Annotated in this window: 59 protein-coding genes, 1 tRNA gene and 1 riboswitch (2 of these 61 only partly in view); of the genes, 45 read left to right on the top strand and 15 right to left on the bottom strand. The window is 51.2% G+C overall.

What is annotated here, in order from left to right:
* The 5 genes from JSQ80_RS17550 to JSQ80_RS17570 form a co-directional block, all read left to right on the top strand.
* Window positions 1-746: the 3' portion of an NAD-dependent epimerase/dehydratase family protein gene (locus tag JSQ80_RS17550; RefSeq protein WP_206096157.1), read on the top strand. The gene continues 178 nt to the left of window position 1, outside the view; 746 of the gene's 924 nt are visible here — the last part of the coding sequence; its start codon lies off the left edge, out of view; it ends in the stop codon at window positions 744-746.
* A gap of 177 nt (window positions 747-923) precedes the next feature.
* A complete protein-coding gene (locus tag JSQ80_RS17555; RefSeq protein ID WP_206096158.1) occupies window positions 924-2,045 on the top strand; it encodes an ABC transporter ATP-binding protein in 1,122 nt (373 codons plus the stop codon).
* Entirely contained in the window at window positions 2,038-2,754 is a 717-nt protein-coding gene (locus JSQ80_RS17560) for an ABC transporter permease subunit (protein WP_206096159.1), read from the top strand. The genes JSQ80_RS17555 and JSQ80_RS17560 overlap by 8 nt, the downstream gene beginning before the upstream one ends.
* 5 nt (window positions 2,755-2,759) lie before the next feature.
* A complete protein-coding gene (locus JSQ80_RS17565) occupies window positions 2,760-4,142 on the top strand; it encodes a GldG family protein (RefSeq protein ID WP_206096160.1) in 1,383 nt (460 codons plus the stop codon).
* Window positions 4,142-5,155, top strand: a complete 1,014-nt coding sequence (locus JSQ80_RS17570; protein ID WP_206096161.1) for a DUF4340 domain-containing protein — start codon at window positions 4,142-4,144, stop codon at window positions 5,153-5,155. Before JSQ80_RS17565 ends, JSQ80_RS17570 begins: the two co-directional genes overlap by 1 nt.
* 84 nt (window positions 5,156-5,239) lie before the next feature.
* Here the strand turns inward: JSQ80_RS17570 and JSQ80_RS17575 are convergent, their stop codons facing one another.
* Complete coding sequence (locus JSQ80_RS17575; protein ID WP_206096162.1) at window positions 5,240-6,238, bottom strand: ketoacyl-ACP synthase III; 999 nt, start codon at window positions 6,236-6,238, stop codon at window positions 5,240-5,242.
* 278 nt (window positions 6,239-6,516) lie between these two features.
* On the opposite strand from JSQ80_RS17575, the gene JSQ80_RS17580 reads away from it, so the two are divergent.
* Window positions 6,517-7,479, top strand: a complete 963-nt coding sequence (locus JSQ80_RS17580) for a YhcN/YlaJ family sporulation lipoprotein (RefSeq protein WP_206096163.1) — start codon at window positions 6,517-6,519, stop codon at window positions 7,477-7,479.
* Between the two features lie 265 nt (window positions 7,480-7,744).
* Window positions 7,745-7,969: a helix-turn-helix domain-containing protein gene (locus tag JSQ80_RS17585; protein ID WP_019422432.1), complete on the top strand. Its 225-nt coding sequence runs from the start codon at window positions 7,745-7,747 to the stop codon at window positions 7,967-7,969.
* A 208-nt stretch (window positions 7,970-8,177) separates the two neighbouring features.
* On the opposite strand, the gene nagA is transcribed toward JSQ80_RS17585, so the two are convergent.
* The 4 genes from nagA to JSQ80_RS17605 form a co-directional block, all read right to left on the bottom strand.
* Window positions 8,178-9,356 (bottom strand): N-acetylglucosamine-6-phosphate deacetylase, encoded by a 1,179-nt coding sequence (gene nagA / locus JSQ80_RS17590; protein WP_206096164.1) that lies wholly within the window; start codon window positions 9,354-9,356, stop codon window positions 8,178-8,180.
* Window positions 9,349-10,077: a glucosamine-6-phosphate deaminase gene (gene nagB, locus JSQ80_RS17595; protein WP_087436050.1), complete on the bottom strand. Its 729-nt coding sequence runs from the start codon at window positions 10,075-10,077 to the stop codon at window positions 9,349-9,351. Before nagB ends, nagA begins: the two co-directional genes overlap by 8 nt.
* A gap of 7 nt (window positions 10,078-10,084) precedes the next feature.
* Window positions 10,085-10,942, bottom strand: coding sequence for a MurR/RpiR family transcriptional regulator (locus tag JSQ80_RS17600; RefSeq protein ID WP_206096165.1), 858 nt, complete (start codon window positions 10,940-10,942; stop codon window positions 10,085-10,087).
* Between the two features lie 178 nt (window positions 10,943-11,120).
* A complete protein-coding gene (locus tag JSQ80_RS17605; protein ID WP_206096166.1) occupies window positions 11,121-11,975 on the bottom strand; it encodes a helix-turn-helix domain-containing protein in 855 nt (284 codons plus the stop codon).
* A gap of 200 nt (window positions 11,976-12,175) precedes the next feature.
* Between JSQ80_RS17605 and JSQ80_RS17610 the strand changes: the two genes are divergently transcribed.
* From JSQ80_RS17610 to JSQ80_RS17660, 11 genes are all read left to right on the top strand, one after another.
* The gene (locus JSQ80_RS17610; RefSeq protein WP_206096167.1) at window positions 12,176-12,934 is read left to right on the top strand and encodes a TIM barrel protein; all 759 of its coding nucleotides are present in this window, start codon (window positions 12,176-12,178) and stop codon (window positions 12,932-12,934) included.
* A 100-nt stretch (window positions 12,935-13,034) separates the two neighbouring features.
* A complete protein-coding gene (locus JSQ80_RS17615) occupies window positions 13,035-14,117 on the top strand; it encodes a Gfo/Idh/MocA family protein (protein ID WP_087436054.1) in 1,083 nt (360 codons plus the stop codon).
* Window positions 14,118-14,217: 100 nt separating this feature from the next.
* On the top strand, window positions 14,218-15,186 hold the full coding sequence (locus JSQ80_RS17620) for a sugar phosphate isomerase/epimerase family protein (protein ID WP_206096168.1): 969 nt from the start codon (window positions 14,218-14,220) through the stop codon (window positions 15,184-15,186).
* The gene (locus JSQ80_RS17625) at window positions 15,186-15,908 is read left to right on the top strand and encodes a ThuA domain-containing protein (RefSeq protein WP_206096169.1); all 723 of its coding nucleotides are present in this window, start codon (window positions 15,186-15,188) and stop codon (window positions 15,906-15,908) included. Before JSQ80_RS17620 ends, JSQ80_RS17625 begins: the two co-directional genes overlap by 1 nt.
* 120 nt (window positions 15,909-16,028) lie before the next feature.
* The gene (locus JSQ80_RS17630; protein ID WP_206096170.1) at window positions 16,029-16,301 is read left to right on the top strand and encodes a hypothetical protein; all 273 of its coding nucleotides are present in this window, start codon (window positions 16,029-16,031) and stop codon (window positions 16,299-16,301) included.
* Window positions 16,285-16,884 (top strand): carbohydrate ABC transporter permease, encoded by a 600-nt coding sequence (locus JSQ80_RS17635; RefSeq protein WP_206096171.1) that lies wholly within the window; start codon window positions 16,285-16,287, stop codon window positions 16,882-16,884. Before JSQ80_RS17630 ends, JSQ80_RS17635 begins: the two co-directional genes overlap by 17 nt.
* A gap of 124 nt (window positions 16,885-17,008) precedes the next feature.
* Window positions 17,009-17,710, top strand: a complete 702-nt coding sequence (locus JSQ80_RS17640; RefSeq protein ID WP_206096172.1) for a carbohydrate ABC transporter permease — start codon at window positions 17,009-17,011, stop codon at window positions 17,708-17,710.
* Between the two features lie 536 nt (window positions 17,711-18,246).
* Entirely contained in the window at window positions 18,247-19,545 is a 1,299-nt protein-coding gene (locus JSQ80_RS17645) for a uracil/xanthine transporter (RefSeq protein WP_206096173.1), read from the top strand.
* Between the two features lie 154 nt (window positions 19,546-19,699).
* Window positions 19,700-20,434: a class I SAM-dependent methyltransferase gene (locus JSQ80_RS17650; protein ID WP_206097645.1), complete on the top strand. Its 735-nt coding sequence runs from the start codon at window positions 19,700-19,702 to the stop codon at window positions 20,432-20,434.
* Between the two features lie 37 nt (window positions 20,435-20,471).
* Window positions 20,472-21,461 carry an MBL fold metallo-hydrolase gene (locus tag JSQ80_RS17655; RefSeq protein WP_206096174.1) on the top strand — a complete coding sequence of 330 codons (990 nt, stop codon included), beginning with the start codon at window positions 20,472-20,474 and terminating at the stop codon, window positions 21,459-21,461.
* A 58-nt stretch (window positions 21,462-21,519) separates the two neighbouring features.
* Window positions 21,520-21,801 (top strand): class D sortase, encoded by a 282-nt coding sequence (locus JSQ80_RS17660; RefSeq protein WP_336245847.1) that lies wholly within the window; start codon window positions 21,520-21,522, stop codon window positions 21,799-21,801.
* A 127-nt stretch (window positions 21,802-21,928) separates the two neighbouring features.
* Here the strand turns inward: JSQ80_RS17660 and JSQ80_RS17665 are convergent, their stop codons facing one another.
* The 5 genes from JSQ80_RS17665 to JSQ80_RS17685 form a co-directional block, all read right to left on the bottom strand.
* Entirely contained in the window at window positions 21,929-23,014 is a 1,086-nt protein-coding gene (locus JSQ80_RS17665; RefSeq protein ID WP_206096175.1) for a CAP domain-containing protein, read from the bottom strand.
* Window positions 23,015-23,111: 97 nt separating this feature from the next.
* Window positions 23,112-23,203, bottom strand: a riboswitch (cyclic di-GMP riboswitch).
* A 109-nt stretch (window positions 23,204-23,312) separates the two neighbouring features.
* Window positions 23,313-23,882 carry an SdrD B-like domain-containing protein gene (locus tag JSQ80_RS17670; protein ID WP_206096176.1) on the bottom strand — a complete coding sequence of 190 codons (570 nt, stop codon included), beginning with the start codon at window positions 23,880-23,882 and terminating at the stop codon, window positions 23,313-23,315.
* Window positions 23,879-24,334 carry an SdrD B-like domain-containing protein gene (locus JSQ80_RS17675; protein WP_206096177.1) on the bottom strand — a complete coding sequence of 152 codons (456 nt, stop codon included), beginning with the start codon at window positions 24,332-24,334 and terminating at the stop codon, window positions 23,879-23,881. Before JSQ80_RS17675 ends, JSQ80_RS17670 begins: the two co-directional genes overlap by 4 nt.
* 373 nt (window positions 24,335-24,707) lie before the next feature.
* Window positions 24,708-24,923 carry a hypothetical protein gene (locus tag JSQ80_RS17680; RefSeq protein ID WP_206096178.1) on the bottom strand — a complete coding sequence of 72 codons (216 nt, stop codon included), beginning with the start codon at window positions 24,921-24,923 and terminating at the stop codon, window positions 24,708-24,710.
* A gap of 302 nt (window positions 24,924-25,225) precedes the next feature.
* Entirely contained in the window at window positions 25,226-25,798 is a 573-nt protein-coding gene (locus tag JSQ80_RS17685; protein ID WP_087436063.1) for a phosphatidylglycerophosphatase A family protein, read from the bottom strand.
* A 226-nt stretch (window positions 25,799-26,024) separates the two neighbouring features.
* On the opposite strand from JSQ80_RS17685, the gene JSQ80_RS17690 reads away from it, so the two are divergent.
* From JSQ80_RS17690 to JSQ80_RS17705, 4 genes are all read left to right on the top strand, one after another.
* Entirely contained in the window at window positions 26,025-27,095 is a 1,071-nt protein-coding gene (locus JSQ80_RS17690; RefSeq protein ID WP_206096179.1) for a GerMN domain-containing protein, read from the top strand.
* A 76-nt stretch (window positions 27,096-27,171) separates the two neighbouring features.
* Window positions 27,172-27,957: a ribonuclease PH gene (gene rph, locus JSQ80_RS17695; RefSeq protein ID WP_206096180.1), complete on the top strand. Its 786-nt coding sequence runs from the start codon at window positions 27,172-27,174 to the stop codon at window positions 27,955-27,957.
* On the top strand, window positions 27,941-28,582 hold the full coding sequence (locus tag JSQ80_RS17700) for an XTP/dITP diphosphatase (protein ID WP_087436066.1): 642 nt from the start codon (window positions 27,941-27,943) through the stop codon (window positions 28,580-28,582). The genes rph and JSQ80_RS17700 overlap by 17 nt, the downstream gene beginning before the upstream one ends.
* 152 nt (window positions 28,583-28,734) lie before the next feature.
* The gene (locus JSQ80_RS17705; protein ID WP_206096181.1) at window positions 28,735-30,030 is read left to right on the top strand and encodes a homocysteine synthase; all 1,296 of its coding nucleotides are present in this window, start codon (window positions 28,735-28,737) and stop codon (window positions 30,028-30,030) included.
* Window positions 30,031-30,298: 268 nt separating this feature from the next.
* Here JSQ80_RS17705 and asnB read toward each other — a convergent pair whose 3' ends face one another.
* Entirely contained in the window at window positions 30,299-32,146 is a 1,848-nt protein-coding gene (gene asnB, locus JSQ80_RS17710) for an asparagine synthase (glutamine-hydrolyzing) (protein WP_087436068.1), read from the bottom strand.
* Between the two features lie 267 nt (window positions 32,147-32,413).
* Here asnB and JSQ80_RS17715 point away from each other — a divergent pair, with 267 nt between their 5' ends.
* From JSQ80_RS17715 to JSQ80_RS29535, 3 genes are read left to right on the top strand one after another with little or no spacing between them, the layout of a single operon-like run.
* The gene (locus tag JSQ80_RS17715; protein WP_087436069.1) at window positions 32,414-32,725 is read left to right on the top strand and encodes a hypothetical protein; all 312 of its coding nucleotides are present in this window, start codon (window positions 32,414-32,416) and stop codon (window positions 32,723-32,725) included.
* Between the two features lie 38 nt (window positions 32,726-32,763).
* Window positions 32,764-33,114, top strand: a complete 351-nt coding sequence (locus JSQ80_RS17720; RefSeq protein WP_087436070.1) for a carboxypeptidase — start codon at window positions 32,764-32,766, stop codon at window positions 33,112-33,114.
* A 49-nt stretch (window positions 33,115-33,163) separates the two neighbouring features.
* Complete coding sequence (locus JSQ80_RS29535; protein WP_019422405.1) at window positions 33,164-33,292, top strand: hypothetical protein; 129 nt, start codon at window positions 33,164-33,166, stop codon at window positions 33,290-33,292.
* Window positions 33,293-33,375: 83 nt separating this feature from the next.
* On the opposite strand, the gene JSQ80_RS17725 is transcribed toward JSQ80_RS29535, so the two are convergent.
* Both JSQ80_RS17725 and JSQ80_RS17730 read right to left on the bottom strand, forming a co-directional pair.
* The gene (locus JSQ80_RS17725; protein WP_087436071.1) at window positions 33,376-33,678 is read right to left on the bottom strand and encodes a magnetosome magnetite crystal formation protein family; all 303 of its coding nucleotides are present in this window, start codon (window positions 33,676-33,678) and stop codon (window positions 33,376-33,378) included.
* A 184-nt stretch (window positions 33,679-33,862) separates the two neighbouring features.
* Window positions 33,863-33,939: transfer RNA gene (locus JSQ80_RS17730), tRNA-Arg, on the bottom strand.
* A gap of 300 nt (window positions 33,940-34,239) precedes the next feature.
* Here JSQ80_RS17730 and JSQ80_RS17735 point away from each other — a divergent pair.
* The 5 genes from JSQ80_RS17735 to ispG all read left to right on the top strand — a co-directional run bounded on the left by JSQ80_RS17735 (window position 34,240) and on the right by ispG (window position 40,013).
* A complete protein-coding gene (locus JSQ80_RS17735) occupies window positions 34,240-35,178 on the top strand; it encodes a hypothetical protein (protein ID WP_206096182.1) in 939 nt (312 codons plus the stop codon).
* Window positions 35,179-35,380: 202 nt separating this feature from the next.
* On the top strand, window positions 35,381-36,667 hold the full coding sequence (gene tig / locus JSQ80_RS17740) for a trigger factor (RefSeq protein ID WP_206096183.1): 1,287 nt from the start codon (window positions 35,381-35,383) through the stop codon (window positions 36,665-36,667).
* A gap of 347 nt (window positions 36,668-37,014) precedes the next feature.
* Window positions 37,015-37,611, top strand: coding sequence for an ATP-dependent Clp endopeptidase proteolytic subunit ClpP (gene clpP, locus JSQ80_RS17745; RefSeq protein WP_019422401.1), 597 nt, complete (start codon window positions 37,015-37,017; stop codon window positions 37,609-37,611).
* A gap of 13 nt (window positions 37,612-37,624) precedes the next feature.
* Complete coding sequence (gene clpX / locus JSQ80_RS17750) at window positions 37,625-38,872, top strand: ATP-dependent protease ATP-binding subunit ClpX (protein WP_087436074.1); 1,248 nt, start codon at window positions 37,625-37,627, stop codon at window positions 38,870-38,872.
* Between the two features lie 43 nt (window positions 38,873-38,915).
* Window positions 38,916-40,013: a flavodoxin-dependent (E)-4-hydroxy-3-methylbut-2-enyl-diphosphate synthase gene (gene ispG / locus JSQ80_RS17755; protein ID WP_087436075.1), complete on the top strand. Its 1,098-nt coding sequence runs from the start codon at window positions 38,916-38,918 to the stop codon at window positions 40,011-40,013.
* A 66-nt stretch (window positions 40,014-40,079) separates the two neighbouring features.
* On the opposite strand, the gene JSQ80_RS17760 is transcribed toward ispG, so the two are convergent.
* Both JSQ80_RS17760 and JSQ80_RS17765 read right to left on the bottom strand, forming a co-directional pair.
* On the bottom strand, window positions 40,080-40,505 hold the full coding sequence (locus JSQ80_RS17760; protein WP_206096184.1) for a bactofilin family protein: 426 nt from the start codon (window positions 40,503-40,505) through the stop codon (window positions 40,080-40,082).
* A gap of 38 nt (window positions 40,506-40,543) precedes the next feature.
* A complete protein-coding gene (locus tag JSQ80_RS17765; RefSeq protein ID WP_206096185.1) occupies window positions 40,544-41,581 on the bottom strand; it encodes a M23 family metallopeptidase in 1,038 nt (345 codons plus the stop codon).
* A 289-nt stretch (window positions 41,582-41,870) separates the two neighbouring features.
* Here JSQ80_RS17765 and JSQ80_RS17770 point away from each other — a divergent pair, with 289 nt between their 5' ends.
* The 15 genes from JSQ80_RS17770 to JSQ80_RS17835 all read left to right on the top strand — a co-directional run.
* Window positions 41,871-43,295, top strand: a complete 1,425-nt coding sequence (locus JSQ80_RS17770; protein ID WP_206096186.1) for an alanine/glycine:cation symporter family protein — start codon at window positions 41,871-41,873, stop codon at window positions 43,293-43,295.
* A 94-nt stretch (window positions 43,296-43,389) separates the two neighbouring features.
* Window positions 43,390-45,123, top strand: coding sequence for an ATP-dependent protease LonB (lonB, locus tag JSQ80_RS17775; RefSeq protein WP_087436079.1), 1,734 nt, complete (start codon window positions 43,390-43,392; stop codon window positions 45,121-45,123).
* 88 nt (window positions 45,124-45,211) lie between these two features.
* Window positions 45,212-47,551: an endopeptidase La gene (lon, locus tag JSQ80_RS17780; protein WP_206096187.1), complete on the top strand. Its 2,340-nt coding sequence runs from the start codon at window positions 45,212-45,214 to the stop codon at window positions 47,549-47,551.
* A gap of 110 nt (window positions 47,552-47,661) precedes the next feature.
* Complete coding sequence (locus tag JSQ80_RS17785) at window positions 47,662-47,910, top strand: hypothetical protein (protein WP_206096188.1); 249 nt, start codon at window positions 47,662-47,664, stop codon at window positions 47,908-47,910.
* Window positions 47,911-47,936: 26 nt separating this feature from the next.
* Window positions 47,937-48,557, top strand: a complete 621-nt coding sequence (yihA, locus tag JSQ80_RS17790; protein WP_087436081.1) for a ribosome biogenesis GTP-binding protein YihA/YsxC — start codon at window positions 47,937-47,939, stop codon at window positions 48,555-48,557.
* A gap of 257 nt (window positions 48,558-48,814) precedes the next feature.
* Window positions 48,815-49,402: a non-ribosomal peptide synthetase module gene (locus JSQ80_RS17795; protein ID WP_087436082.1), complete on the top strand. Its 588-nt coding sequence runs from the start codon at window positions 48,815-48,817 to the stop codon at window positions 49,400-49,402.
* A gap of 370 nt (window positions 49,403-49,772) precedes the next feature.
* Entirely contained in the window at window positions 49,773-50,171 is a 399-nt protein-coding gene (gene speD / locus JSQ80_RS17800) for an adenosylmethionine decarboxylase (RefSeq protein WP_019422390.1), read from the top strand.
* Between the two features lie 206 nt (window positions 50,172-50,377).
* Window positions 50,378-50,917, top strand: coding sequence for an S-adenosylmethionine decarboxylase (locus JSQ80_RS17805; RefSeq protein WP_240463707.1), 540 nt, complete (start codon window positions 50,378-50,380; stop codon window positions 50,915-50,917).
* A gap of 200 nt (window positions 50,918-51,117) precedes the next feature.
* The gene (gene hemA / locus JSQ80_RS17810; RefSeq protein WP_206096189.1) at window positions 51,118-52,509 is read left to right on the top strand and encodes a glutamyl-tRNA reductase; all 1,392 of its coding nucleotides are present in this window, start codon (window positions 51,118-51,120) and stop codon (window positions 52,507-52,509) included.
* 30 nt (window positions 52,510-52,539) lie between these two features.
* Complete coding sequence (locus JSQ80_RS17815; RefSeq protein WP_206096190.1) at window positions 52,540-53,367, top strand: cytochrome C assembly family protein; 828 nt, start codon at window positions 52,540-52,542, stop codon at window positions 53,365-53,367.
* 3 nt (window positions 53,368-53,370) lie between these two features.
* The gene (locus JSQ80_RS17820) at window positions 53,371-54,015 is read left to right on the top strand and encodes a precorrin-2 dehydrogenase/sirohydrochlorin ferrochelatase family protein (protein ID WP_206096191.1); all 645 of its coding nucleotides are present in this window, start codon (window positions 53,371-53,373) and stop codon (window positions 54,013-54,015) included.
* 17 nt (window positions 54,016-54,032) lie between these two features.
* Window positions 54,033-54,956 carry a hydroxymethylbilane synthase gene (hemC, locus tag JSQ80_RS17825; RefSeq protein ID WP_206096192.1) on the top strand — a complete coding sequence of 308 codons (924 nt, stop codon included), beginning with the start codon at window positions 54,033-54,035 and terminating at the stop codon, window positions 54,954-54,956.
* Window positions 54,957-54,970: 14 nt separating this feature from the next.
* The gene (cobA, locus tag JSQ80_RS17830; RefSeq protein WP_336245782.1) at window positions 54,971-56,560 is read left to right on the top strand and encodes a uroporphyrinogen-III C-methyltransferase; all 1,590 of its coding nucleotides are present in this window, start codon (window positions 54,971-54,973) and stop codon (window positions 56,558-56,560) included.
* A complete protein-coding gene (locus JSQ80_RS29540) occupies window positions 56,538-56,672 on the top strand; it encodes a hypothetical protein (RefSeq protein WP_272491141.1) in 135 nt (44 codons plus the stop codon). Before cobA ends, JSQ80_RS29540 begins: the two co-directional genes overlap by 23 nt.
* 5 nt (window positions 56,673-56,677) lie before the next feature.
* On the top strand, window positions 56,678-56,706 hold the 5' end (the start) of the coding sequence (locus JSQ80_RS17835; protein WP_206096193.1) for a VOC family protein. Its footprint extends 199 nt past the window's final position; the window shows 29 of its 228 coding nt (coding positions 1-29); its start codon is at window positions 56,678-56,680; its stop codon lies off the right edge, out of view.

Consider the following 56,706-nt stretch of genomic DNA (forward strand, 5'->3'; position numbering starts at 1 on the left):
AGATAGAGCTTCTCCAGCCGGAAATCGTGTTCCATCTAGCCGCGCAGGCCGATGTCAAGCGTTCCATTGCGCAACCGGCAGAAGATATGCGGACCAACATTCAGGGCACCTTGGTTACGCTTGCCGCATGCTTGAGAGCACAGGTGCAGCATATGGTGTTCGCCTCTACTTCGGCCGTATACGGGAACCTTACCGCCGATACGTATGAGGAGCAGATGCATTTTCCGGCACCGCTCTCCTGTTATGGATTATCCAAGCTTACGGCAGAACGCTATCTCGAACTGTTTACCCGTTTACATGGACTGAAAGGGACGATACTGCGTTTTGCGAATGTATACGGACCGAGACAAACGCCAAAAGGTGAAGGCGGCGTGATCGCCTTATTCGTAAACCGTCTGCATGCCAACGCTCCTCTCTTTATTCATGGGGACGGCGAGCAGACGAGAGACTTTATTTTTGTAGGGGATGTTGTAGAAGCGTGTCTATGTGCAGCCGAATGCCGAAAGGACGGCTTATGGCAAGTCGGGACCGGGAAGCCGACTACCATTAATGAGCTGGTTCACCATTTGCGGCACATTTGCGGAAAGCCTGTACAGCTGGAAAAGCATCCTCCAAGGCTAGGGGACATACGTCACAGCTGCCTTAGCTACGAGCGTCTGCGACAAGACATGGGGTGGACTCCGAAATTTTCTCTGCTTGATGGGTTGGAGCGTACTTACCGCGCGTGTCAGGATAATGGGAGCTGAGTGTGACGGCTCCGATTGTTCACAAATCAGACATAAATTTTTAAGTATGATTTCAGTTTCATTTAATGTGGCATTAGAGTTCATTGGATATGATGCTTGTTGGAGCATTTTGTGAGGGGCGCGCCGCATGCTGTGTGCGGGCGCCGTCCACGGAAAGTTAGGACAGGGAGGGTCATTATGTTAGAAGTGAAGGACGTCAGTAAGATGTTCGATGAACGCCGTGGCGTGCAGCACGTTAACTTCACGATGGAGCGCGGGGAAATCGTCGGCTTCCTGGGTCCGAACGGCGCGGGGAAGACGACTACCATGCGCATGATTACGGGGTATCTGAACCCGACAAGCGGGAGCATTGCGATTGACGGACTATCGATGTCGGAACACGGTGCCAAAGCCCGCGGCAAAATTGGCTATTTGCCTGAGACGCCACCGCTATATCCGGAAATGACCGTGATGGCGTATTTGCGTTTTGTGGCCGATTTGCGGAACGTTCCGGCACGGGAGCAGAAGAAGCGCATTGATGAAATGTTGGACAAGCTTGGATTGCATGGCAGAGAGCGGCAATTGATTCGCAGTCTGTCAAAAGGATACAAGCAAAGGCTTGGATTGGCCCAGGCCATTATTCACAAGCCCGATCTGCTTGTGCTTGATGAGCCTACATCAGGACTTGATCCGAATCAAATTATTGAGATTCGGCAGTTGATCCGCGAGCTTGGGGAGCAGCATACCGTGCTGCTCAGCACCCATATTCTCCCCGAAGTGAATATGCTATGCAACCGTGTGCTTATTATTCATCAAGGACGAATTGTGCTGGACGAGCGTCCCGACAGATTAGGCGCGGCTATGGGACAAGAGTGCAGCGTGCACTTGGAAGTGAAAGGCCCGGCAGAATCCGTTATGCAAGCGGTCTCTGCCTTGCCGCTCGTAGCCGAAATTCAAATTGTCGGCTCCGAATTAAAATCGTACCTCCAGATGGAAGAACATAATGAGGCTCCGGCCGAAGCTGCAGAAGAGCAATCCGATACGCTCCAAGTCGGGGCTGGGCAGGAGATGGAAGCTGCAGCGCAGAGATGCGGTGAGGATGATGGGCAGCGCTGCGAGCAGCCGGGCGTGCCTTTGCCGGAAGCGGAGGAGACGGTAAAGCTGCGCGTCGTGTCGCGGGATCAGTCCGATGTGCGTGAATCCATATTTTATGCATTGGCGGCCGCGGGGCTCCCTCTGCTTGAAATGAAGCGGGAAATGACGAGTCTTGAGGATGTGTTCACTCGCTTAACGACGGAGGAGGATTCGGGTGATGCGTAGATTCAATGCGATTTTTCGCAAAGAAATGCATGCTTATTTTACATCGCCGACATCATATGTCGCTTTCGCGGTGTATGTGCTTATTTCCAGCATATTATTTTACATGAATTTTGTGATGTTTCAGCCTAGCATCATCGATTTTAGGCTAGTGTCGGGAAATGCGACATTTATGTACGTATTCGTCATTCCATTACTGACTATGCGGCTCTTTGCGGATGAATTCCGGCAAGGGACGGATGAGCTGCTGCTGACTTCTCCGGCGCGCATCTCCGAAATCGTGCTGGGCAAATATGCCGCTGCCCTTGTGTTGATGGTGGTGCTGGTCGGGTTTACTCTTATTTATCCCATCGTGATGTCATTTTACGGCACATTGGATCTGAAGATGATGATGACTTCCGTTATCGGCCTGCTGCTGCTGACGTCCGCGATGGCGGCGGTAGGGCTGTTCGCATCCGCCTTGTCGCAGCATCAGATGGTGACGGCGATCGCATCCTTTGTCATGCTGCTCACATTCTGGACGATGCTGGACTGGGCCGCCTCGTCCTCCGGCACGCTCGGCGAATGGCTGATGCCGTTTGCGATGAACACGCGGTTGGACTCGTTCATGAAAGGGGTGCTAAACGGGGCGGACGTACTCTTTTTCATTACATTGACGGTCGTATTCGTCGTGTTGAGCATCCAAGTGCTTGAAAGAAAACGGTGGAGGTAACGAATATGAAGAAATGGCTGCGAGGAACGAACGCGGCTCTGCTGTCGGCCGCCGTCATCGGCATCTTTGTGTTGTTGACGTATTTTTTACAGTCGCTAACGGGATTCCAATGGGATTTGACCCAAGACAAATCATATACATTGTCGGACCAGACGACCGGTACATTGTCGTCGATTCAAAATAAAGTCGAGATGAAGCTGTTCTTAACTACGAACGACGATCCGCTGCTGACGCGGCAGGTTGCGGATATGGGGCAGGAATTCGCGAAGCGCAACAGTCACATTACGTTTCAGCAATATGACCTGTTGAAAGAGCCGTCATTGGCGCAGCAATACGACTTGGCGGGAAGCTCGATTGTGTTCGAGCAGGGAACGAAACGAAAGACGGTCGGATTATATGAAATGTTCACCGCCGGTGACGGTAACGGAGCTTACAAGTTCAGCGGCGAGGAGAAAATGACGCAGGCGCTGCGCAGCTTGTCTTCTGATAAGAAGTCAAAGGCTTACGTATTGTCCGGTCATGAAGAACTGCCGCTTGCTCAATTGACGGCGCTGGCATCCAGTCTGGGAGAAGACAATATTGAATTACAAGAATTAAACCTGTACCGCGAAGGCGAGATTCCGAAGGATGCGGACCTCGTCATGCTGCTTGGAGGCAGCAAGGACCTGTCCGACAAGGAAGCGCAGCTGTTAAAAAAATATGCCGAGGGGGACGGGAAGCTCTACATCGCGTTGGGGTTCAATCCCGAGATGAAGCAGTCATGGAAAAATCTCGATGGACTGCTGCAGCAGCTCGGAGTGGAGAACAAGCATGCGGTAGCGGTAGAACCGAAGGAGAGCATTCTTTACGATCCATTCACCATTATACCTGAGTACGGCACGCATGATTTGACGGCCAAGCTGTCGCAATACAATTTGCTTACGATGCTCACTCTGGGCCTGCCGCTCGAGGCGAAAGAAAGTGGCGAGCTGGAAGCCGAGCCAATTCTTCGCACGTCGGCCGAAGCTTATGGAGAAACGGATCTGGCAAGGCTTATTAAGGAAGGAAGCGAACATGGGGAAGAAGACATCAATGGTCCGCTGACACTCGGCCTGGCGGTGACGACGCCAGACGGCAACCCTAAGGCTGTCGTCATCGGAGGTTCCAGTTATTTGGAAGACAGAAACATTTATACGCAAGGAAACCGCGATTTTGCATTGAACAGCGTGAACTGGCTGCAAGGCAACGACGATCAAGTCACAATCAGACCGCGGGAGCACGCAGCCTACCAGATTGCATATCTCACTCCAGGGCAAGCGCAAACCGTATTATGGACGACCGTGATCGGCTTCCCGCTCCTATTGCTCCTCATCGGGGCCGGACTATGGTGGAGAAGGAGACATGCATAATGAAAAAGGCATTGCCAACAGTTGTTCTGCTGGTTATATTGGCAGCCGGATTATGGTATGCATCAGCCAACAATTTCTTCCGCACGAACCAAGAGCAGGCGAAAGAATCGCTTTTGCGGGTGGATCCGAAGCAAATAACCGCCTTGACGGTTCAGACGCAGGAGGAGCATGTGGAACTGGTGAAAAAGGAAGGGAACTGGGTGATGGAGAAGCCGGCATCCTATCCGTTGAATACCTATCCAGTAGACGATTGGCTGTCGACGATATCGAACGTGAGCGTGGAGTCGACAGTAGAGGAACAGGCAGCTGATTTGGACAAATATGGCTTGGCTAAGCCCACCGAATCATTTACGGTAGCCCTGAGTGACGGCAATATGCACCGTATCGCTGTAGGTGCCGAGTCTCCCATCTCCGGCTTCGTCTATGCGATGGCAGATGAGGAGCGGACGGTATATCAAGTAGCGCAATCCGAGCTGTCGAGCCTGAGGCGTACGGCCTTCGACTTCGCCCTAAAGGAACCGCTGACGTTTCCGCTCGAACTGGTGAAACGGTTCGAGTGGAACTGGTCGGGGCAGTCCTATCGTTTGCACCATGTGGACAAAGCGGAGACGCCAACGGATGCCAATAAGGAAAAAAGTGAAACAAAGGATTGGCGGCTTAACGATAAGTCTATATCTGAAAACGACGCTACAACGCTGATGAACAAGATAAGGTATTGGATGACGGAGCAAGAGCCAAAACGGACTGCATCCTTGTCTCTTATAGCCAATCATGAACCGGATTGGACGTTGGAACTGTCGCTGAAGCCGGATCAGGATGTGACGGCACAAGAAGAGAAAGGAAAAGCAGAGACGCGACAGTATAAAGGATATGTGCAGGGCGAAGAACTGTGGATTGTTCCGCCAGATGGCCAGTGGGCATATGCCATTCATAAGCAGGAGCTTCTGGATGTTCAGAACCTCTGGAACGAGAAGATGGGCGATAACGAAGATAAACAAGCAAATGAAAAATAAGATAGAAGGCCCGGAGGAAAACCTGGAATTAAAAGAGGACGCCGGAGGCGTATATTCCGGCGTTGTCCTCCGCTTTCCGCTTGGTCAAAAAGTGGGCCAACGCAAAAGCAGCATCGCTTGCGAGAAGCCGCCGCCGAAGCCATAAAGAAGCGTCAGGTGCCCAGGCTGCAATCTTCCATCCTTCAGCCCTTCGGCAATGGCCAATGGAATGCTCGCGGCCGAAGTGTTGCCATAATATTGTACGCTTGTCAGTGTGCGCTCCAATGGGATGCCGGAGCGTTCGCATATTGACTCAATCATGCGCAAATTAGCGCTATGAGGAACAAACCGATCCACTTGGTCAGCCGAGTATCCCGCCTCGTCCAATAAACGCTTGATCCCGGCAGGCACTTGCTGCAGCGCCCATTTATATACTTCTCTCCCGTTCTGGAACAACGTGCCGTCAGCCCTCATCTCGATCTCTCCGATGCGATCGGCTACCGCGCGACGATGCAATATGCCCCCTGTATCTCCCATCGTCAACGAGCCGGAGGCAACAAAGCACGCTGGCTCCGTTCCGGCTTCAAGAAGAATCGCTCCGGCTCCGTCGCCAAACAAAATGCAAGTGCTGCGATCTTGATAATCAATCGCGTGTGTTAACACTTCCGAGCCGATGACCAAAACCTTGCGGTGCATCCCGGAATCAATCAGGCCGATGGCCAATTGCATTGCGCTTACAAAGCCCGCGCATGCGTTGGATATATCTAATGCCATCGCATTGGAAATGCCGAGACGCGCTTGAACAAGCGCCGCAGTGCTCGGGAAGAATGCGTCAGGAGTCGAGGTCGCAACAAGCAACGCATCTATAGTCTGCACATCCACCCCATGACGCTCTGCCAAATCAAGCACCGCATGATATGCTAAATCGCTGGCATATGTATCGGGACCGGCAATTCTCCGTTCAATCATACCTGTGCGCTGCACGATCCATTCATGATTTGTATCCACCATCGCAGCCAGATCTTCATTGGTCAAACGTCGCTCCGGTACATAAGTGCCGAATGCGGTAATTAGTGCTTTAGTATGCAGCTTCACGGTTTGCAAGATGAAAAATCCTCCTTTAGAACGAATGGAAAAATGAATATGAGACCGAAAACCATTTTATTAGGACCAGGTACTAAAATTGTGTTGCTCTAATATTATATTGGCCGCTACAATTTGTCAACAAAGACTCAAATAAGGATGCAGCTGCGGCTATTTTCATAATTTATTCCGCTGCAAGGAGTGGAAGCGCGGGAAAAACCTATCGGCATAACATCCGCGCCTCAGCGCATGCTAAGTGTTGTGACACCCCCCATTCATCTATATAAGGAGGAAGTTCGATGCGATTGAAGGTGGCTTTGCTGACGATGACGGCTGCGCTCGTGATGACGATGGGTATGACAGGTTGTATGAATCGTGATAATGTAACCACCAAGAATGCCCGTCCGAATAACATGTACCGGTCCACAGATGGTGTTCGACCGCTTGACGGGGATTACCGCTTTAACGCCAACCGCTATAATACGAATTTTAACGGAAACGGTTACCGTACGAACACTCTAGATAACAATTATGGTGGAACGTTAGGAACGCGCGGCAACAATAATGATGGCATGTTTGGCAACAATAATGGTGGAATGTTTGGCAACAATAATGGTGGCATGTTTGGCAACAATAATGGTGGAATGTTTGGCAACAATAATGGTGGCATGTTTGGCAACAATAATGGTGGAATGTACGGCCGCAATTACGACATGAATGGCGGACGCTACGGCATGCAGTCCATGAATGGCAAAATGGAAATGAGCCAAAAAATCGCCAACAAGGTTGCAGCGATTAAAGGCGTGAAGTCCGCCAATGTATTGTTGACTAATAACAACGCTTACGTTGCGGTACAGACCGACGATACGGCAGGGACGAGAGGATTGTCCGGAATGAACGGCAATCGTTCCAATGCGCGTTCTTTTGGGACAACTACGAAACGCACGAATATGGGCACATATTCTAACCGTACGAACACCTACAATAATGGAATAGGTGCAAATGATGTTGACCGTGACTTGAAAAACAAAATCGCCAAGACGGTCAAAAAAGAAGCTCCAAACTGCAATAACGTATACGTGTCGGCAAATCCGGATTTCGTAGATCGGATGAACCGGTATATGAACCAAGCGGGAAATGGACAACCGCTTACAGGACTTGCCAATGAAATTCAAGAAATGATTTACCGCGTGTTCCCGACGAATGCCGGCGCTAACACGACAGGACCGAATCGGTTAAACAATATGGCTCCAGGGAGATAATATCGCCATGGCCATGATGCAGGACTTGCTCTCTAACGCAAAGAATATGCGTGCAGAGACAAGCCCTGTCTTTACATAAAGGCTAAAGTCTATGTTAACTTGCTTCAACCGGGATGGTTTTATGTATTTATCCTTGTGTGCTCGGGAAGGCGAAGCCCATTTTTGCGAACTACCGCACCAAGTGTAATCGCCCTTCATAGTATAACTTTGACTGTATCCCTTAACCTTGTTATATTACAAAAATTTGGGCAAGGAGGGGTGACACTTGAAGGGTAGCGATCACAAAAGCAAGTTCCTGCTGACCAATCGTGAACGCGAAGTCTTTGAATTACTTGTTCAGGACAAAACGACCCGTGACATTGCACAACAATTATTTATTAGCGAAAAAACGGTCCGAAATCACATTTCGAACGTAATGCAAAAATTGAACGTGAAGGGTCGTTCGCAAGCGGTTGTCGAGCTAATCAAGCTTGGGGAGTTAAAAATCTAACAATTAGCCCATCGCCCTGACAATTTAGCCTTCTTGAGCATATCCAGCAGGTTATGCGATAGGAGGTTCTTTGATGAGCAAGTTCGGACGACTTGCACCGAATAAATTCAAGCGTAGGACTAACAGCAGTATGTTGTTGGAATTACGCTTTATTTTTTATTGCTCAAAAAAGCGCCTCTCTCAAGGAGAAGCGCTTCAGTCTATCTGCTTACATATGGGTGCTGCCCTTAACCCATACGCGTTGAATGTTCAACTCTGGGTCGGTCCAAACCAGGTCCGCTTGCTTGCCGATTTCAATGCTGCCGGTTACGTCAGCGATGCCAATCTGTTGGGCCGGGTTCAAGCTTGCGAGCTGGGATACTTCAGGGACAGTCAGTCCTACGAAGTTCACCATATTTTTGAACGCTTGAATCATGGTCAGCGTGCTGCCTGCCAGCGAGTCGCCCTCGGTCAGCCGGCATACGCCGTGCCGCATGGTTACAGCCAAGCCGCCCAAGTCATATTGACCGTCCGGCATGCCCGCTGCGGACATCGCATCGGTAATGATGACGAGCTTGCCAGGCGCCTTAGAGCGGGTCAGCATCTTGATGCAAGCGGGATGCACGTGGATGCCGTCGGCAATGATCTCTGCCGTAATGCGATCATCGGTCAGCACAGCGCCGGCAACGCCCGGATCGCGATGGTGAATCGGCGTCATCGCGTTGAACGTGTGCACTGCCTGATTCAAGCCGGCGTTCGCCGCACGAGTTACTTCATCATATGTGGCTGCTGTATGTGCGGCCGCTGCGTTCACGGCGTGCGCGCGCAGCCAGCGGATGGCTTCGAGCGCATTGTTGCGCTCAGGCGCAAGACTGACCTGCTTCATGAGTCCTGGGAAACGTGCATGCCAATCTTCGAACCAGCCGATTTGCGGGTCAATCATGAATTCGGCGTTCTGGGCCCCTTTATATTTCGGATTCACGAACGGTCCTTCCAAATGGACGCCAGCCAGCTGCGTATATTTCATGCCTTGCTTCATATAGTCGTCTACCGCAACCATGACACGATCAAGCGCTTCGCGGGATTGCGTCATTGAGGTCGCCAGCATGGCCGTCGTGCCGTGCTCCATATGAAACTTCGTGATCGCATTGTACGCATCGCTAGTCGCGTCCATAAAGTCCGATCCGAAGCCGCCGTGCACATGCAAATCAATAAATCCAGGAAGTACCCAGCCGCCATGGGCGTCAATCGCATCAGGCGCCCAGCCAAGCTGCTGGGCTTCCGTCAACTCGGACCGTTTGCCGATAAAGGCGATGCGTCCGTTTTCGACACGGACAATACCGTCGCACAATGTGCCGTTCGGTGTCACGACACACGCATTGGTGAGGGTGAATGTTGAATTAGCCATGGAAATATTTAGCCGCCTCCTTGTCGAGCAATACGACGACGTTTGGGTGCATTTGCAAGAGCGACGCCGGAACTTCAGTTGTAATCGGACCAGTCAAGGCACGGTGAACGATGTCTGCTTTATCTGCGCCGCGAACGACGAGCATAATCATTTTTGCTTTCAAAATAGAACCGACACCCATCGTAACCGCTTGCTTCGGCACTTCGTCAATGGAATCGAAGAAGCGCGCGTTCGCTTGGCGGGTCTCTTCTTTAAGGGTAACAATATGGGTGCCGCCGTGCAAGTTCTGATCGGGCTCGTTGAACCCGATATGACCGTTATGACCGATGCCCAGCACCTGCAAATCAATGGAGGCGTCTGCCAGCATTTCGTCGTATTGCTTGCATTCTTGCTCGAGGTTCTCTGCGTTGCCGTTCGGCACGCGCGTGTTTTCCTTATTAATGTCGATATGATCGAACAATTGCTTATTCATAAAGGATAAGTACGTTTCCGGATGTCCTGCAGGCAGCCCCACATACTCATCCAGATTGAAAGAGCGAACGTTCTTGAAGCTGACATAGCCTTTTTCGTTCAAACGAATCAATTCTTGATAAATGCCGATCGGACTGCTGCCGGTCGCGAGGCCGAGAACCGCGTTCGGTTTCGTCTGCACCAGACTTGCGATAATGCTTGCTCCGATTTGGTTCAATTCTTCATTCGTTTGAAAAGTCAACAGATTCATGTAAAAGTTACCTCCCTTTATCTTTACGGTACTTGCGTACCATACGATACGATTGCTCCAGCTTGGGGATGTGCTCGTCGAACTGCTCGCTGACGATGCCCGCAAACAAAATGTCGATTATGTGAAGCTGCGCGATGCGCGATGCCATGTCGCCGCGCCGGATGCCTTCTTCCAAGGAAGAAGCGCAAATCGATATATCTGCTAGAGAAGCGAGACGATTGACGCCGACCTTCGTCAAGGAAATGGTTGTGGCGCCGCGTTCTTTGGCGCACTGCAGAGCTTCAATTGTTTCCGGTGTTTCCCCGGAATAGGAAATGGCAAAGGCAACATCTTCTGCGGTAAGGTTCGCAGCGGAAGTGATTTGCATATGAGGGTCGGGAAAACAAGTGGCCCGCTTCCCGATGCGAATGAGCTTCTGATAGAAATCCATCGCTACGATGCCTGAAGTCGCCATACCGTACAGATCGATCTGCCTTGCCTGCTGGAAGGCAAGCAGAGTGCGTTCCAAAGTGACAATATCCAGTAGCCGTGTCGTATCTGATATAGACCGGATATGATTGGACTCAATAGCTGAAATAATATCCCGCAGGGGATTCCCTGCAATAATATCCTGATAGGAGAGCGGCGTTGTTTGTTGAGCCAAATCAGCTGCAAGCTTTGTCTTGAAATCGGGATATCCGCGAAAATGAAGCGATTTGCAAAATCTGGTCACCGTTGCGGCGGACGTTCCCGATTGCTCGGCCAGCTCCGTGATGCCCATCGACACTACATTGCCCGGAAATTGCAAAATGTAATCGGCCACCTTGCGTTCCTGGGGATGAAATTCGTGTGCTTGCTGCCGAATCGCTTGCAATATACTGGACAAAAAAATCATCCTCTTACGGTTGGATTTTATGAAAATAATTTTAATTATTTTTCTTCTAATGATGAAAATTTTTTCAATACCACTCTAATCATAGTAAATAAGCGGCCGCATTACAAGCCGAAAGTGAAAAACACCACAATTTCATCACACTTGCCGCATCGCAGGCTAGCAAGATGAATTATTGCTGCTCTAATTGGCGCTGCTCGCGAAATTGGCGCGGGGACAGGCCTAACCGATTTTTGAACGTGCGATGAAAATAAGAATAGCTTTGAAAGCCGCACATTTCGGCGATCTGCTCTAGCGGCATATATCCATGCAGTATGCGTTCGCAAGCCATGTTCAACCGGACGTGGATCGCATAATCCATCACGGACTGATGGAATGTCTCTTTAAATATATGGGACGCTCGTGAGACGCTTAACTGCACCGCTTCAGCCACTTCTTGCAGCGTAAACGCCTCGGTTGCGTTTATCTCGATATAATGCTTCATTTGGTGCGCAAGCTGCGTGCTGCGTTTCATATTTTGGAACGAGGGATGGGAGCGCTCCGTCAGCGTGCGGTCCAACATGTGATAGAAGGCGAATGTCAGATGTCTGACAATATCGTTCATGTTGTGGCTGCCGAACAGCCGCTGCTCCTGCATAATATCCCGCCATAAGGACAACAGCCGGTCGTCGATGCCGAGGACCGCTTTGCCGGGACGCGCGCGCTTGTTCCACCAAGCCGCGATCCAAGGACCGTTGATTATGAAATAATAGTCAAGGCTGTGCACCTTAGGGAGCGGATCCAACGTGCCCGGATCGCGGTAGCCGATTTGTAAATCATAGTACTGTCCGGGGGCTAGCAGCAGCATGTCTCCGGGTTTGAACGCCTCGAAGCGATCATGAAGCCATACGTGCGCACTGCCCTCAAGCTGGATTCGGACAAGATAGTGTTTCAGCTCCGGGATGATCATGCTCATCGGCTTGCTATGCCGGGCGTACCCGGAGAACATTAATGTAAAGTCTTTATCGGTTTCAATCGATGGGGACATTGTTTCCTCCTGCCGCAATCGGTTTTGATTTACAGTAATTATAGCAAAAGCAGCAAGATTGTTCATATAAAAAGGATATCCTTCATTCACACTGGGGTGGCGATGTGGCACAATGAAGGCAGTTCATTGAAAACCTTTTCAACCAGGCTGGAATATGTTGTTTATTCGTTATTTTTCATACACAAATGAGGTGGAACAAGGTGAAGATTGGATTACAGTTATATACCGTAAGGGACGAGACAGCGAAGGATTTTGCAGGCACGTTGGAAAAAGTAGCGGCAATGGGGTATGACGGAGTTGAATTCGCTGGCTACGGCGGATTGCAGCCGCAGGAATTGGCTGCGACGCTGGAGCGGTTGAATTTGCAAGCCGCCGGCTCCCACGTCAGCATCGAGCAGCTGATCGATCATTTGGATGAGCAGATTGAGATGAACGCGGCAATCGGCAATCGTCACGTAATCTGCCCTGGATTGGGAGAGTCGCGCTACAATACGCTGGCTGCCCTTCAAGAGACAGCGGCGCATTTCGCGCGTGCGGCAGAGCGCCTTGCGGAGCATGGCATCAAGCTGGGCTACCACAACCACGATTTTGAATTTACGACCAAGCTGGGCGAGCAGACGATGTTCGACACGCTGTTCCAGCAGCTTCCTGCGGAGAAGCTCTTTACAGAGCTTGACGTATGCTGGGTGCAGTATGGCGGCTATGACCCGCTCAGCGTAATCGCCCAATATACGGGCCGCATTCCGCTTGTTCATTTCAAGGATTTGAAGCGTACCGAAGAGGGTAAGCCGTTGACCGTAGAGCTGGGTCTCGGTGAACTTGACTTGATGGCCATCGCGCAAGCGTCGCGGGATGCCGGAGCGGAATGGCTAATCGTCGAGCAGGACGAATGCCAACGCCCGAGCTTGGATAGCGTCAAGAACAGCCGTCAATGGATTAAGAACAATTTAGGCAAATAATTGGCTCATCTTCATTCGATCCTGACCGCCAAGTTAGAACTATACCTGTAAAGTTAAGGATTTACTATAAATAGTATCGATTTTGAGGAGGAAAACAACAATGTCTAAGGTTTATAAAATTGCGATTATCGGCTGCGGCGGCATTGCCAACGGCAAGCATATGCCTAGCTTGTCCAAATTGGATAATATCGAGATGGTTGCGTTTTGCGATATTGTGGTGGAACGCGCCGAAGAAGCGAAAGCCAAGTATGGCAACGAAAATTCCAAAGTATACAGTGACTATAAAGAATTGCTGCAAGACAGCAGCATTGATATTGTGCACGTATGTACGCCGAACGATACTCACGCGGAAATCTCCATTGCCGCCCTGGAAAGCGATAAGCACGTCATGAGCGAGAAGCCGATGGCGAAGACGGCGGCAGACGCGCGCCGCATGGTGGAAGCCGCGAAGCGTACAGGCAAGAAATTAACCGTTGGCTACAACAACCGTTTCCGCTCCGATAGCCAGTATTTGAAGCAGCTGTGCGAAGATGATACCTTCGGAGAAATCTACTATGCGAAGGCTCACGCGATTCGCCGCCGTGCCGTTCCGACTTGGGGCGTGTTCTTGGATGAGGAGAAGCAAGGCGGGGGCCCGCTGATCGATATCGGAACGCACGCGCTTGATCTGACGCTGTGGATGATGGATAATTACGAGCCGAAGGTCGTTCTTGGCACATCCTATCATAAGCTCAGCAGCCGCGAGCAAGCAGCCAATGCATGGGGGCCGTGGGATCCGGAGAAATTTACGGTCGAAGATTCGGCGTTCGGCATGGTCGTAATGAAGAACGGCGCGACCATTATGCTGGAATCCAGCTGGGCGCTCAACACGACGCAGGTCAGCGAAGCGAAGTGCACGCTGTGCGGAACCGAAGGCGGAGCGGATATGGTCAACGGGCTGAATATTAATGGTGAAAAACATAGCCGTCTGTATCAGCAGAAAATCGAACTTGACTCGGGCGGCGTTGACTTCTATGACGGTGCGACGGAAAGTGCTCCGGATTTGGAGATGCGTCTCTGGATCGACGCGATTGAGCATGATAAGACACCGGTTGTGACAGCAGAGCAAGCATGCGTCGTCTCTGAAATTTTAGAGGCAATTTATGAGTCGTCCCGCACGGGCAAAGCGATCTATTTCGAATAAAAGACGTGTTCAAAGAGGGAGCCTTTGAACACCTCTAAAAAGAGGAAGACAGCAAGACATCATCCCGCACAGGGCTGATTTTACCGAAGGAGGACTAGCAATGAAATTAGGCGTATTTGCTGTATTGTACGGACAACTACCGCTGGAGGAAGCGCTGGATACGATCGCAGCCAAAGGGGTGGAGGCGGTCGAGATTGGCACCGGAGGTTATCCCGGCAACAAACATTGCAATCCGCACGAGCTGCTCGCTGACGAGGGCAAAATAAAAGCGTTCAAGCAAGCGGTGGAATCCCGCGGCTTGATGATTAGCGCGCTAAGCTGTCACGGCAACCCGCTTCATCCGCAGAAGGAGATTGCCAAGCAGTTCCATGACGACTTCATGGCTACGTTGGATTTGGCGGCGAAGCTGGAAGTGCCGATTGTAAATGGCTTCTCCGGCTGTCCGGGGGATCATGAGGGAGCGAAGTATCCGAACTGGCCAGTGGCGCCTTGGCCGAACGATTATCAAGAAATATTGGATTGGCAATGGAAAGAAAAAGTGATTCCATATTGGACAGAGGTCGGCTCGTATGCCACTGAGCGCGGACTCAAGATTGCTCTTGAGCTGCATGGAGGATTCTCCGTCCATTCCCCTGGCACGATGCTGCGCCTGCGCGAGGCGGTTGGGGAAGCAGTCGGCGCCAACCTCGATCCGAGCCATATGTGGTGGCAAGGAATCGATCCGGTGCAGGCCATTCGCATTCTCGGACAAGAGAACGCAATCTATCACTTCCATGCCAAGGACACGACGCTCGATCCGATCAATGTGAACAAACACGGCATTACAGATATGCAGTCGTATTCGATGATGCTAGACCGCGCATGGCAGTTCCGCACGGTTGGCTATGGACATGATATCAAGACATGGGCTGACATTATTAGCGCGCTTCGTCTGATAGGTTATGATTATGTTGTAAGCATTGAGCATGAAGACGGCTTGATGTCGATCGGCGAAGGCTTCACGAAGGCAGTGCAGAACCTGCAGCCGATATTGATGAAGGAACCGCTTGGCGAGATGTGGTGGGTATAATGACAAAACAACTCCATGTCACGATTTGGAACGAATATCGCCATGAACATAACAATCCGAAGGTCGCCGAGATCTATCCGAAGGGCATTCACGGCGCAATTGGAGAAGGTCTGGAATCGGAATTTCACGTTCGCTACGCCACGTTGGATATGCCGGAGCATGGCTTGAGCGAAGAGGTGTTGAACGCAACGGACGTATTGCTCTGGTGGGGCCATATGGCGCACAACGAGGTTGAAGAGGAAATTGTGGAACGCGTGTATCGACGTGTGCTGCAGGGAATGGGACTTATCGTGCTGCACTCCGGCCACTTCTCCAAAATCTTCAAGAAGCTTATGGGTACGAGCTGCGACTTGAAATGGCGCGAAGCGAATGACAAAGAGCGTTTATGGGTCGTTTCTCCAGGGCATCTTATAGCAGAAGGCATCGGAGAATATATTGAGCTGGAGCAAGAAGAGATGTACGGTGAACACTTTGACATTCCCGAGCCGGATGAGCTGGTGTTCGTAAGCTGGTTCACCGGCGGAGAAGTATTCCGCAGCGGATGCTGCTACCACCGGGGAATGGGCAAAGTCTTCTACTTCCGGCCAGGTCATGAAACGTATCCGACCTATTATAATGAACAGGTTCGCCGCGTCATTTATAATGCGGTCAATTGGGCTAAGCCTGCCACTCGCTCTTATCCGGCATATGGCAACGCGAAGCCGCTTGAACCATTAACCTAATATCGATAACAAACTTGGCGCCTGCAAAGGCGCCTTTTTTGCGTCTATTGGTCCGCAAGTGCGAGATCAGAAGGAATTTTTTCAAAGTAAAAATAATCTAGGTAGTTCCAAAATTGCTCTATGTTGAAGCCGAAGAAAGCGAAAAATCCAGAATTGGCGAAGGAGTTCATCAAATTCCAATATCGTGACGACAGCATTAAATTGAACGCAGAAAAGACAACGGGTATCGTTGCCGTGAAGAACGCTCCCGGTCTCGTCAAGGATTTCGTGCCTGAATCGGTTTACAACTCGATCAAAGTGTTCGAAGAAGGCGTGATAGGTTATTGCGGGGGCCGCTCGGCTCCCGCAACCACTAACACTGGGGGATGTGGAGCGAATGAATACGAAATCTAGACAATGGTTCCTCGTGTTCTGTACCCTGCCCGCGCTGATCTTGTTCTCGAAATTTGCCTTGTATCCATTCCTTCAGGCAATCGTGATGGCTTTCTATGATTGGAGCGGTATGTCAGACGAAATTACGTTCGTCGGCTTGAGAAACTTTGAAACGCTGATTCATGATCCGAAAGTATGGCAGTCTTTGACGAACAACTTGTTTTTGCTCATTTTCGTACCGGCGATAACGATGGGCTTGTCACTCTTGTTCGCCGTGCTGCTGACGCGGCGCAAGCTGCGTGAAACGACGTTCTACCGTACGATCTTCTTTTTCCCGAACGTATTGGCGATTGTCGTCATCTCGATCTTATGGTCTTTCATCTACCATCCGACATTCGGCATACTTAACTCGTTCCTGGATGCCGCTGGACTCAATTCATGGATTCATGCTTGGCTAGGTGAGAAATCTACCGTGCTGTGGGCGCTTATCTTACCGATGGTATGGCAAGCAGTCGGTTATTATATGATTATTTATATCGCGGCCATTCAAGGGATTCCGAACGATATTTACGAAGCGGCCGTCATCGACGGCGCTGGCGAATGAAAGCAATTTACCCATATGACCGTTCCGCTCATTTGGGGCATCCTGCGGATTACGATCATATTCTTCTTCATTAGCGACAGGCTGATGGGGCGCGACGCAGTGGAATATTAGGAGGGATGCAGCGATGCAAAAGTTTTCATTCCGTAAATTCATGGGCAATCTTCCCATCCGTATTCTGCTGCTGTTGTATAGCGTGGTCGTGCTGTACCCGTTGTTCTGGACGATAACGACTTCGTTCAAGACGACAGAGGAATTCTACGAAAATCCGTGGTCGCTGCCGAGCACCATCTCCTTTACGAACTATGTGAGCGCCTTTGAAAAAGCGAGCATCGGTCACTACTTCATGAACTCCGTGTTCGTGCCGGTCGTGCCGGTTACGCTATGCGTGCTTGTGTCCTTCATGGGCGCCTACGCGATTGCGCGTGCCAAATCAAAAGCGATGCGCTGGCTGCGCAACGTCTATATGTCGTCGTTGTTCATCCCATCCGCATTCATGATTGTGTCATTGTTCCTGCTACTCGGCAAAATTCACTTGCTGGACAGCTTGTGGGGCCTGGCCATCGTCTATGTATCGGTTCATATTCCGTATACGATTTTTCTCTTGATCGGATTTATGTCCAGCATACCGAGAGAATATGAGGAAGCCGATTCGATTGACGGATGCTCGAATACGAAAATATTGTTCCAGATCATCGGCCCGATGGCCAAGTCTTCGCTCGTTACCGTCATCATCTTCAATTTCATGGGGGCGGCGTGGAACGAATGGAGTTGTCGTTCATTACGTCAGAGACGAAGCGGACACTCCAGTTGGGTCTTGTCTATTTGATGGAAGTGCAGCGGTTCTCCACCGACTGGGGTGCGCTATTTTGCCGGCCTCGTCATCGTCATGGTGCCGACGATCGTCGCCTACTCGCTCTTGCAGCGCCAAATGACGGCAGGCATCAGCATGGGCGGACTTAAAGGCTAAAGCTCAAAAGCCTTCAAAAATATAAATCCTATGGACCGATATGCGTCAGCGATGACGTATGTCGGTTTTTTATGGTTTCGACACCGTATCCTTCATGGAGAAGGTACGTCCGTCTCATCTTTTGCTCCATTCTCCCATATACTCAGTCGGGATTAGTTGAGAATAAAACAGATACAGATTCGTATGAATCAAAGTATATCGCCGCAGCTAAGGCAGACTACTTCCGTATTCCATCTATGCTGCGCGCATAGGATGGCAGGAAATCAGAGAGCTGCCTGTCACTGTCATCTCCTTATGGGAAGGGAGAACGAAGCAAAGAGAATATAAAGATTGATCATTGCGGCGGACAGCACTAGGATAGATGATAATGAAATTCATCGGGGGGGAGAAGAGAGATGATATCTTCGTTGAAAGGAGCGCGCACGGGATTGGCCGCTGTGCAATGGCTCTTTTTTATGTTTACGAACACGATCGTCATTCCATTGACGATCGGCCATGCGTTCCAGCTTCCGCCGGAGGAGATTGCCTTTACGATGCAGCGCGCGTTTCTTCTGACGGGAGCGGCTTGCTTGCTGCAGGGCTGGCTGGGGCACCGCTTGGCGCTTATGGAAGGTCAGGCTGGCTTATGGTGGGGCGTTATCATCAGCCTGTGCGCTTCGGCGCCCTCGATGGGGTTGTCTCTGCCTGAACTGGGCGGTTCGCTAGCTGTCGGCGTCATGCTGTCTGGCGCTGCTGTCATTGTGCTCGGCCTGCTCGGATTTGGAAGCGTCCTGCAGCGTTGGTTCAATTCATTCGTCATGTTCGTCGTGCTGACGCTGCTTGGCGCTCAATTAGTATTCATCTTTGCTAAAGGGATGTTGGGGCTTAATGACAGCGAGAGTATTGACCCTGCTGTTGCCGGTCTATCCATTGCAATTGTCGCGCTAACGTTATGGCTTAACATTCGGGGCCGGGGGTTCGTTAGCAATTTCTCCATTCTTATCGGGATTGTGGCCGGATGGGCCGCTTATGCGGTACTCTTTCCCGCAGCGGAAACGGAACTGGCTGCTTCCGGATTTGCATGGCGCCCTTTCGTCTGGGGGAAGCCTGATTTTTATCAATTGAATGCAGGCATCGTTTTGATGTCCTTCATCACGGGACTGCTCAGCCTGTCCAATACGGTGGCGACGCTGAAAGCGGCAGAGGAATTATACGGCCGGCCGACGACCGTGCGTCAATATAAAGGCTCTTTGACCGTGACAGGCTTAATGTATATGTTGAGCGGCATATTCAGCTTGGTTCCCTTTGCAACCTATGCGTCTTCTATCGGTTTTCTCCAGTCAACGCGCATTACCGAACGCCGACCTTTTATGATAGGAGCTTGCGCCTTTGCGCTGTTCGGCGTGTGTCCTCCCGTGGCGCAATGGTTTGCTTCCATGCCGTTGACAATTGGCAATGCGGTGCTGTTCGTAGCCTACTTGAGCATGCTTGGCTCTGCACTGCGCCATCTGGAAGGGGTCCGATTCAGCGCCCGCACCATTTACCGGGTGGCCCTGCCTATTTTCGTCGGCCTTGCCTGGATGACGATTCCGAATGAAGCATGGGTGCAGATGCCGGCGCTGGTCCGGCCGCTTATATCGAACGGATTGCTGATGGGCATTTTGCTGACTTTAATGATGGAATGGATCGTGCCATGGGAGCGATTGGATGCATGACAGGTTCCATTTATATTGCAGCGTATGGAAACTGAAATGCTGTTCATCCATTAAAAAAGCAGACTGTGGGCAATCAACGGCAGTCAGCTTTTTCGCTATGCAAACCTGGTGGCAACCGTTACAATATAATAATAGACAAGTTGAGGTGATAATGATGGCAGAATGGTACGAGCGAAGCTTCGGTCGTGACTATTTACTTGTGTATAAGCATCGGGACTTTCAAGGGGCAACCGAGGAGGTCCACCGTATGATGGATTGGCTTAAGCTGTCGTCCTCTGCGACCGTGTTGGATTTATGCTGCGGAATGGGCAGGCACGCGCTTGCGCTTGCCGATGCCGGCTATCAGGTGACAGGCATAGACTTATCGGAGGTGCTGCTGCACGAGGCCGTGAAGCATGATGCGGAAGGAAAGGTGACGTTCATCCGCGGCGATATGCGGGAACTCCCGGTGGACGGTCCTTACGATGCAGTGGTGAACTTATTCACTTCATTCGGATATTTTACCGATAATGTTGACAATGCACGGGTGTTTCAGCAAATATTCCGCGTTTTGAAGCCGCAGGGACGATATATTGTAGATTTCCTGAACCCTGCCTATGTCAAGCAGCACTTGGTGCCGCAGTCGGAGCGTGCATCCGAAGGGACTCTTATTCAGGAACGCCGCAGGATTGAAGACGGATTCGTTAAGAAGGATATTACGTTAACCGATATGGTGATGAACGACAAACGGCAATATGAAGAGCGCGTCCGTCTGTATGAGCTTCCGGATTTCGAAGTCATGATGAGCGAAGCAGGGCTTCAATTGGACGCCGTATACGGAGGTTATGATGGCATGCCTTATGCTGAACAGCAGGCGGCGCGGATGATTATGGTCGGGCATAGACCCTGATCGGCCGGAACATCAATAAACGGACGGAGGCCAAGACATGACTGTAAAGCTGGATTACATAGCCGAGCATATCATTCAAGTCAAAGTTCCGCTGCCGTTCTCCCTGCGATGGGTCAATGCTTATTTGCTGAACGGGGAGGATGGATGGACGATCGTCGATCCGGGGTTGCGGACGGAGCAGGCAGCACGCACATGGGTAGAGGTCTTTGCCCAGCTGCATATCAACAGCGGCGATGTGGCGCAAATCGTCCTTACCCATTATCATCCGGATCATCTCGGCATAGCGGGCGAGCTGCAACTGCAGTTCGACGTGCCGGTATGGCTGTCGGAGACGGGGTGGCGGCATGCGCAAATGTTATGGGAATCTTCCCAGGCGATGGCGGCCGCCATGCAACGGCTATTTGAAGAGCATGGCGCGCCGGATGAGGTTGTGCAGGCCATAGGTGTTCATATGGACAGTTTCATTCCGCTTGTGTCTCCGCTTCCGCAGGTGAGCTTTATCCGGGACAGCCAACAAGTGGCCTTTGGCGGCCGCAACTGGAACACGATTGAGACGCACGGCCATGCTCCTGGGCATATGAGCTTCTATGACGAAGCAAGCCGCGTTCTGATCGCCGGGGATCATGTGCTGCCGCAGATTTCGCCCAATGTAAGCTTTATGCCGGGAAGCGATCCGGAGCCGCTTCATTCTTATATGACGGGACTTGAGCGGCTATTGCAACTTAAAGTCGATCTGGCGCTGCCGGGTCACCGCCATCCGTTCAGCCACTACTCCTCCCGCATCGAGGAGCTGCTCCGCCATCACGAGGAGCGTCTTGCAGGGCTCGCCGCTTCCTTGACCGAACCGCGAACGGCTTATGAGCTGTGCTGCACCTGGTTCGGCTCGCTTGAACGGCTGACGGTACATCAGTTCCGGTTCGCGCTGGGTGAGACGCTCGCTCATTTGATTGAGCTTGAACGCCGTGGTCTGGCGCGGAAGCTTCGCCCGCAGTGTACATGGCAATGGACAATGACATCCGGCATGTAGCGTGTTTCGTTCGCAACTGCGTTAAAACATGGCAGTGGAGTCGTAGTGCCGGATCGCGATCCAGGCGCAACGGGAACTTCGTTCTAGCGGGCGGCACTTCAACCGGCTTGACGAACTCGAAGCCGGCGATGAAATTAAAATCGAAACGACGAACAACACTTATGTATATAAGGTGAATACGAAGTTTGTAGTTGAACCGGAAGACTTGTCCGTGCTTGATCAAAATAAGGATGACAAGGAATTGACGCTGATTACTTGCGAACCGATGGATAATCCGACACATCGGCTCATTATTAAGGCAGAGATACTTGAAGAGGAGGTTCAAAGAGATCCCTTTTGATCACGAGGCATATCAGGGAATTGATTACGGGTTGAAGATGGAGCAGGAAGCTCCAATGAAAGCCGCCGCATCTTATACATGCGGCGGCTTTTATGCTTGTCCAAAACAGGCTTGTCCGGGGCGTGGATCAAGGCTTTGGAGTGTAAAAGTTTTGCGTGTAAAACACGTTTGATTTGCCGTCGAAGGATACCCCGACGCCCAGTCGTTCATAATCGCCCATTATATTTTTGCGGTGCTTGCTAGAGTTCATCCAGTCCTCATGGACAAAGATGGCGCTTGTCTGGCCGGCTGCAATATTTTCTCCAGCGGCTATGTAAGTGATCCCGTCCTTTTTGATCCGATCGAAGGGTGTTTTTCCGTCAGGATTGTTATGGTTGAAAAAATTTCTGCTTTTCATGTCTGTGCTATGCTTGCGCGCAGTATCGGCAATAACGTCGTCCCACTCGTATGGTTCCTTCCCATAACGCACGCGTATAGCATTGGTCAGATCGAATACTTCCCGTTCAAAGCTTTCACGCAAGCGCTCACTCGGCGTACCGTAATATCCTTTAAACGCTAATTCCGTCTCCGCAGCGATAAGCTGTATCGCCGTAACCGTATCCTGCTGGCTCAAATCGTAAAATAGGATTGCATATAAGTCGCCGACTCGATGAATGGTCAGCTTGCGGCCGTTGTCTTTGTAGTTATAGATGGTGTTTCCTTTTTTAATCTTGGTCAGTGCGGGACCGAGTGCTGCTTCCACCTCTGATCTCGTCGAGCCGAAATGAATGCCGCTCGCGGCTGTCCAATCTTGGGAGTTCGTGTAGAGAGCTACTACTTTGCCGTTATTCACGCCAACCTGCAAGTACCGCTTATAATTGTGATTGTAGACATACCATTCAAAGCCGTATTCGCTTATATCCTTGCGGGCAGGTTCTCCTAATAGTTCAAACAAAGCCTGTTCGCTTATGCCAATGGATACGCCTTGCACTATAAAATCAGTTTGGTTCTTCCAACTTGGCTTCGCAATTGTCTGGGTATGACGGTCAGATGAGCCGCTTGATGCCGTCGCATGATGCTCATTGGCTGCCTGTGCTGGTTGGGAGGAATAGAACAAGGCCAAAATCATAATGGCGATGAATAAGGATGCATACCTCTTTTCTCGTTGTCTAAACTGCTGCCGTCTATGTACCGCAGCGTTGGTGCCTAATGTTGAAACAACATGTTTCGACATAATACCAACTCCCATTTATTAATGATGTATGTTTGAATGAGAAGGAATAACGGTATGTTAGGGCGACGGCAAAAAGCGCAACGACAAATGTCGCAATTAGGGCAACCCGGCTATCATCGCATGTATACACACGCATTAGACCCGTGGCTTTGCGTCCTCTGCTTTCGCTAGAGTTTGCCGTTACCCATTTCTTCATATCAATGTAACTATCTCCACTATATATGAGTCAGAAAAGGTTGTACATACTAACTTGCGAAATTACAACCCGAAAGGCCTCGTTTCCTTGAAGGCTAATTGGTTAGTTTTGCGCGAATATTTTTTTTCGTGCTAACCATACGACGAGTGCTAATGTACATAATATGGCACCTATCACAGGCGCGACAGGAGCGTCTTCGCCTGTTTGAGGCAGCGTATCCGTATGTTTCGGACTGGATTTTGGCTGTTCCTCCTTGTTCGGCTCGGAGTCGGTACCGCCATCTACCTCGGTATCATTGGCGTCGTCGTTGTTTTCATCTTGCTCTCCTTCAGTGTTGTCTTCCGGATAGTTGACATCGGAAGGTTCATCGTGTTCTGAACCCGGATTAGATGGCTCAGACGGTCTGCCCGGCTCCGTCGTTGGATTCGTTGAAGATGAACCTCCTCCGGAATTGCCCGAACGATCTGACCCGCCTGGCCGATCAGGATCGGGATCTGGGCCGGGTTCCGCCGGTTTGCGAATGAGTCCCGCATCGATTGTCATGTTATGCTCGCCTTGGGCAAGAGCTATGATATCAGTCCACCCGTCCTTATAAGCGTTGGAATCAAGTGCCCTATTGCCGCCTGCGTCTTTCAGAGTAAAGGTATAACCGTCCGGTGCAAAGAATTTCACCTTATAGTACCTGAACTGTAGTATACGGAGCGGGTCACTGTGGAAGCGAGTTTCTTGCTCGCTTCATTGTTGTACAACTCCACCCTAACACCGTTGATGCCAGTATCCCCATCGTCCTGAATTCCATTGCCGTTCGTATCAAACCAGACATATTTTCCGATTGCTCCCTTTTTCGGTTCAGGGTTGGGCGGGAGTTTTTTCTTTACTAATCCGGCATCGATGTCATGGCGCTTATCGCCTCTATTGAGCTCAATGATGTCCGTATTGCCTTCTGGCTTGGCGTCGGAATCAAGGTTCCTGTCATCGCCTGCGCCTTGTTTAGTGAACCCGGCTAAATTGGAATCATTCGTCTGAATTCCGGTGCCATCTTTGTCAAACCAAACATAATTGCCGATCTCAGCCTTCGGACTATTCTTGATTTTAATTCCTACCTTGAGCGGCTCGGCTGGCAACAGGTCGGTATTGGTGTCGGTCCGTGTAGCCGTGAAGCCGAAAGAATTCCATGCGAATCCTCATCTCCGACCGGTGCCCCAACAGGCGACCTCATTGTCCATTCCAGAACTTTCGTTTCTCCAGGTTTTAAAGCAGATTGCTGCGCAAACACCCGGCAGAACGTCGGCAATGGTCACATGGCTTACGTTAAGATTTCCGTATTTTTCTGAACTGTTTTTTCCCTATATATTTTTGAGCGTTATTTGGTAGGTGACATTAGTCCCGGGCCGAGGTTGAATTCCCTCTACGGGAACGACCCGCTCCTTTACGAGCGTTCATTCTGCGGAAGCGACTGCCGTGACGGCAGCGGTATTGAACTCGACAGGCGTGCTGTCAGGGCTGCGTTTCTCCCGTTCTACTGGAAAGACTGTAATCGATCGTATAAGTAAACTTCTTTCCAGAAAGCACCTCTTGTTCGTTCACGCTCAACCTGATGATGCTGCCATCGCCTGATGCATCATTGGCATGTGCCGCTGCAGGGGTCAGCACGACATTCAATACAAGCACTAACGCCCATACAATCGCCTGCAACTTCTGGATTGTCTTCATACGGATGGTTCCTCCTTTCCTTGATTTTCATTTATGAACTTGGTAACGCGCTGAATCTCGAAACTAAGGCCAATTATTGAAGCACACCTCCTTGAAATAGGGACAAGTCGCCCTGCATCATGGCTTTCGCTTCTTGTCCATGAAAACGATTGGTTCCACCCATTTCCCAAGGTGCTTTCCTACGGTATATTAAATGATCCATCTATACAAAATCTGAAACTTGGATTGCGTATTGTTATGCATCCGCACAAAAAAAGCCGATGATCACCGCAACCGGTTTTCATCAGCTTTATTTATCGTAGCTATTCATTTTCTCGCAATTTCTCCATTTCCTGTTCGCGTTCGGCCTGCTTCCTGTGGGCGATTCTGCTGCTGGCCGCAGCCGCGATGGCACCGACGATATCATCGAGGAACGTGTGAATTTCACCGTCGCGCTTGTCGTTCAGCTTCTCCAGAATGCCCGGCTTTACTTTATCCACATACCCGAAGTTCGTAAATCCGATGCTTCCGTATACATTGACAATCGAGAACGCGAGCACTTCATCCACGCCGTACAAGCCTTCGTCATTCTCAACCATTTCCTGAAGGGCGGGAAACAGCTTGCCTTCTTCAGCCATAATATCGAGCTGGATACCCGTCAATACAGCGTTCTGAACTTCACGCTTCTCCAGCACCTGCTCCACATTGTATATGCAATACTCCATCGTCAGTTCCGGAAAATACTGCTGTTGCAGAAACATAACGAGCTCCGCGATTTTATCAACGGTCACGCCTCGTTTCAGCAGCCATTCGCGCGTAGCCCTTTCCACTTTTTCACTGTCCAAGCTGTACGGTTTAGTCGCTTCGCGAGCAATTGGTTCGATCGGTTGAGTCATGGCAGTCACCTCTTTTTCTTTCACTTCCATATTATTTCTTCAGATGGGTACTCTTATGTATACGACAAAGATATACTCAATACCTTCATTCTCAAGTGGAGGTTGTTCAAAAAATCCCTAAAACCGTCATGTTTTGGGCAGCCTGCTCGTATATATAGGACAAACGGGAGGGGAACGCATCACACTCACCCCTGACGAAATCGCCATTAAGGAGGTTGTTTCGCATATGTTGCGGACACGAGGATTACGACAAGGGGCGCTCGCGGTCATGCTGACACTGCCTTTATTGCTTAGCGCATGCGGAGGAAGCGACGGAGCGATAGATCAGCCGCCTGCCGATGTGGAGGCGCAAATGTTGACTGCCGCGGAGGGGAAGACCAGCTCGCTCGGGACAAGCCCGTCTTTGCAGGATGAAGCGCACATGAATGCCAATATGACGGTGTTCGTGCAGGACCGCCACGGTTATTTGGCCCCGATCTCATATCAATGGGATGCGGACAATACGAAGTCGCTGGCGCAAGCGTCCTTGGAACTGCTTGTAGACGGAGGCACGCATAAAGAGAAGTTGCCGTCCGGATTTACAGCGACGCTCCCCAAAGGGACAACCGTAACGAACTTGACGCTTAAGCCGGATCAGAAGCTCGCTATCGTCGAGCTGTCGAAGCAGTTTGCTAACTATGAACCGGCAGAGGAGCGTAAAATATTGGAGTCGATCACATGGACGCTGACCTCTTTGCCTGAAATCGAGAATGTCCAGCTGTGGATGGATTCGCAGAAGTTGAATGAAATGCCAGTGGATGGCACGCCGCTCGATGTGCCGCTAAACCGCCAGTTCGGAATTAACGTGGAGAAGTCGGACACGGTCAGCTATTTGCGCTCGATGCCGGTCACGCTCTATTTTTCCAGCTACAACGAGGACGGGAAATCATATTTTGTTCCGGTTACGCGCCTGATCGAACCTTATGACGAGCCTGTCCAGGCAACGCTTGAGCAAATGATCGAAGGTCCGCTGGATAAGAAAGCGATGGCGATGGCCGCTACGAAGGAAACGAAAATTAACGGTATCTCCCGCGCGGGCGATACGCTGACGGTCGACTTGGCAGACAGCATGTTCGCTGAAGGAGATCCGATTCCCGCGGAGCTGCTTAAATCCGTCGTGCTGTCGTTAACAGAGCAGAAAGGCATTGCCAAGGTGCAGGTCAAAATAAACGGAATAACGGATATTCAAGGCACTGATAAGAAAGACTATTCTGTGCCGGTTGCACGTCCCGTAGTGAATTTGGCTTGGAAAGGTTGATGATTTTCGCCAAGGTCTTTGGTAGAATAGGGGATGTTACTTTACGGATGACAGTGGAATTGTAGGAGGCACTTACATGAGAAGCAACGGACGAAAGGCGGATGATCTCCGCCCAATTACGATTCGGACGAACACGAATAAATATGCGGAAGGATCCGTTATGATCGAAGTAGGCGACACAGTCGTTATGTGTACGGCTTCGGTCGATGAGAAAGTTCCCCCGTTTATGAAAGGTCAAGGCAAAGGGTGGATAACGGCGGAGTATTCCATGCTTCCGCGCGCGACGCAAGTTCGCAACCAGCGCGAATCGGCACGCGGCAAGGTAAATGGGAGAACGATGGAAATTCAACGCCTAATCGGACGCGCGCTGCGCTCTGTCGTGGATCTGCATGCGCTCGGCGAACGGACGATTACGCTCGATTGCGACGTTCTTCAGGCAGACGGGGGGACGCGCACGACTTCGATTACGGGAGCATTTGTCGCCATGGCCATGGCCGTCAACAAGATTGCCAACCAGCACTCGCTCCCGAAATTCCCGATCACCGACTTTTTGGCTTCTGTTAGCGTAGGGATTATTCAGGGTGAAACGCTGCTTGATTTAAATTATAGCGAAGACTCTACCGCTAAAGTGGATATGAACGTCGTTATGACGGGTAACGGCAAATTCGTTGAAGTTCAAGGAACAGGCGAAGACAGCCCGTTTTCGCGTGAAGAATTGAATGAACTGCTCGCCAGCGCAGAGAAGGGCATCATGAGTATCGTGGAACTGCAGAAGGAAGCGCTTGGCCCGATCGCGGACAAAATTGCCGTACAGGCGATGGCTGCTGCAGGGGGGGCTGACGGACATGGAAATCGCAAGTAATACGATTATTATTGCGACTCAGAACAAAGGCAAGCTGAAGGAATTTCAGCTTGCCTTCTCTCCTCTGGGCAAGCAGGTGTTGAGCATGGCGGACTTCCCGCATATTCCGGACATCGAAGAAGACGGCGAGACCTTCGCCGAGAATGCGCTGAAGAAGGCGAAGACGATGGCGGAAGCTTTATCGCTTCCGGTGTTGGCCGATGATTCGGGGCTGTGCGTAGAACGCCTAGGCGGGGCGCCAGGCGTCTATTCCGCACGCTATGCAGGCGATCACGGCAATGACCAGGCCAACAATGCGAAGCTGCTGGCAGAGCTGGCGAAGCTGCCGCAGATGGATAGGGGAGCAGGCCTGCCGCTTGAGGCGGGAGCCCCGATACTGAGCCAGGCGCAATTTGTATGCGTGCTGGCGCTGTTCGATCCGGCTTCAGGTCAAGCCTTGGAAATACGGGGCACGGCTGATGGTTATATTATCAACGAAGCGCGCGGCACGAACGGCTTCGGCTATGATCCTTTATTCTATCTGCCCGAGTTCGGCCGCACGATGGCTGAGCTGTCGCCAGAGGAGAAGCAAAGCATCAGCCATCGCGGAGATGCCATCCGGCAGCTTCGGCAGCAGCTGCGTTAAAACCGATTGAAAACAGCTATATATGAGACACCTGGCTGCATTATGCATGTTTAGGTGTCTTTTTCTATAAGGTTACTCAGATTTAGTCCTTCCCAAGCGCGAGAAAATGTGAGAGAATATTTTCCAACAAGGCAAAAGGAGGATGGATGATTATGAGTGAGGCAACACGGACATTTGGATTAGAAACGCTGGCGGTTCATGCCGGCCAAGAGGTGGATCCTACAACCTTATCGCGCGCGGTTCCATTGTATCAGACAACGTCTTATGCATTTAAAGATACAGATCATGCGGCGAATTTATTCGCTTTGAAGGAATTCGGCAACATCTACACGCGCTTGATGAATCCGACTACCGACGTGTTCGAGAAGCGGGTTGCTGCATTGGAAGGCGGAGCGGGCGCGCTCGCGACGGCATCGGGACAAGCGGCGATTACATACGCCATCCTGAACATTGCCGGCGCAGGCGACGAGATCGTATCTGCCACCAGCTTATACGGAGGAACGCACAATCTTTTCTCCACCACGCTCAATAAGCTGGGCATTAAGGTCCGTTTCGTTGATTCGAGCGAACCGGAGAACTTCCGCAAAGCGATTACAGATAAGACCAAGGCGCTCTACGCGGAGGTTATCGGCAATCCTCGAGGCGACGTGTTGCATATTGAAGCCGTCGCCAAGATCGCCCATGAGAACGGCATTCCGCTCATTGTCGATAATACATTCCCGAGTCCATTCCTCCTTCGGCCGCTTGAACACGGCGCCGATATCGTCGTTCATTCCGCTACGAAGTTCATTGGCGGGCACGGCACCTCCATCGGAGGCGTTATCGTAGACGGCGGCACGTTCAATTGGGCATCCAATGACAAATTCCCTGGCTTAACCACTCCTGATCCAAGCTATCACGGTCTGGTCTATACGGAAGCCGTTGGCCCAATCGCTTATATTATCAAAGCTCGGGTGCAGTTGATGCGCGATATGGGGGCAACAATGTCTCCGTTCAATGCCTTCATGCTCCTGCAAGGACTCGAGACGCTGCATCTTCGCATGGAGCGGCACAGCGAGAATGCCTTGAAGGTAGCTCAATTTTTGGAGAATCACGAAGCTGTTCAATCGGTCAGCTATTGCGGGTTGTCAAGCCACCCTTCCTATGATCTGGCGCAAAAGTATTTGCCTAAAGGCCAAGGCGCAATTGTGACCTTTGAAATTAAAGGCGGCATCGATGCGGGGCGGAAGATTATCGAACATGTCAAATTGTTCTCCCATCTGGCCAACGTCGGCGATTCGAAGTCGCTCATTATACATCCTGCAAGCACGACCCACCAGCAATTGAGCGAAGAAGAGCAAATTGGGGCAGGCGTAGGTCCCGGAATTATCCGTTTATCCATCGGCACCGAATCGATTGACGATATTTTGCATGACCTCGAGCAAGCCATTGCGGCAAGCCAATTATAAATGGCGCAACTGACAGCCTGCCTGGATTATCGGTTGGGTGTGGCTGAGAGGAGAATTTCGCCCGGATAACGTTCGTAATAAGATGAACTCATCGCATCATTCATTCAGCGCAGCCGCGAGGCTGCGTTTTTTCAATATGGGATGAGGCTGTGCGAGAAGCGATTGAACGTTGCCATCTGGTGAAGCGACAGTTTCAGTTATATAAAAGCCCCGCAGCGGCAGACGCCAGAACGTCCTGCCGGTACGGGGCGGGGGTTGAATTTAACCGCTACCAAGCCACACGTATGTTATATTCTCTAAGCCATACGTCGACCTGGAGTAAGTAAGCGAACAACTGCGGGCCGGACATCAATTGGCCGAACCACGGCAGATGAGAGCTGGCCTCATCGGAGGCGGCAATGCCGCGAATCCGCTCCGCATCGATGAACTGATGCAGCGGTGAGGTTGAATCATCGAGGCGTTCCAATGCTTTTCGACGCACGCTATTCAAGTAATTCGGGTTATGTGTTTTCGGATAGGGGCTTTTCTTGCGGTACAGCACATCATCGGGCAGGACGCCCTCGAGAGCTTTGCGAAGCAGGCCCTTTTCCCGTCCGCCATAAGTTTTGATATCCCAAGGAATGTTGAAGACGTACTGGACCAAGCGATGATCGGTGTATGGCACGCGGACCTCCAAGCCGACGCCCATGCTCATCCGGTCTTTGCGATCGAGCAAAGTCGGCATGAAGCGAGTGATGTTCAAATACGACATCACCCGCATTCGCGTCGATTGGGCGTCTTCTCCAGGCAAGGGAGGCACTTCGTTGACCGCTTGCGCGTAGCGGTCAGCCACGTATTCCTCCGCACGGATGCGCTCCCTCACTTCGGGCTTGAGCAGGCTCGCCCGGAGCGTAGTTGAGAGCGCCCAGGGAAAAGTGTTGGCATTGAGCGCCTCTTCCCGGTGGAACCAAGGATAACCGCCGAACACCTCATCTGCGGCTTCCCCTGACAAAGCGACGGTCGCTCCGTGTTTAATTTCGCGGCAGAACCGCAGTAAAGATCCATCCACATCTGTCATGCCGGGCATATCCCGGACACGCACAGCGTCTTCCAAGGAAGCGACCAGCTCCGGTGTATCGAATTTAATCCAGTGATGCTCTGTGCCGAGCGCTTCAACCATACGTTGTATCCAAGGTTCATCCGCATTCGGCTGGAAAGCGTGTGCTTTGAAGTGCTTATCATTATCCACATAGTCTACGGAGTACGTATGCACTCGGCCCAATCCATGCCGCTCGTAATGACGAACGGATAAAGCGGTTAAGGCGCTTGAGTCCAACCCTCCTGACAGCAAGCTGCACACAGGCACGTCAGACACAAGCTGCCGCTCGACCGTATCCTCCAGCAGCATGCGCACGTGCGCGGCGGTTTCTTCCGCATCTTCTTCATGTGGAGCGCTTTCGAGCTTCCAATATGTGCTTATCGCGAGACCGTTGTGATCATAGCGAAGCGTGCGTCCGGGACGAAGCTCGCGCAGGGCATCGTAAACCCCATGTCCCGGTGTCCGCGCTGGGCTGACCATCCAAATCTCTGCCATGCCTTCCAGACCAATGACAGGCTCGATATCGGGGTGTGCGAGGAGCGCCTTCGGCTCCGAACCGAATACGAACCATCCTTCGCCGCGCGCATAGAACAACGGTTTGACCCCCAGCCGATCGCGGGCCATGAACAGCCGCTGCTCGGCTTCATCCCAGATCGCAAATGCAAAAATACCGTTCAGCCGCTCTACGCAGGCATCCTTCCACTCCAGATAAGCGACGAGCAGCACTTCGGTATCACATTGTGTGAGAAATTGATGTCCGCGGCTTTGCAGCTCGGATCTCAATTCCTTTGTATTGTACAATTCACCGTTATAGGCGATGGCGAAGGCGCCGCGTTCTGTCTGGCGAATCATCGGTTGTGCGCCGTTTACCGGGTCAATGACGGACAAGCGCCGATGCCCTAATGCACAGGGTCCGGAGATCCACGTTCCTTTGGCATCCGGGCCGCGAGCTGATAATGTTTCGGTCATTTGCTCTAAAATGCCGGAGCATTGGGTCAAGTCCCGGTGCCAGTCAATCCAACCAGTTATTCCACACATGTTACGTTCATCCTCTCCGCATCAATCTGTCCCCCGGAAGACCGAACACACCGGGCAGCTGGAAGATTGAGATAATACCATGGGTATGCGCAAAACAGCATAAGATGTATGTCCATCGGGAGATGATAAGAAAAACTCCTTATGAAGTTATTGAGGAGCGGCCGCGTGAGGCATACGCTGTGATGCTGCTGGAGACATACAGGTCATTCATGATGTTTTTTTGGCGAAGCCCATCGCTTGCGCGCGGCAGAAAAAAGGAGGTGTGCAATGAAGCGCCAACCTTACTATGTGTCTGTTCAACAGCGGACAGTCGTAACGGATCCTACGTCCGGGAGGTATGAATTTATTGTTGAAGCGACCGGAGCGGAGCGTGAGCATTTGCAGGCGTTGATTGATGATTTGGGGGATGCGGAGACCGATGCGTTCCGTAACTACTTCACGCTTATCATGCGTCAATCGAATGAAGAAATAAACATGTCCTACCAGCAAAGAGTGCATGCGGTATATATGTACATTCATAAGCTCGGTAACGCTGATACGAAGCGCTTCGTGGAGCAAATGTTCGATCGGCAATCGTAGCCTTGGGAAAGGCACAATGTAATCGGAGGAGAGCAGACATGATCGAGATTAAAGCAACCAAATTCCGGCGGCCCGTGGAGATTGACGGGCGCTTATGCGCCGAGGTCGGCATCATTCCGGCAGATGACAAAGAAATTCCGCTGCTTGCATATATTGCCCCCGTCCGTAACGGCGGTTATGAATTGGTCCGCGTCGTGCGCAATGATGCAAGCATGGCTAACGATTGGTATGACAACAATATGCATACCGCATTTGAAGAAGTAGCGGCGGAAACCTTTATCACGAATGATTACGGAGTGGATTTCAATGCCAAATCGCAATTTTTGGATGCCGTGTTAGGTTCGACTGAAGTTCGATATGCGGTCGATGACTTGTTCCAGATGGATTGATGCATGCAGCGGGTTCCGGCGAACTCCTTGGGAAAGGAGGTGAAAAGAAGTGACAGAACAATTCAAACAGAACAAAGGCAACAAATACGTTCATCAGAAGAAGCATGCCAATGCGGTCCTAGCCGGCAATCATAAGCATCCTGCGGAGAAAAACCCGTGGGAATTCATAAACAAATAGCGGATCGGATGCCTGTACGCATCTTGGAGGAACAACGAAGGCCCTGCCAAGGAGGGCAGGGCCTTCGAGCTGTATCGGAGACATTAAAACGCTCCGCCTTCTCGCAATACGCGCACGCCCATAATGACGTTCCAGATGACGATGAACAAAGAAGCGATCCCCATAATAATGACGAGACCGATACTTAACAAAAACTGGGCTGTAAAGAAGCTGATCAACGCCATAACGATAAACGCATAGGGAAGAATGTGCGAAAACAATGCGCGGCCGGCATGATGCTTAATATATGGATCACTGGCCACGAGCCAAATTACAAGCGGTAAAATAAACCCGGCAAAGAATATGCTGAAATAGCTTAGCGAAGACAATATGTGTCGAGTCGACATGTTATTCTCCTCTCGTCCATAGTAAGAACAGTATATCAGATTATTTGGAATTCCATTACCGGCAACTACCCGATGTGCGCCAGCCATTATCAGGAGCTTGCAATTGATGCAGTCATCTACTTCCCGCATCAATTGCTGAACACAAAAAAAGCCGCCTGTGCAGGCGGCATTATGTATTCGCAAATGGCGTCCCAGGAGGGATTCGAACCCCCGACCGACGGCTTAGAAGGCCGTTGCTCTATCCAGCTGAGCTACTGGGACAGGTAAAGAAGAAAAATTAGAACATTTATGATTTTAACAAAAAAATTCGTTTCATGCAACAGTTAAATCAGAAATAGATCATTATTATTTTTTGCATCCCTCTTGATCCGCCATTGCATCACGTTTATTATCCGCAGCGCACCCATGCAATGGATGGCTATTGAACAGGAGGTAGCGCGGTATGTTATAATGCGATTGTAACCGCTCCCGGCAACGGTTTGATGCAAATACATAGGATACTAAATAGAAGAATACGTGTAAGTTCAAAGCAGTTGGTTTGTAAAGAAAGAAGGTGCTCGTATGACGGAAGAACATTCCCCATCGACAAAAAATAAAGTCGTTCTATTTCCGAAAACGCATGATTACTATCAAATTGAACTAACCCGAATGTTGGAAACTGAACGGTACGGCGAGGCAATCTCTTTGCTGCGTTTTCTGCTGCAGTGCGACGGGGAGGATTCCCGCATTCGCGCAGAATGGCACGCATTGCTGCAATGGCTGACTTCGGCGTTTCCGGAAGCAGAACGGCCTGAGGACGGTTGGCAACTCGGAGCCGGCGATCCCGGCGAGACTTCATCTGCCGAAGAAGAAACGGAACGGGATATGCTCCGGCGTCAATTTCAAGAAAAGGTGCATGCGGATGAGCAATATACGGAGCGTCTGCTTGCTTCGCTTACGGAAGGCGATATGGATGATCGCAAGCTATTGGTGCTTGAGCAGCTTGCGGCAGCGGAAGATGCGCGCGTAGACGAGGCGCTCATGCTTCTGCTGGAGGAGCGGGAGCTTCACCCGCTTCTGCAATTCAGCATATTGCAAACATTGAAGCGCAGAGGCGTCGAAGGTGAGATCCGCTTCATGCGCGGGCAAGAGATTATCGTTGCCGATGTGGAAGCGACGCCGCTCGAGCTTGCCTCGTTTCCTTCCGCCGCCATCGCGCCGGCAGAGAGAGTCAACGATGCCGCCTCGGTGCGTGAACCGTCGCTGGCTTACTTTGCTCAAGAGATGTGGCATCAATATTTGAAGCTCATCTATGGTACGGAGCTTTATCGCACGCTGTGCGAGGGGGGGAAGTTGGAAGCGAATGCTTGGGCCGCGGCTTTGCATCGCATCGTGGCGCGTCTTTTGCACTTGGAAGAGGAAGAGTTCGAAGTAAAATCCATATACGGAATTACCGATGAGCTGCGAATCGTATATGAGCGTGCTCTCCGTTCGCTTACTCGATCATTAAGCGGTGAGTAAGGGGAAGAAGCGGCTTAACCGCAATATCATTTTGAACAAACTCTATAAATATAGCATATTGGATTGCGGCGATGCATGCTTTGAAGTGGCAAATACGCCCATCTTGAAAAAGTTTTCGTAGTCGGCTATACTATAATGGTTATTCTGGACGTGTTATGGTACACTCTAGCCATGTGATTTTTTTTGGAGGGGAAGGCATAAAATGAAAGCTACTTGGGAAAAAATAGAGAATAACGTTGGGGTTTTGGAAGTGGAGGTCAATGCGGATCGCGTAACGGAAGCACTGGACCAAGCATTTAAGAAAGTGTCCAAGCGTGCGAACGTTCCTGGTTTCCGTAAAGGACGAGTGCCTCGCCCGATTTTTGAAGCAAAATATGGCGTGGAAAGCTTGTACCAAGAAGCTATTGACATTATGCTTCCAGAGGCATATACCCAAGCGGTCAAGGAAACTGAAATTAAACCGGTAGATCAACCGGAAATTGAAGTTGAACAGATTGGCAAAGGCCAAACATTCAAGTTCAAAGCAAAAGTTACGGTTAAACCTGAAGTGAAGCTTGGTGATTACAAAGGCCTCGAAGTTGAGAAGCAAGAGGTTGAAGTAACGGACGAAGAGCTGAGTGCTGAACTGACACGCATGCAAGAGCGCCATGCCGAGCTTGTTATCGTTGACGAAGATACGGCAGCGACAGGCGACAGCGTCGTTATCGACTTCGAAGGATTCGTTGACGGTGAAGCATTTGAAGGCGGCAAAGCAGAACGCTATACGCTGGAACTCGGATCCAACTCGTTCATCCCAGGCTTCGAAGAACAGTTGGTCGGTCTTGGCACAGGCGACTTCAAAGACGTTGAAGTAACGTTCCCTGAGCATTATCATGCAGAGAACTTGGCTGGCAAGCCGGCTGTCTTCAAAGTAAAAGTTCACGAAATCAAGCGCAAGCAATTGCCTAAGCTTGATGATGAGTTTGCGAAAGACGTAAGCGAATTCGAAACGTTGGACGAATACAAAGCAGACTTGCAGAAGCAGCTTCAAGAACGCAAAGAGCGCGAAGCCGAATCGGCTCGCGAAGCGGCAGTTGTTGAAAAAGCGGCTCAAAACGCGGAAGTGGAAATTCCACACGCGATGATCGAGTCCGAAATTCAACATATGGTCAAAGACCTTGACAACCGCCTGCGCATGCAAGGCATGAACATCGACATGTTCTTGACGTTGTCCGGTCAGACGATTGCTGATTTACGCGAACAAATGCAAAAAGAAGCAAACACTCGCGTGAAGAACAACCTCGTGTTGGAGCAAATCGCGAAAGAAGAGAATGTGTCCATTTCGGATGAAGAATTGCAAGAAGAGCTTGAGAAAATGGCGAAAGCATATCAGCGTTCCGCTGAGGAAATTCGCACTATTTTAGAAAATAATGGTACGATCGACAACTTGCGTGAAGAAGCTGCAATTCGCAAAACGATTAAATTCCTCGTGGACAACAGTAAAAACTAATCACATATCAGCTGCAGAGATCACCTGCGGCGTAACAGGATAAGGCACGTTACTCTAAGAAGGCGTGCCTTATTTTTTCATAAGCCCAGCCATTTACGCCTATCACAACTCACACACATAACGTTTCACCACCCGAGCCAAGGGTGTACATATTGTATAAGTAGACTGTTGCTGGTTAGGGTACCATACCATACACGTGCGCAATTCAAATCAGGATCTTGATCGCTTCAAGGGAATAGGCCAATTTGCCGTACATACACTATTGGTAATCGGTGTAAAAATGACATCGAGTACAGAAAATGATAAAATACAAATGTATAGCTTTGTAAAGAAAAGAGGTCGGTACCATGAACTTAATCCCGATGGTCATCGAACAGACAAATCGCGGCGAACGCTCTTATGATATTTACTCGCGCTTGCTTAAGGACCGCATCATTTTCCTAGGCAGCGCAATCGATGATGACGTAGCCAACAGCGTCATTGCGCAATTGTTGTTTTTGCAGGCGGATGATCCGGAAAAGGATATTCACTTGTACATTAACTCTCCAGGCGGATCGGTTACGGCCGGTATGGCCATCTTCGATACGATGCAGCATATCAAGCCGGACGTTTCCACCATTTGCGTCGGCTTGGCGGCCAGCATGGGTTCTCTCCTGTTGACGGCGGGAGCGCCAGGCAAGCGCATCGCGCTGCCGAACAGCGAGATTATGATTCATCAACCCCTTGGCGGAGTGCGAGGGCAGGCGTCCGATATTAAGATTCATGCGGACTGGATTATCAAGACAAGACAGAAGCTTAACCAAATTTATGTAGAACGCACGGGACAACCGCTGGAGAAGATTGAACGCGACACAGACCGTGACAACTTCATGAGCGCGGATGACGCGAAGGCATATGGCCTCGTCGACCACGTTCTGCATCCGGGCAGTCCGGAGCTGAAGTAAGGGGGGATACCGAGTGTTTAAATTTAATGATGAGAAAGGCCAATTGAAGTGCTCGTTCTGCGGCAAGTCCCAGGAACAAGTACGGAAATTAGTGGCTGGACCTGGCGTTTATATATGTGACGAATGCATCGAGTTATGCAACGAGATTGTTGAGGAAGAGCTCGGTCACGAGGAAGAAATCGATCTGAAGGATATTCCGAAGCCGAAGGAAATCCGCTCTATTTTGGATCAATACGTCATCGGTCAGGAGCAAGCGAAGAAATCGCTGTCCGTAGCTGTATACAATCACTACAAGCGTATTAATACGCAGAACAAGATTGAAGACGTAGAACTGCAAAAGAGCAATATTTTGCTGGTCGGACCTACTGGTTCGGGCAAGACGCTCTTGGCGCAGACGATGGCAAAAATTTTGAATGTTCCGTTTGCGATTGCGGATGCGACTTCCTTGACGGAAGCGGGTTATGTCGGTGAAGACGTTGAGAATATTTTGCTTAAGCTGATCCAAGCGGCAGATTATGATGTGGAGAAAGCGGAGCGCGGCATTATATATATTGACGAAATCGATAAAGTGGCGCGCAAATCCGAGAATCCTTCCATTACGCGCGACGTGTCGGGCGAAGGCGTGCAGCAGGCGCTGCTCAAAATTTTGGAGGGGACGGTTGCTTCGGTACCGCCTCAAGGCGGACGCAAGCACCCGCATCAAGAATTTATTCAAATCGATACAACGAACATCTTGTTTATTTGCGGCGGGGCGTTTGACGGCCTGGAGCAAATCATTAAGCGTCGTGTCGGGAAGAAGATTATCGGCTTTAACGCGGACGGAGGACAGAAGGATCTCAAACCGGGTGAATATTTGTCCATGACGCTTCCGGAAGACTTGCTTAAGTTCGGCCTGATTCCAGAATTCGTAGGCCGCTTGCCGGTCATCTCCACATTGGAGCCGCTTGATGAGCATACGCTTGTCCGTATCCTGAGCGAGCCGAAGAACGCGCTCACGAAGCAGTATCAGAAGCTGCTTGAGATGGACAATGTGAAGCTCGAATTTGAAGCGGGCGCATTGGAGGCTATCGCGCGCGAAGCCATCAAACGAAGCACAGGTGCGCGCGGACTGCGGGCGATCATCGAGGGCATCATGCTCGATGTGATGTATGAAGTGCCGTCGCGTGACGATATTACGACATGTGTCATAACGGAACAAGTGGTCCGTGAACGAATGATTCCGGAACTAACGACGGATAAGAAGCAAGAGGAAAGCGCCTAACCGGCGCTTTTCCGTCCGTTTCCGGCATGGGAGAGAGTGAATCATGTATTTGCGACATCAGACTAGACCTGTTCAAGTAGGCAATGTAACGATTGGCGGGAGCAACGACGTTATCATCCAGAGCATGTGCACGACGAAGACGGCGGATGTGCAGGCAACCGTTGCCGAGATTCATCGTCTGGAGGAAGCGGGATGTCAGATAGTCCGTGTTACCGTCAACAATCAAGAAGCGGCGGAAGCGATTAAAGACATCAAAAAGCAAATTTCCATACCTCTCGTCGCAGATATTCATTTTGACTACCGCTTGGCGCTGAAGGCGATCGAGAACGGCATCGACAAAGTGCGTATTAATCCAGGCAATATCGGACGCCGCGAGAAGGTCGAAGCTGTGGTGAAAGCGTGCAAAGAACACGGGATTCCGATTCGCATCGGAGTGAACGCGGGTTCGCTTGAAAACCATTTGCTTGAAAAATATGGCTACCCTACACCGGAAGCGATGGTGGAGAGCGCTTTGTTCCATATCGGAATTTTGGAGGAGCTTGATTTCCACGATATTATCGTGTCATTGAAAGCGTCCGATGTGCCGATGGCGATAGCGGCTTATACGAAAGCTGCCGAGGTTATTCCATATCCCCTCCATTTAGGTATTACCGAAGCAGGAACGCTGTTCTCCGGGACGGTGAAGAGCGCTGCCGGCCTTGGTGCGCTACTGGCGATGGGGATTGGGTCGACGGTTCGTGTCAGCATAAGCGCTGACCCGGTCGAAGAAGTGAAGGTGGCTCGCGAGCTGTTGAAGTCGTTCGGCTTGATTACGAATGCGGCAACGCTCGTATCCTGCCCGACTTGCGGTCGGCTCGATATTGACCTGTTCTCGATTGCGAACGAGGTCGAAGAGTATATTTCGAAGCTGAAAGTGCCGATTAAAGTATCGGTGCTCGGCTGTGCCGTCAACGGACCGGGCGAAGCCCGCGAGGCAGACATCGGCATTGCTGGCGCCCGCGGTGAGGGATTGCTGTTCCGTTACGGAGAGATGATTCGCAAAGTGCCGGAGCAGGAGCTTGTCTCCGAGCTGAAGAAGGAAATTGATTATATCGTGACTGAATATGAACGCACCGGCAAGATTCCGGGCCGCAAGCATTAACGGTCACATACGCAAACACACGAACGTTGCCGCAACGTTCGTGTGTTTTTTTTGGCTGCTATGTAATTATGATTCCATTGCTGCCTCGGCCGCATGCTGCTTTGCCGCTTTGCCAGCCTTTCCCGATTGCTTGTCAAGGGCTTCGACTGACATACGGCTTGTCCCGTTGAAATGCCCGCCTTCTTTGATAATAAAAGCGCTGCAGCATGTATTGCCATTTAATCGGCCGGTTTGCTCGATGACAATCATTCCTGTTGCATCCACGTCTCCGTTCATTGTGCCTGCAATGATGGCGTTAGCCGCCCGCATATTGGATTCCACGACGCCGGTTTCTCCGATGGTGACATCACGGCTGCAAGTGACGTCTCCTTTAACGGTCCCCTCAATACGCAAATCGGTTTCGCAGTCCAACTGTCCTTCCAGCTTGGTCGCCTGTCCGATTAGCGTATCGGTACCGGGTGGTTTTTTAGCATTCGATGCTTTGGAAAACAAACTGAATCCCCTCTTTCGTATAATAACGTTGTTAGCGATTACGGCGGACTGATATAGCCCTCCGGGTCGATAGCTTCATCGCCTTGCCTGATTTCAAAATGCAGGTGAGGTCCGGTGCTCCTGCCGGTCGAACCTACTTCTCCGATGATTTGCCCTTTTGCTACCTTGTCTCCTGCTTTGGCCAAGCGTTTGCTCATATGCAAATACCGGGTAGAGAGGCCGTTATGATGTTTGATAATAATATAGTTGCCTTTCAATGCATCAACATCTGATGCGATTACTTCACCTACTGCGGCGGCATAGACGCTGTCTCCGGTATTTCCTGCAATATCCAAGCCTGAGTGAAACGCATTGCTGCGGTGGAATGGATCGTCCCGGTCTCCGAATGCGGAGGTGATGCGCGTGCTGTTTGTAGGCCATAGAGTTGGCGTCGCATCCAGTTTTTTCTTGAATGAATCCGCTTGCTCAAGCAAGAGCGGAATCTCTGTTTCCCATTCGTTCCAAGTTCGTTCCATTTGCTCCAGCTGTCTGCGCGATTCGTGCCACATGGATAATGCGGGATGCGCGTCAACCAACGACTTCGTCTGCTCTGTGAATGATACCCGCTGCGGCGGCAAGGCAGATTCAATGAATTCTCCGCCCACGGGTATTAGGCCGGGCAGCTGCGCAAAAGGCCGCTCTCCGGATAACGGCGCCGGCGGCTTCTGTGCCGCCGGCGTGTCGGCCTTGCTTGACACATGAAGATAAGAGCGAAGCTGGCGTTCCCATTGCGACACTTTGTCCATCCGTATCTTCATTTGAGCGGAGGCTTCAGTGATAACGGCTAATTGCCGGTTCATTTCGGCAAGCTGGCGTTCCTTTTGCGTGAGATTCGACTCAAGCTGTTCGACTTGTGTGAGGGCGTGATGAATGGTAACGCGCTGAATAACGAACGATATAAGCAGGGTTTGAAAAATTAGAATGATAACAAAGGTGACAAGCATAACTATTGTCTTAGGCAATCTATATTGAATCGCCGGTCGATTGGCGCCTCGAATTAGCATCCATGTCCAGCTGCGGTCGTCAGACCTGGCCATCGTTGCATCCTCCCTTTAATATGGCGGGTTTGAATAGATCTTCATACATACATACAACACTCCTATTGTACATGATCTACAGAAAATTGGAAGCGAATTAGTCAATATTTGATGGAATAAATCAAGATGTGTCGGCTGTTAAAAGGTAAAATTTATCACTAATAGTAATATGATAAAAAACATTTTGCCATTAGCGTTAATTTAAGTTACAATCATTCTTGTTGCGTGTTAGTAAACTTAACATACTGAGAATCGGCTCGAAGATATTCAACAAGAAAGGGTGCGGTATATGATTGAAAAAATCCAAGACTCGATTGGATACTTTAATGATCTATGGTACTTAATGCTCATTTTTATATTAATTGCCGCAGGACTTTATTTTTCGTTGCGAACGAGATTCGTTCAGCTTTCGGCGATAAAAGAAACATTCCGCATCATGTTGGGACGCGATACCAAAAAGACGAGTGGCCATGAGAAGGGCGTATCCTCTTTCCAAGCGTTTGCGATGAGCACGGCTTCCCGTGTAGGTACGGGCAATTTGGCAGGGGTAGCCCTCGCCATCTCGCTCGGGGGGCCGGGGGCTGTATTCTGGATGTGGGCCATTGCGCTCATCGGAGCCGCCTCCGGATTCGTGGAATCGACGCTGGCACAGGTATACAAGGTGCGCGACGGCAAGCATTTCCGCGGAGGTCCGGCTTACTATATGGAAAAAGCGCTCAATGCGCGCTGGCTTGGCATCGTGTTCGCCATTCTTATCACGTTCAGCTTCGGATTTGTGTTTAACTCCGTACAGGCGAATACCGTAAGTGCTGCGTTTCAGGATATGTTCAGCCTGGATCCTCTATATATGGGGATCATTCTTGCGGTGCTTGTCGTTCCGACGATATTCGGCGGCGTGCAGCGAATCGCGAAAGTATCGGCTACAATCGTGCCGATTATGGCGCTTGCTTATATTGCGATCGCATTGTTCGTCATGGTCATGAATTTTGACGCCATTCCGGGGGTGTTCGCTTCCATTGTGAAGAGTGCATTCGGATTTCAGGAAGCGGCAGCAGGGGGAATCGGAGCCGCCGTTATGAACGGGATCAAACGCGGCTTGTTCTCGAACGAGGCCGGGATGGGGAGCGCTCCGAATGCGGCGGCGACCGCTCATGTCACGCATCCGGTTAAGCAAGGCTTGGTTCAATCGTTCGGCGTGTTCGTCGATACGCTGCTCGTCTGTTCGGCGACGGCATTCATCATTCTGTTTTCAGGCGTCTCCACGAATGGGGAACTGGATGGAATCAGATTGACGCAATATGCGCTTGCTTCGCAGGTCGGGGATTGGGCGCATATGTTCGTTGGCTTCGCTATCTTTTTGTTTGCGTTCACTTCGCTTATCGGAAATTATTATTACGGGCAGAGCAATATCGAGTTCATTACGAAGAAAAAGGGCTGGCTGCTCGCTTATCGCCTTGGGGTTGTAGGCATGGTGTTGTTCGGCTCCGTCGCCAAGATTACGCTCGTATGGAACTTGGCGGACCTGTTCATGGGTTTCATGGCGTTCATCAACTTGATTGTCATCATGCTTCTGGGAAAAGTGGCGTTTGGAGCATTGAAGGATTATATGCGGCAGCGCAAGCTTGGCGAAGAGCCCGTATTTTACGCGGATTCGGTCCCTGGCTTAAAGCATGCCGAATGTTGGGAACGAAATTCAAACTCCGGCCAAAACTAACTTATAATGCATCCGGCAAAGGGCAATACTACCAAGTATTAAACTTTGCCGGATTTTTTTGTGCCTGAAATAGGCGTCACGGGAGGATGGAACGATGAATTTAAGTGTAATCTTGATGCTGATCAACGCGTTTTTTGCCGTTGTCATCGGCATTTATTTCTGGAATTTGCTGCGCAGTCAGAAGGGCAACCGCTCGGCGGTCGATCGCGAATCGAAGAAGGAAATGGACAAATTGCGCAGGCTGCGCTCCATTTCATTAACGAAGCCGCTAGCCGAGAAGACGAGACCGACGACAATGGACGATATTGTCGGACAGCGCGACGGGCTGAAGGCGTTGAAGGCCGCGCTCTGCAGCTCGAATCCGCAGCATGTCATCGTGTACGGGCCTCCGGGGGTGGGCAAAACAGCGGCGGCGCGTGTTGTATTGGAGGAAGCGAAGAAAAATCCGAGCTCTCCCTTTACGATGGAGTCGAAATTTACCGAAATTGACGCGACGACCGCCCGCTTCGATGAACGCGGCATTGCCGATCCGTTAATTGGCTCGGTGCATGACCCGATCTATCAAGGGGCCGGCGCAATGGGAGTTGCTGGCATCCCGCAGCCGAAGCCGGGAGCCGTGACCAAGGCTCATGGCGGAATGCTCTTCATTGATGAGATCGGCGAACTTCATCCGATCCAGATGAATAAGCTGCTGAAAGTGCTCGAGGATCGGAAGGTGTTTCTCGAGAGCGCTTATTACAATTCCGAGGATTCGAATATTCCGACGTATATTCACGATATTTTTCAAAATGGCCTGCCTGCCGACTTTCGCTTGGTGGGAGCTACGACGAGGTCTCCGCAGGATCTTCCTCCGGCGCTTCGTTCGCGCTGCATGGAGATTTATTTCCGTCCGCTCCTGCCGGAAGAGATTGAATCCATTGCGGAGCATGCCGTGCGCAAAATTGGGTTTCCGCCTTCGAAGGAAGCGGTCGACATGGTCAAAAAATATGCTACGAATGGCCGGGAAGCCGTCAATATCGTACAGTTGTCCGCAGGGCTTGCCATGTCGGAAGGGCGCTCCGCCATCGAGGCTGCGGACGTGGAATGGGTAGCGAATTGCAGTCAGATTGCTCCGCGCCCGGACCGCAAAGTGCCTGCCGAGCCGCAGGTGGGCCTTGTGAACGGACTTGCCGTATACGGCCCGAGCATGGGGGCGCTGCTTGAAATTGAAGTGAGCGCGATCCGGGTGAAAAATGGGCACGGCAAATATACAGTTACCGGCGCGGTGGATGAAGAGGAGCTTGGCGGCGGAAGCCGGACCTTGCGCCGGAAGAGCATGGCGAAAGGCTCGGTGGAGAACGTTCTTACCGTGCTGCGCAGTCTGGGTTATGAGACCGCCAATTACGATCTGCACATCAACTTCCCGGGCGGTTCGCCTGTAGACGGGCCTTCGGCCGGGGTGGCCATGGCGGTTGCCATCGCTTCGGCGATCAATCAATGGCCTGTAGACAACAAGGTGGCGATGACTGGAGAGATGAGCATTCACGGCCGCATTAAGCCGGTAGGCGGCGTGCTGGCCAAGGTGGAAGCCGCATTTCAAGCTGGCGCAACGCGGGTGCTTATTCCGAAGGAGAACTGGCAGGAAATCTTCGCTGATTTGGGTGGTCTGCAAGTAATTCCTATCGAGCATGTGAGTGAAGCTTTCGCGCATTCCTTCGGCAGCCACATGCAGGAAGACCCGCTGCACATGTCGAAGCCGTTTGAACGGGCTTCCGGCGCAGCGATGCCGCTTATGCATGCGGAAGCCTCGGACAATACGAAGCATTCCGAACCAAATGGCTTCGCTTGAGTCCGGCACATTGGTGTTTTAAGTGAACATTTGATAAAATGTTGCTTACATGTGTATAAGATAAGGTAGACCATGGGGGTGCCGAACGATGGGGCTTAAACATACGAAGGGACGCCGACTGCCTCTTCTTCCGCTTAGAGGATTGCTCGTGTACCCGAGCATGGTGCTTCATCTCGATGTCGGGCGCGACAAATCTGTAAAAGCGCTCGAGCATGCGATGATGGGGGACCAAATGCTGCTCTTGTGTACGCAATCGGAGGTAAGCATTGAGGAGCCTTCGCAAGAGGATATATTTCGCATCGGGACGGTAGCTAAGGTCCGCCAGATGCTCCGCCTGCCGAACAGCACGATTCGCGTGCTGGTGGAGGGTGTGGAGCGGGCAGAGACTATCGATTATGTGCCGAATGACGAATTTTATGAGGTCAACGCGCGTGTGCTGGAGGAAGAAGACGGCACGACGTCTTCGGAGACCGAAGCGTTAATGCGGACGGTACTGTCTCAGTTTGAGAATTACGTGCATATGTCCAAAAAAGTAACGCCTGAAACGCTCGCTTCCGTATCCGATATTACGGAACCGGGACGGTTCACGGATGTCATCGCGAGCCATCTTCCGCTCAAGATGAAAGACAAGCAAGAGCTGCTTGAGACCGTTAATACGGCCGAACGCATGAATAAGCTTCTGCTGATGCTGAATAACGAGAGCGAAGTGCTCGAGCTGGAGAAGCAGATTAATCAGCGTGTTAAGAAGCAGATGGAGAAAACGCAGAAGGAATACTATTTGCGTGAGCAGATGAAAGCAATCCAGAAGGAGCTCGGCGATAAAGAAGGGCGCCAGGGTGAAGTGGACGAACTGCGGACGCAGCTTGAAGAGCTGGAGGCTCCGGATAAAGTCCGCGAAAGAATCAAAAAAGAAATCGATCGCCTGGAGAAGATGCCGCCTACTTCGGCGGAGGGGGCAGTCATTCGCAACTATATCGATTGGCTCTTTATGATTCCGTGGTCCAAGCTGACGGAAGACGACTTGGACTTGAATAAGGCGGAATCTATATTGGAAGCGGACCATTATGGATTGGAGAAGCCGAAGGAACGGGTGCTTGAGTACTTGGCCGTACAGCAGCTGGTGAAACGGATGAAAGGGCCGATTCTTTGTTTGGTCGGGCCGCCGGGTGTCGGGAAGACGTCGCTCGCCCGTTCCATAGCCAAATCATTGGGGCGCCAATTTGTGCGCATTTCGCTTGGCGGAGTGCGGGACGAAGCGGAAATTCGCGGTCATCGCCGCACGTACGTCGGTGCGCTGCCAGGACGAATCGTTCAAGCATTGAAGACGGCCGGCACGTTGAATCCGGTTATGCTGCTTGATGAGATTGACAAGATGGCAGCCGATTTTCGCGGGGATCCGTCCTCCGCTCTCTTGGAGGTGCTTGACCCGGAGCAGAACAACACGTTCAGCGATCATTTCGTTGAGCTGCCTGTCGATCTGTCCCGTGTCATGTTTGTGACGACTGCCAATGCGGTGCATAACATACCGCGTCCGCTCCTGGACCGGATGGAGCTGCTATCCATATCGGGATATACGGAGCTGGAGAAGCTGGAAATAGCCAAGCGCCATTTGCTCCCGAAGCAGAAGCGGGAGCACGGCCTTGCGGAGGAGCAGGTGTCGGTGGACGAAGCTTGCGTGGAGCGAGTCATTCGCGAATATACCCGCGAAGCTGGCGTTCGTCAGCTGGAGCAGCAACTGGCTGCCTTGTGCCGCAAGGCGGCGAAGCGTATCGTGTCGGGCGAGCTGGAACAAGTCATCATTCATTCTGATGAGTTATCCGATTATTTAGGGGTGCCAAGATACCGCTACGGTCTCGCGGAAACCGACAATCAAGTCGGCACGGTTACCGGTCTTGCGTGGACGGAGGTTGGCGGCGACACGCTGAATATCGAAGTGACCGTCGTGCCCGGATCCGGGAAGCTGCTGTTGACTGGCAAGCTTGGCGATGTCATGAAGGAGTCGGCGCAGGCGGCATTCAGCTATATTCGCTCGAAGGCGGAGCAGTGGCAGCTGGAGCCGGGATTTCACGAGAAGTCAGACATTCACGTGCACGTGCCGGAAGGCGCAATTCCGAAGGACGGTCCTTCTGCGGGCATTACGATGGCTACGGCGCTCGTCTCTGCTTTGACGAACCGTTATGTCTCGAAGGATGTGGCCATGACCGGGGAGATTACGCTGCGCGGCCGCGTGCTGCCAATCGGCGGATTGAAGGAGAAGTCGCTGGCTGCGCTGCGCGCAGGCATCAAGACGGTCATTTTCCCTCAAGACAATGCGCGCGATCTGGATGAGGTACCGGAAAGCGTTCGCGAAGAAATGAGCTTTATACCGGTATCGCATATGGATGAAGTGCTGCAGCATGCTCTTTTGGTGCAGCCGCCGCTGCAATAAGCATATGGATGTCACGGAAGCGGGCGCGGGTTGCAATGCGTCCGCTTTTTTTGCTTGGCTTGAGGGCTGAGTATAAGCTGACAAGCGGGTTGTCCATTGGATATTGTCCAATGAAGCATCATGTTATGACCGCGGGCATGGGGGTTGTTGGAAATAATCCAATACAATCAGCTGTAAATGGACGCAGATCCGGATATGCGATGGCAGCCCGTCAAACGGATGCGACCATGACGGTTCGAGGAGCAAGCAGCCAGAAGGTGCCGAGGGAGCGAAGCTCATCAAGCTTGGATGACGGATCGGATAGAGCGCGGCGCTCCCGGTTTCTTCTCGGCGCCGTTTTCGTGTACAATGGATGTTAAGAGGGTAAAGGTGAGGTTGCGATAACATGAAAATTACGAACGCAGAATTTATTATCAGCGCTGTTGGTCCTGCGCAATATCCGGATGATGGACTCCCGGAGATCGGTCTGGCCGGACGGTCCAACGTGGGGAAATCATCGTTAATCAATCGGTTGATTATGCGGAAAAATCTGGCGCGCACCAGTTCGCAGCCGGGGAAAACGCAGCAGCTCAATTATTATCGCATTAATGAAGATATTTATTTTGTCGACGTGCCTGGGTACGGATATGCCCGTGTATCGAAGCAACAGCGCGCAGCTTGGGGGCGCATGATTGAAGCGTACTTCCAGGATCGGGACACGCTCCGCCTTGTCCTGCTCGTCATTGATCTGCGCCACCCGCCGACGGCTGACGATTGCATGATGTACGACTGGCTGACGCACTATGGCGTTCCGGTGTGCGTAGTCGCGACGAAGGCAGATAAGATCTCGAAAAATCATTGGCCGAAGCATGTCAAGCAAGTGCGAAGCACGCTGGGTCTCAGACCAGACATTCCGTGCGTGTTGTTCTCGGCAGAGACGGGGCAAGGCAGAGAGGAATTGTGGGACATGATTGTGAAGCATGCTCGTCTCCACGATAACGAAGGTCCGGATGAAATTGAAGATTGAGAAGCGGAGAAAAAAGCATAATTATTCATTTCAGATGATTTGTAATTTTATAGAAAATGTTAGATGTTAACGCGAGACGGGGATGTAATGGCTATTTAGTGAGGATCCGTTGCAAAATATGAGCTTGCTTCGGCCTCAATCCGTTTTTTTAAGAAATCCTCAATAATTTGGCTGCTGGTAAACAGGAATTCATTTTTTGCATGTAGTATAATATGAGTAAGAATTCAGGTATGAAAAAAGAATTGAGGAGATTTTTTATGGCTCGGCGGTTAGCCACAGAATATGTGAAAGCCAGTTTACAGTTAACAGAAGCTCAGTTGACCCGATTTTTGCAGTCGCTCGCACTACAATGCACGTTATGGCGGGTAAAAGTATTGGAAAACGGTAATCAAGAGGTGGTTCTTGAGGACGGTCAGGGTGATGAGATTACTTTCCTGTTCGAGAAACAAGGCAATCGGTATGTCTGTGTAACGTCTTGCCGCTTGGTTCATCCGAAATTGACGCAAGTGATGCATAAACTTGTGGCCACTTTCCGTGGCGAAGCGGTAGTCAATCGGATTTTTTATGGATTTACGATGACTTATTATTATGAAGACGGGGCTGTACGTAAGATTATTGAGCAGAAGCAAGGCCAGTCTCGTGTTGTGTTTGAACATAAGGATACGGTTCGCAGCTTGCAGAAGCTGTATCGCAATGACAGCATAGAACAGCGTATTGCTTCCGTCCAAAGCCAGATCAACGCATTGCTGGATGAACGGAATCGGTCGCGCGACTTGGAAGCGATCCATCATATCGACGCAGAACTTAGCCGCATGGCTCACCAATTGTTTATACTGGAAGCCTGAACGTTAATTCATAAGCATGGACAGAGGCGCCCGAAGCTTTAGCTTTGGGCGCCTTTTTTTGTTACCAGCGCACAACACCGGTTGCATAGCGGCTTCCGCCGCAGCGTGCACCTAACAAGCTTATGGGCCATATTGTAATGAGGATTAAAATGAAAGAGGACTGCATCCCAGAAAAACGATTTTAAAAAAAGGGTTGCATTTATGTGTGTAAGATGTTATTTTTAATCTCGTTGAAAACAATATAGGAACCAGGATTCACTCAGGACATTGCCTGTTGCGAGAGATTATTCCCTCGAGAAGTGAATGACGTAGGTCCTAGCGGATGAAATTTTTTTCCAACATTTTATTCCTAGGAAGGGGGAACCGAAAGATGGAATACTCAACTTTCGGAAGACACGTTGCTGTTGATACGTGGGGAGTCGACTTCGATTTGTTGAACAATGCTGAATTTCTTCAAACGCAATTAGTAGAAGCCGCTGAAGCGTGTGGCGCGACCGTCTTGTCCGTTCAATCCAAACAGTTTGAACCACAAGGAGCAACGGTTCTTGTCATGTTGTCTGAAAGTCATCTTTCAATCCACACATATCCTGAACGTGGGTTTGCAGCAATCGATTGTTATACTTGCGGAGAAACAGTAGACCCGCAACTGGCCATTGATTACCTGGTCTCTGTATTGAAACCGGAGAGAACGTTCGCTAAGAAATTAGTGCGCGGATTAGGTGAATTGCAAGTAGTTACTCCGGATGTGAAAGTATCCGAGTTGGTATAAATGGCAGCCCAGCCCGCTCAACCCGCTGTAAGCAGCAGTTGAGCGGGCTTTTTTATTTTCTGCCACCATTGTACGGCTGACACAAAATTGTCCAATCACGATGTAATAACCATGGATACTCGTATCCATGGTTATTTGTCCGTCAGCTCCCCCATAGCATATATAAATGCGTGTTTGTCTCAAAAAAACCTCTAGATTGGGAGGATATGATGAAAACGAAGCGATTCCGTGCGGGAGCCGTTCTGCCTGTGCTGCTGTTTATTCTGTTAATATGGCCCGCCTATCAGTTGTATGGCCTGCTGCATCCGCATGCCGGCAAAGAAAATCCGATGATCATGCTGTATGAAGTTGCCCATTTTCAAATGAACCTGCTGAATGGAGCGATGCAGGAAGCGAAACGATACGATACGGCGACCCCCTTGAATAAAGTGAAGCTGATTGCTTACTCGACCGTGTATACCCATGAAAGGCTGGTGAAGGCGGTGGGAGCGAAGAAGCTGGCGTCGTTGTCCGGCTTGAACCGGTTCGTTGAATTCGTGACAGTGCTGCAAATGAGCGGAGAACGGCAGTTGACGGATACCGAACAAGAAATATTGGGGAATGCCGCGGACCATATTGCAACGATGTATGAGAGCTATGGTCATCTGGTCAATTCAAGCGGACAAATCATATCATCGAAAAATGACGAGCTGCATGAGGCGGAGCAGCAGCTACACGCTGCCTTGGATCGATATTTGAATCCGTAATTGGCACACGCTGTTCTTATAAAATTAAGGTGACTTTGAAGAATAGGAATGGTAGTATAAGGTGCGTTATTCAAGCACAGACTAAATTTTGACATGCATTTCATAATATTTTCAAATAACGAACGAATGATCGTGTCGATTCATGTTATAATGATTATCAACTGATAATGTACTAAATTTCGATAAAGCAGGTGAAACGAATGCACATCGTCGTCGTCGGCATGAATTATCGTACGGCGCCTGTGGAGATTCGGGAGAAGTTCGCTCTTCCCGAAAGCGATTGGCAAGAGGCGCTTTTACAACTGAGACAGACGAAGAGCGTGCTTGAGTGCGTCATGGTGTCTACATGCAACCGAACGGAGCTCTATGTCGTAGTGGATCGGCTGCATATGTGCGGTTACTTCATCCGCAGCTTTATGGAACAGTGGTTTGACATTCCTAGACAGCAATTTACGCCTTACCTCTATATATATGAAGATGATCAAGCCGTCGAGCATCTGTTCCGGGTCACGTCCGGCTTGGATTCCATGGTTATTGGAGAAACGCAAATTCTCGGCCAGATCAGAAGCGCTTTCCTGTTCGCACAGAAGCAAGGCACTACGGGAACGTGGTTCAATACCTTGTTCAAGCAAGCGATCACGCTTGCGAAGCGCGCCCATGCCGAGACGAACATTAACGACAACGCTGTATCGGTCAGCTATGCCGCGGTAGAGCTCGGCAAGCGAATCTTCGGATCGTTTCATGGCAAGAAGGTGCTCATTTTGGGCGCCGGGAAAATGAGTGAATTGACGGTTAAGCATCTGTATGCCAACGGAGCGGCTGAAGTTATGGTAGCGAATCGCACGCTGGAGCGCGCAGAACAGCTGGCCAAGCAATTCAATGGACGAGCAGGAACACTTGACAACGCAAGCCATCTGCTGCGCGATGCGGATATCGTCATCAGTTCTACCGGGGCCAAGGACTATATTTTATCAGCCGCCGAAGTGGAGCAAGCGATGAAGAACCGCAGATCGCGTCCGCTCTTTCTTATCGATATTGCGGTGCCGCGCGATTTGGATCCGCATATCGGGGACGTGTCCAATGTCTTTCTTTACGACATTGACGATTTGGAAGGGATTGTCGAGAGCAATCTGGCGATCCGGCGCAAGGAAGCCGCTAAGATTGAGGCGTTTATTGCGGATGAACTGGAGGCTTTTCACCAATGGCTCAAAATGCTCGGCGTCACACCGGTAATTCGAGCGCTGCAGAGCAAGGCCGAGCGCATTCATCAAGATACGATCGAGAGCTTGTTCAACAAGCTGCCAGATATGTCCGAGCGCGAAGCGAAGCTTATCCGCCGTTTGACCAAGAGCATGTTGAATCAGATGATGCATGATCCGATATTACAAATTAAAGAGCTGGCCGCAGAGAAGGACGGGGAAGATGCGCTGCGTTTCTTCTCCCAAATATTCGCATTGGAAGAGCCGGAAGCGGCAACTTCCAGCGCGGAGGAGCGCGAAGCGAAGCATACTACCGGCAAAGCATCGCGCGAGACGGAATCTGACCCGGAGCGGGCCAAGCCTGCGCTATCTTGGGCAGCCGTCACATGGTAAGCGGAGGACGACGGGAGGCGGCAGGCTCACATGGTGACGAATAGTTGGATTTACGATGCGATTATTTACACATATGCCCTGAGCCTTCTGTTTTATTTTTCCGATGTCGTAGGCATGAATCGGAAAGCGAAGCGGATGGGCACAGGGTTTCTTGTTTTTGTTTGGTTGTTGCAAACTGCTTTTATGGCCGTGCGCATGGTACGGCATCAGGATATCCCCGTATTTAGCAGCTTTGAATTCATGCTCTTGTTTTCATGGCTGCTTGTCACGGTTTCATTGATCATAAGCCGTTTTTTTCATATTGAATTCATAGTATTTTTCGTAAACTTAGTCGGGTTCGCCCTGCTTCTCGTCAATATGCTGAATGATCCGACAACGCCGACAGCCATGAAGGAATGGGAGATGATGCGCAATCTTCTCTCGTTCCACATTGCGCTTGCGGCATGCGGCTTCGCCGCACTGACGGTCGGCGCGGTTTTTGCAGGCATGTACTTGTTTTTGCATCGTAAGCTGAAGGCGAAGCAATGGTCCGATGCGGTCCGCCGGCTGCCGAGCCTTGAGAAAATGGAACGGCTATCGTACAGCGCCGCCGTCATTGGCATTCCGCTGTTTTTGATGTCTTTGTCTGTGGCGATAGGAGCCGTGCTGCTCGGCAACCGGACCGAATTGCTTTTCGATTTGAAAATATGGCTTACACTGTTTGCATTGATACTATACAGCTTTTATTTTGTTACACGTTCGCGCGAATCGTCGACAGGATTTCGGCTGGCGTTGTGGAATTTAGGATGTTATGCCGCCATGGTGCTGAACTTCAGCTTAAATTCCTTATCGACGTTCCATCGTTGGATGGGAGTGTAAGCCATGACGCATATGCCTTACTACCCGATGATGCTCGCGATAGCCGGCAGGCGGTGCGTTATCGTCGGCGGCGGAAATGTGGCGACTCGGAAAATACGCTATTTGATTGCAAGCGGCGCCGAAGTGACGGTAGTCAGTCCGACGTTGACTCCCGAGCTTCGGCATTTGGTGCAGGAAGGGACCATTGTCCATCTGGAGCGGGAATATGCCTGCGGGGATACGGAAGGAGCATTGCTCGTATTTGCGCTTACCGACTGCGCTGACGTGAACGAGCGGGCAGCGGCAGACGCGCGCCGGGATGGAGCGCTCGTGAACTTGACTGACGCGCCGGAACAGAGCGATTTTGCCAATCCCGGCGTACTTCAACAGGGAACGGTGCAGGTTGCCGTGTCGACCGGCGGCGCCAGTCCGACGTTGACCCGGCTTTTGATGCAGAAGCTGTCCGTCCTGATGGATGAAGGTCTTGCAGAGCTTGCTGAACATTTGCTGCAAGCAAGGCACGAAGCACAGGCGTCATTAAGCGATGACAAGGCCCGCCATCAAGTGCTGCGGCAGTATGCCGATCATTGTTGGCATGCTCATGAATTAGGGGAGCCTTTGCCGGAGTGGAGCGCTTGGATACAACAATTCAACAGTTCACATAGGTAAGCGAGGAGGAAGTGGAGATGCGCACGATTATCGTTGGAACGAGGCAGAGCGCGCTTGCTTTGACACAAACAGGGCACGTCATTGCCGCTTTGGAAGACATATGCGCGAAGGAGAACTTGCCGTTACGCTTTGAAATACGCAAGATTGTGACCAAAGGCGACCGGATTTTGGATGTTACCTTGTCCAAAGTGGGAGGCAAAGGCTTGTTCGTCAAGGAAATCGAGCAGGCGTTATTAGACAAAGAAATTGACATGGCCGTACACAGCATGAAAGATATGCCGTGGGAACAGCCGGAGGGATTGATGGTAGGGGCGATTCCGAAGCGGGAAGATCCGCGGGATTGCTTAATCATGAAATCGGGCCAGACGCTGGATGATTTGCCGCCGGGAGCGAAGGTGGGAACGAGCAGCCTGCGGCGTTCATGCCAGCTTCAAGCCTATCGCCCCGATTTGCGGATTGAACCGCTGCGCGGCAATATCGATACGCGGTTGAAAAAGCTGGAGACGGAGGGATTCGACGCAATTGTTCTGGCTGCGGCAGGCCTTCACCGTATGGGCTGGCAGGATCGCATTACCTCTTATTTGCCAGAGGAACGAAGTGTCCCGGCGGTTGGTCAGGGTGCTCTCGGCATTGAATGCCGCCAAAGCGACGAAGAGGTGCGCGCGCTGCTTGAGCGATATCATGATGCGGACACTGACCGCACCGTGCGCGCGGAACGGGCCTTTCTCGGCCGGTTGAACGGCGGCTGCCAAGTGCCGATCGGCGCCTATGCGACGAACGTAGGCAGGTGCGGCGCGATACAACTGACGGGACTGGTCGGTTCCGCAGAGAATGGCGAGATTATAAAAGAAACGATGGAGGGGGACCATCCCGAAGCCCTCGGAACGGCCGTTGCGCAGCGGCTGCTTGATCGGGGAGCAGACCGGATGTTATCCCTATAGAGAGGTTGATGACCGTGGAGCAGCATCCTCGTCAAACGGGCAAGGTATATTTGGTAGGTGCAGGCCCAGGCGATGCAGGCCTCATTACCGTGAAGGGCATGCGCTGCTTGCAAGAGGCGGATGTCATCGTATATGATCGCCTCGCCGGACCGCGTCTGCTGCAATTTATAAAAGCGGGCGCCCGCAAGATATACGTCGGCAAGCTGCCGGATCGCCATGCGATGAAGCAGGAAGACATCAATCAGCTGCTCGTTGACTTGGCATTGGAAGGGCATACCGTTACGCGGTTGAAAGGCGGGGACCCGTGTGTATTCGGGCGGGTTGGTGAAGAAGCCTCGCTGCTTCGAGCGCACGGCATATTGTTCGAGATTATTCCGGGAGTCACTTCAGCCGTCGCTGTCCCGGCTTATGCCGGCATTCCCGTAACCCATCGGGATTGGGCTTCGTCGTTCTGTGTCGTAACGGGACATGAAAATCCGAATAAGCTGGATGAGCTCATCGAGTGGGATAAATTGACGCTGGCTGCGGGGACGCTTCTCTTTTTGATGGGCGTTGCGAAGCTGCGATATATTACGGAACAACTGCTGCGTTATGGCCGCTCTCCGGATACACCGGTAGCGCTGGTACGCTGGGGGACCAGGGCGGAACAGGAGACGATAGTGGGGACGCTGGCGACGATTGCTGATGAGGTGGAGCGGACGGGCTTCAAGGCTCCCGCGGTCATCGTGGTTGGCGACGTTGTGCGGGAACGCGCACAGCTGCAATGGGCGGAATCGCGTCCGCTGTTCGGCCGCCGCGTGCTTGTGACGCGGGCCCGGTCGCAAGCTAGCGAGCTCGTGCGGCGCATCGAAGATTTGGGTGGGGAGCCATATGAATTCCCCGTCATCGAGACGCGCCCGCCCGGCACAGAGGCGCAGCGGCAAGCATTGCGCCGTGCGATGGCGGAGCCAGACACGTATGACTGGCTCGTATTGACGAGCGTGAACGGCGTTCATTACTGGTTCAAGCATCTGCAGGAGCTGCAGGCTGATATCCGCCAATGGGCCCGCACGCGCATTGTGTCCGTCGGTCCGCAGACGACCGAGGCGCTGCGGGGATATGGCATTCAACCGGATGTTGCCGCCTCCCAGTACAGCCAGGAAGGCATATGGGAAGCGCTGAAGCCGCTTGTGCATCCGGGAGAGCACGTGCTGCTCGCCCGGGGAGATCGGTCACGTTCTTGGTTGAAGGACACGCTGCACGAGGCCGGGCTTCATGTGGACGAGGTCGACCTGTATGTCACGGTGCTGCCCGAGCAGGACGATCCTGATTTGCTGGAAATGCTCGAGGAGCAATCCATTCACATTATTACGTTTACAAGCTCCTCTACCGTAACCAATCTGCTTGCTGCGCTGCGGCAGATGGGGGTCCGGAATCCGGCTGCCCTGCTGAATCATGCCCTTGTGGCCTGCATTGGCGATGTGACCGCACGGACGGCTCGCGAAGCGGGCTTGCGGGTGGATGCGGTAGCTGGACATTCAACAATAGACGGCTTGGTTGAAGCGATGTGTGAGTTAGGGTGTGAACTGAGAGGTCTAAACAATGAAAATATTAAAAATCATTAATCGCATATTTGTTCCTTCCGAAACATTCGAGAAAACGATTTTCTTCTATGAACAATTGGCCAATCAAAAATGCCATTTGCGTTCAAATATGATGAAGCTGGCTTGGAGCTAGCCCAAGTGGATTCATTTCTAATTATTTCCGGCGA

The sequence above is a fragment of the Paenibacillus apiarius genome (assembly GCF_017052585.1).
Classification (GTDB): domain Bacteria; phylum Bacillota; class Bacilli; order Paenibacillales; family Paenibacillaceae; genus Paenibacillus_B; species Paenibacillus_B apiarius.

Excerpts from the sequence above, each read along its gene's own strand:
- JSQ80_RS17785 (WP_206096188.1), top strand. The coding sequence starts at position 47,662 with ATGAAGCATCATGTTATGACCGCGGGCATGGGGGTTGTTGGAAATAAT.
- JSQ80_RS17555 (WP_206096158.1), top strand. The coding sequence starts at position 924 with ATGTTAGAAGTGAAGGACGTCAGTAAGATGTTCGATGAACGCCGTGGC.
- JSQ80_RS17565 (WP_206096160.1), top strand. The coding sequence starts at position 2,760 with ATGAAGAAATGGCTGCGAGGAACGAACGCGGCTCTGCTGTCGGCCGCC.
- JSQ80_RS17765 (WP_206096185.1), bottom strand. The coding sequence starts at position 41,581 with ATGGCCAGGTCTGACGACCGCAGCTGGACATGGATGCTAATTCGAGGC.
- JSQ80_RS17735 (WP_206096182.1), top strand. The coding sequence starts at position 34,240 with ATGACGGAAGAACATTCCCCATCGACAAAAAATAAAGTCGTTCTATTT.
- nagA (WP_206096164.1), bottom strand. The coding sequence starts at position 9,356 with ATGGCTAATTCAACATTCACCCTCACCAATGCGTGTGTCGTGACACCG.
- hemA (WP_206096189.1), top strand. The coding sequence starts at position 51,118 with ATGCACATCGTCGTCGTCGGCATGAATTATCGTACGGCGCCTGTGGAG.
- JSQ80_RS17795 (WP_087436082.1), top strand. The coding sequence starts at position 48,815 with ATGGCTCGGCGGTTAGCCACAGAATATGTGAAAGCCAGTTTACAGTTA.
- JSQ80_RS29540 (WP_272491141.1), top strand. The coding sequence starts at position 56,538 with ATGAAAATATTAAAAATCATTAATCGCATATTTGTTCCTTCCGAAACA.
- tig (WP_206096183.1), top strand. The coding sequence starts at position 35,381 with ATGAAAGCTACTTGGGAAAAAATAGAGAATAACGTTGGGGTTTTGGAA.
- JSQ80_RS17805 (WP_240463707.1), top strand. The coding sequence starts at position 50,378 with ATGATGAAAACGAAGCGATTCCGTGCGGGAGCCGTTCTGCCTGTGCTG.
- JSQ80_RS17720 (WP_087436070.1), top strand. The coding sequence starts at position 32,764 with ATGATCGAGATTAAAGCAACCAAATTCCGGCGGCCCGTGGAGATTGAC.
- lonB (WP_087436079.1), top strand. The coding sequence starts at position 43,390 with ATGAATTTAAGTGTAATCTTGATGCTGATCAACGCGTTTTTTGCCGTT.
- JSQ80_RS17685 (WP_087436063.1), bottom strand. The coding sequence starts at position 25,798 with ATGACTCAACCGATCGAACCAATTGCTCGCGAAGCGACTAAACCGTAC.
- JSQ80_RS17620 (WP_206096168.1), top strand. The coding sequence starts at position 14,218 with ATGAAATTAGGCGTATTTGCTGTATTGTACGGACAACTACCGCTGGAG.
- JSQ80_RS17615 (WP_087436054.1), top strand. The coding sequence starts at position 13,035 with ATGTCTAAGGTTTATAAAATTGCGATTATCGGCTGCGGCGGCATTGCC.
- JSQ80_RS17655 (WP_206096174.1), top strand. The coding sequence starts at position 20,472 with ATGACTGTAAAGCTGGATTACATAGCCGAGCATATCATTCAAGTCAAA.
- JSQ80_RS17630 (WP_206096170.1), top strand. The coding sequence starts at position 16,029 with ATGTTGAAGCCGAAGAAAGCGAAAAATCCAGAATTGGCGAAGGAGTTC.
- JSQ80_RS17580 (WP_206096163.1), top strand. The coding sequence starts at position 6,517 with ATGCGATTGAAGGTGGCTTTGCTGACGATGACGGCTGCGCTCGTGATG.
- JSQ80_RS17705 (WP_206096181.1), top strand. The coding sequence starts at position 28,735 with ATGAGTGAGGCAACACGGACATTTGGATTAGAAACGCTGGCGGTTCAT.
- JSQ80_RS17625 (WP_206096169.1), top strand. The coding sequence starts at position 15,186 with ATGACAAAACAACTCCATGTCACGATTTGGAACGAATATCGCCATGAA.
- JSQ80_RS17645 (WP_206096173.1), top strand. The coding sequence starts at position 18,247 with ATGATATCTTCGTTGAAAGGAGCGCGCACGGGATTGGCCGCTGTGCAA.
- speD (WP_019422390.1), top strand. The coding sequence starts at position 49,773 with ATGGAATACTCAACTTTCGGAAGACACGTTGCTGTTGATACGTGGGGA.
- JSQ80_RS17560 (WP_206096159.1), top strand. The coding sequence starts at position 2,038 with ATGCGTAGATTCAATGCGATTTTTCGCAAAGAAATGCATGCTTATTTT.
- yihA (WP_087436081.1), top strand. The coding sequence starts at position 47,937 with ATGAAAATTACGAACGCAGAATTTATTATCAGCGCTGTTGGTCCTGCG.
- rph (WP_206096180.1), top strand. The coding sequence starts at position 27,172 with ATGAGAAGCAACGGACGAAAGGCGGATGATCTCCGCCCAATTACGATT.
- hemC (WP_206096192.1), top strand. The coding sequence starts at position 54,033 with ATGCGCACGATTATCGTTGGAACGAGGCAGAGCGCGCTTGCTTTGACA.
- ispG (WP_087436075.1), top strand. The coding sequence starts at position 38,916 with ATGTATTTGCGACATCAGACTAGACCTGTTCAAGTAGGCAATGTAACG.
- lon (WP_206096187.1), top strand. The coding sequence starts at position 45,212 with ATGGGGCTTAAACATACGAAGGGACGCCGACTGCCTCTTCTTCCGCTT.
- JSQ80_RS17820 (WP_206096191.1), top strand. The coding sequence starts at position 53,371 with ATGACGCATATGCCTTACTACCCGATGATGCTCGCGATAGCCGGCAGG.
- JSQ80_RS17815 (WP_206096190.1), top strand. The coding sequence starts at position 52,540 with ATGGTGACGAATAGTTGGATTTACGATGCGATTATTTACACATATGCC.
- nagB (WP_087436050.1), bottom strand. The coding sequence starts at position 10,077 with ATGAATCTGTTGACTTTTCAAACGAATGAAGAATTGAACCAAATCGGA.
- JSQ80_RS17690 (WP_206096179.1), top strand. The coding sequence starts at position 26,025 with ATGTTGCGGACACGAGGATTACGACAAGGGGCGCTCGCGGTCATGCTG.
- JSQ80_RS17640 (WP_206096172.1), top strand. The coding sequence starts at position 17,009 with ATGCAAAAGTTTTCATTCCGTAAATTCATGGGCAATCTTCCCATCCGT.
- JSQ80_RS17700 (WP_087436066.1), top strand. The coding sequence starts at position 27,941 with ATGGAAATCGCAAGTAATACGATTATTATTGCGACTCAGAACAAAGGC.
- JSQ80_RS17605 (WP_206096166.1), bottom strand. The coding sequence starts at position 11,975 with ATGTCCCCATCGATTGAAACCGATAAAGACTTTACATTAATGTTCTCC.
- JSQ80_RS17570 (WP_206096161.1), top strand. The coding sequence starts at position 4,142 with ATGAAAAAGGCATTGCCAACAGTTGTTCTGCTGGTTATATTGGCAGCC.
- clpP (WP_019422401.1), top strand. The coding sequence starts at position 37,015 with ATGAACTTAATCCCGATGGTCATCGAACAGACAAATCGCGGCGAACGC.
- JSQ80_RS17680 (WP_206096178.1), bottom strand. The coding sequence starts at position 24,923 with ATGAAGACAATCCAGAAGTTGCAGGCGATTGTATGGGCGTTAGTGCTT.
- JSQ80_RS17725 (WP_087436071.1), bottom strand. The coding sequence starts at position 33,678 with ATGTCGACTCGACACATATTGTCTTCGCTAAGCTATTTCAGCATATTC.
- JSQ80_RS17665 (WP_206096175.1), bottom strand. The coding sequence starts at position 23,014 with ATGTCGAAACATGTTGTTTCAACATTAGGCACCAACGCTGCGGTACAT.
- JSQ80_RS17770 (WP_206096186.1), top strand. The coding sequence starts at position 41,871 with ATGATTGAAAAAATCCAAGACTCGATTGGATACTTTAATGATCTATGG.
- JSQ80_RS17650 (WP_206097645.1), top strand. The coding sequence starts at position 19,700 with ATGGCAGAATGGTACGAGCGAAGCTTCGGTCGTGACTATTTACTTGTG.
- JSQ80_RS17635 (WP_206096171.1), top strand. The coding sequence starts at position 16,285 with ATGAATACGAAATCTAGACAATGGTTCCTCGTGTTCTGTACCCTGCCC.
- JSQ80_RS17715 (WP_087436069.1), top strand. The coding sequence starts at position 32,414 with ATGAAGCGCCAACCTTACTATGTGTCTGTTCAACAGCGGACAGTCGTA.
- asnB (WP_087436068.1), bottom strand. The coding sequence starts at position 32,146 with ATGTGTGGAATAACTGGTTGGATTGACTGGCACCGGGACTTGACCCAA.